This is a genomic window from Vibrio sp. 779(2023), assembly GCF_033344285.1.
Classification (GTDB): Bacteria; Pseudomonadota; Gammaproteobacteria; order Enterobacterales; family Vibrionaceae; genus Vibrio; species Vibrio alginolyticus.
The window spans coordinates 130,289-183,170 of sequence record NZ_JAWPOM010000010.1 but is presented as its reverse complement, the minus strand read 5'-3'; the positions used below and the strand labels follow the sequence as shown (position 1 = coordinate 183,170).

49 protein-coding genes, 1 tRNA gene and 1 riboswitch (1 of these 51 only partly in view) are annotated in these 52,882 nt (G+C 44.3%); of the genes, 23 read left to right on the top strand and 27 right to left on the bottom strand.

Annotation, left to right across the window (positions count from 1 at the left end):
• Positions 1 to 133: 133 nt before the first annotated feature.
• Positions 134 to 973 (bottom strand): fatty acid metabolism transcriptional regulator FadR, encoded by an 840-nt coding sequence (fadR, locus tag R8O70_RS14665; protein ID WP_203345872.1) that lies wholly within the window; start codon positions 971 to 973, stop codon positions 134 to 136.
• A gap of 639 nt (positions 974 to 1,612) precedes the next feature.
• Here fadR and nhaB point away from each other — a divergent pair.
• Complete coding sequence (nhaB, locus tag R8O70_RS14660) at positions 1,613 to 3,199, top strand: Na(+)/H(+) antiporter NhaB (protein ID WP_005380822.1); 1,587 nt, start codon at positions 1,613 to 1,615, stop codon at positions 3,197 to 3,199.
• Between the two features lie 83 nt (positions 3,200 to 3,282).
• A complete protein-coding gene (gene dsbB, locus R8O70_RS14655; protein ID WP_017821379.1) occupies positions 3,283 to 3,819 on the top strand; it encodes a disulfide bond formation protein DsbB in 537 nt (178 codons plus the stop codon).
• Between the two features lie 79 nt (positions 3,820 to 3,898).
• Here the strand turns inward: dsbB and R8O70_RS14650 are convergent, their stop codons facing one another.
• Entirely contained in the window at positions 3,899 to 4,516 is a 618-nt protein-coding gene (locus R8O70_RS14650) for a YecA family protein (RefSeq protein WP_005380818.1), read from the bottom strand.
• A gap of 170 nt (positions 4,517 to 4,686) precedes the next feature.
• Here R8O70_RS14650 and dusC point away from each other — a divergent pair, with 170 nt between their 5' ends.
• A complete protein-coding gene (gene dusC / locus R8O70_RS14645) occupies positions 4,687 to 5,646 on the top strand; it encodes a tRNA dihydrouridine(16) synthase DusC (RefSeq protein WP_318184227.1) in 960 nt (319 codons plus the stop codon).
• 51 nt (positions 5,647 to 5,697) lie between these two features.
• On the opposite strand, the gene R8O70_RS14640 is transcribed toward dusC, so the two are convergent.
• The 6 genes from R8O70_RS14640 to yfbV form a co-directional block, all read right to left on the bottom strand.
• Positions 5,698 to 7,158 carry a sensor domain-containing diguanylate cyclase gene (locus R8O70_RS14640; RefSeq protein ID WP_005387278.1) on the bottom strand — a complete coding sequence of 487 codons (1,461 nt, stop codon included), beginning with the start codon at positions 7,156 to 7,158 and terminating at the stop codon, positions 5,698 to 5,700.
• A gap of 174 nt (positions 7,159 to 7,332) precedes the next feature.
• Positions 7,333 to 9,159, bottom strand: a complete 1,827-nt coding sequence (malZ, locus tag R8O70_RS14635) for a maltodextrin glucosidase (RefSeq protein ID WP_258623332.1) — start codon at positions 9,157 to 9,159, stop codon at positions 7,333 to 7,335.
• A gap of 141 nt (positions 9,160 to 9,300) precedes the next feature.
• Positions 9,301 to 10,095, bottom strand: a complete 795-nt coding sequence (locus R8O70_RS14630; protein ID WP_005387275.1) for an ABC transporter ATP-binding protein — start codon at positions 10,093 to 10,095, stop codon at positions 9,301 to 9,303.
• Positions 10,092 to 11,027, bottom strand: a complete 936-nt coding sequence (locus R8O70_RS14625; RefSeq protein WP_258623334.1) for an ABC transporter permease — start codon at positions 11,025 to 11,027, stop codon at positions 10,092 to 10,094. The genes R8O70_RS14630 and R8O70_RS14625 overlap by 4 nt, the downstream gene beginning before the upstream one ends.
• Positions 11,028 to 11,202: 175 nt before the next feature.
• Complete coding sequence (locus R8O70_RS14620) at positions 11,203 to 12,168, bottom strand: ABC transporter substrate-binding protein (RefSeq protein WP_017633858.1); 966 nt, start codon at positions 12,166 to 12,168, stop codon at positions 11,203 to 11,205.
• 330 nt (positions 12,169 to 12,498) lie between these two features.
• Positions 12,499 to 12,951, bottom strand: coding sequence for a terminus macrodomain insulation protein YfbV (yfbV, locus tag R8O70_RS14615; RefSeq protein ID WP_005380809.1), 453 nt, complete (start codon positions 12,949 to 12,951; stop codon positions 12,499 to 12,501).
• Between the two features lie 347 nt (positions 12,952 to 13,298).
• On the opposite strand from yfbV, the gene R8O70_RS14610 reads away from it, so the two are divergent.
• The 3 genes from R8O70_RS14610 (at position 13,299) to R8O70_RS14600 (ending at position 17,540) form a co-directional block, all read left to right on the top strand.
• On the top strand, positions 13,299 to 14,495 hold the full coding sequence (locus R8O70_RS14610) for an acetate kinase (RefSeq protein WP_005380807.1): 1,197 nt from the start codon (positions 13,299 to 13,301) through the stop codon (positions 14,493 to 14,495).
• A 136-nt stretch (positions 14,496 to 14,631) separates the two neighbouring features.
• Positions 14,632 to 16,776: a phosphate acetyltransferase gene (gene pta / locus R8O70_RS14605; RefSeq protein WP_005380805.1), complete on the top strand. Its 2,145-nt coding sequence runs from the start codon at positions 14,632 to 14,634 to the stop codon at positions 16,774 to 16,776.
• 341 nt (positions 16,777 to 17,117) lie between these two features.
• Entirely contained in the window at positions 17,118 to 17,540 is a 423-nt protein-coding gene (locus R8O70_RS14600; RefSeq protein WP_005380804.1) for a hypothetical protein, read from the top strand.
• Between the two features lie 113 nt (positions 17,541 to 17,653).
• Here R8O70_RS14600 and R8O70_RS14595 read toward each other — a convergent pair whose 3' ends face one another.
• The 11 genes from R8O70_RS14595 to moaA all read right to left on the bottom strand — a co-directional run bounded on the left by R8O70_RS14595 (position 17,654) and on the right by moaA (position 27,755).
• Positions 17,654 to 18,601 carry a glutathione S-transferase family protein gene (locus R8O70_RS14595; protein WP_258623336.1) on the bottom strand — a complete coding sequence of 316 codons (948 nt, stop codon included), beginning with the start codon at positions 18,599 to 18,601 and terminating at the stop codon, positions 17,654 to 17,656.
• Between the two features lie 167 nt (positions 18,602 to 18,768).
• The gene (gene oppF / locus R8O70_RS14590; protein WP_005387265.1) at positions 18,769 to 19,782 is read right to left on the bottom strand and encodes a murein tripeptide/oligopeptide ABC transporter ATP binding protein OppF; all 1,014 of its coding nucleotides are present in this window, start codon (positions 19,780 to 19,782) and stop codon (positions 18,769 to 18,771) included.
• Positions 19,761 to 20,732, bottom strand: a complete 972-nt coding sequence (locus R8O70_RS14585; RefSeq protein WP_005380792.1) for an ABC transporter ATP-binding protein — start codon at positions 20,730 to 20,732, stop codon at positions 19,761 to 19,763. The genes oppF and R8O70_RS14585 overlap by 22 nt, the downstream gene beginning before the upstream one ends.
• Before the next feature lie 27 nt (positions 20,733 to 20,759).
• Entirely contained in the window at positions 20,760 to 21,662 is a 903-nt protein-coding gene (oppC, locus tag R8O70_RS14580) for an oligopeptide ABC transporter permease OppC (protein ID WP_017633861.1), read from the bottom strand.
• Between the two features lie 15 nt (positions 21,663 to 21,677).
• Positions 21,678 to 22,598, bottom strand: coding sequence for an oligopeptide ABC transporter permease OppB (gene oppB / locus R8O70_RS14575; RefSeq protein ID WP_005380786.1), 921 nt, complete (start codon positions 22,596 to 22,598; stop codon positions 21,678 to 21,680).
• Positions 22,599 to 22,726: 128 nt separating this feature from the next.
• The gene (locus tag R8O70_RS14570; RefSeq protein WP_017633862.1) at positions 22,727 to 24,403 is read right to left on the bottom strand and encodes an ABC transporter substrate-binding protein; all 1,677 of its coding nucleotides are present in this window, start codon (positions 24,401 to 24,403) and stop codon (positions 22,727 to 22,729) included.
• 531 nt (positions 24,404 to 24,934) lie between these two features.
• Entirely contained in the window at positions 24,935 to 25,390 is a 456-nt protein-coding gene (moaE, locus tag R8O70_RS14565; RefSeq protein ID WP_005380781.1) for a molybdopterin synthase catalytic subunit MoaE, read from the bottom strand.
• A gap of 1 nt (position 25,391) precedes the next feature.
• Positions 25,392 to 25,649, bottom strand: coding sequence for a molybdopterin synthase sulfur carrier subunit (gene moaD / locus R8O70_RS14560; RefSeq protein ID WP_005388938.1), 258 nt, complete (start codon positions 25,647 to 25,649; stop codon positions 25,392 to 25,394).
• The gene (gene moaC / locus R8O70_RS14555) at positions 25,646 to 26,125 is read right to left on the bottom strand and encodes a cyclic pyranopterin monophosphate synthase MoaC (RefSeq protein WP_005380779.1); all 480 of its coding nucleotides are present in this window, start codon (positions 26,123 to 26,125) and stop codon (positions 25,646 to 25,648) included. Before moaC ends, moaD begins: the two co-directional genes overlap by 4 nt.
• 26 nt (positions 26,126 to 26,151) lie before the next feature.
• Entirely contained in the window at positions 26,152 to 26,664 is a 513-nt protein-coding gene (gene moaB, locus R8O70_RS14550) for a molybdenum cofactor biosynthesis protein B (RefSeq protein ID WP_005388935.1), read from the bottom strand.
• 101 nt (positions 26,665 to 26,765) lie between these two features.
• Positions 26,766 to 27,755, bottom strand: a complete 990-nt coding sequence (gene moaA, locus R8O70_RS14545) for a GTP 3',8-cyclase MoaA (RefSeq protein ID WP_171344338.1) — start codon at positions 27,753 to 27,755, stop codon at positions 26,766 to 26,768.
• A riboswitch (molybdenum cofactor riboswitch) is annotated at positions 27,744 to 27,878 on the bottom strand. Its footprint overlaps the gene before it by 12 nt.
• A 175-nt stretch (positions 27,879 to 28,053) precedes the next feature.
• Here moaA and R8O70_RS14540 point away from each other — a divergent pair.
• Positions 28,054 to 28,950, top strand: a complete 897-nt coding sequence (locus R8O70_RS14540; protein WP_318184225.1) for a YvcK family protein — start codon at positions 28,054 to 28,056, stop codon at positions 28,948 to 28,950.
• A 138-nt stretch (positions 28,951 to 29,088) separates the two neighbouring features.
• Here the strand turns inward: R8O70_RS14540 and luxU are convergent, their stop codons facing one another.
• From luxU to uvrB, 3 genes are all read right to left on the bottom strand, one after another.
• Entirely contained in the window at positions 29,089 to 29,433 is a 345-nt protein-coding gene (luxU, locus tag R8O70_RS14535; RefSeq protein WP_054576229.1) for a quorum-sensing phosphorelay protein LuxU, read from the bottom strand.
• Entirely contained in the window at positions 29,430 to 30,836 is a 1,407-nt protein-coding gene (gene luxO / locus R8O70_RS14530) for a quorum-sensing sigma-54 dependent transcriptional regulator LuxO (RefSeq protein ID WP_005380768.1), read from the bottom strand. Before luxO ends, luxU begins: the two co-directional genes overlap by 4 nt.
• A gap of 291 nt (positions 30,837 to 31,127) precedes the next feature.
• On the bottom strand, positions 31,128 to 33,158 hold the full coding sequence (uvrB, locus tag R8O70_RS14525; RefSeq protein ID WP_017636056.1) for an excinuclease ABC subunit UvrB: 2,031 nt from the start codon (positions 33,156 to 33,158) through the stop codon (positions 31,128 to 31,130).
• 559 nt (positions 33,159 to 33,717) lie between these two features.
• Here uvrB and R8O70_RS14520 point away from each other — a divergent pair.
• The 11 genes from R8O70_RS14520 (at position 33,718) to R8O70_RS14470 (ending at position 44,802) form a co-directional block, all read left to right on the top strand.
• A tRNA-Asn gene (locus R8O70_RS14520) sits at positions 33,718 to 33,793 on the top strand.
• Between the two features lie 350 nt (positions 33,794 to 34,143).
• The gene (gene pflB / locus R8O70_RS14515; protein WP_258623341.1) at positions 34,144 to 36,441 is read left to right on the top strand and encodes a formate C-acetyltransferase; all 2,298 of its coding nucleotides are present in this window, start codon (positions 34,144 to 34,146) and stop codon (positions 36,439 to 36,441) included.
• 305 nt (positions 36,442 to 36,746) lie between these two features.
• On the top strand, positions 36,747 to 37,325 hold the full coding sequence (rsxA, locus tag R8O70_RS14510) for an electron transport complex subunit RsxA (RefSeq protein ID WP_318184224.1): 579 nt from the start codon (positions 36,747 to 36,749) through the stop codon (positions 37,323 to 37,325).
• Between the two features lie 3 nt (positions 37,326 to 37,328).
• A complete protein-coding gene (rsxB, locus tag R8O70_RS14505; protein WP_005380760.1) occupies positions 37,329 to 37,925 on the top strand; it encodes an electron transport complex subunit RsxB in 597 nt (198 codons plus the stop codon).
• An 8-nt stretch (positions 37,926 to 37,933) separates the two neighbouring features.
• Positions 37,934 to 40,684: an electron transport complex subunit RsxC gene (rsxC, locus tag R8O70_RS14500; protein ID WP_258623353.1), complete on the top strand. Its 2,751-nt coding sequence runs from the start codon at positions 37,934 to 37,936 to the stop codon at positions 40,682 to 40,684.
• On the top strand, positions 40,684 to 41,730 hold the full coding sequence (gene rsxD / locus R8O70_RS14495; RefSeq protein ID WP_318184223.1) for an electron transport complex subunit RsxD: 1,047 nt from the start codon (positions 40,684 to 40,686) through the stop codon (positions 41,728 to 41,730). Before rsxC ends, rsxD begins: the two co-directional genes overlap by 1 nt.
• A 7-nt stretch (positions 41,731 to 41,737) precedes the next feature.
• Positions 41,738 to 42,370, top strand: coding sequence for an electron transport complex subunit RsxG (gene rsxG, locus R8O70_RS14490; protein WP_047103464.1), 633 nt, complete (start codon positions 41,738 to 41,740; stop codon positions 42,368 to 42,370).
• Positions 42,370 to 43,062, top strand: a complete 693-nt coding sequence (locus R8O70_RS14485; protein ID WP_005380745.1) for an electron transport complex subunit E — start codon at positions 42,370 to 42,372, stop codon at positions 43,060 to 43,062. Before rsxG ends, R8O70_RS14485 begins: the two co-directional genes overlap by 1 nt.
• 64 nt (positions 43,063 to 43,126) lie before the next feature.
• Entirely contained in the window at positions 43,127 to 43,768 is a 642-nt protein-coding gene (nth, locus tag R8O70_RS14480; RefSeq protein ID WP_005380743.1) for an endonuclease III, read from the top strand.
• Positions 43,769 to 43,800: 32 nt separating this feature from the next.
• A complete protein-coding gene (gene gloA, locus R8O70_RS14475) occupies positions 43,801 to 44,217 on the top strand; it encodes a lactoylglutathione lyase (protein WP_017635317.1) in 417 nt (138 codons plus the stop codon).
• A gap of 150 nt (positions 44,218 to 44,367) precedes the next feature.
• Positions 44,368 to 44,802 (top strand): DUF2753 domain-containing protein, encoded by a 435-nt coding sequence (locus tag R8O70_RS14470; protein ID WP_005384886.1) that lies wholly within the window; start codon positions 44,368 to 44,370, stop codon positions 44,800 to 44,802.
• 120 nt (positions 44,803 to 44,922) lie between these two features.
• Here R8O70_RS14470 and motY read toward each other — a convergent pair whose 3' ends face one another.
• The gene (motY, locus tag R8O70_RS14465) at positions 44,923 to 45,804 is read right to left on the bottom strand and encodes a flagellar protein MotY (RefSeq protein ID WP_005384887.1); all 882 of its coding nucleotides are present in this window, start codon (positions 45,802 to 45,804) and stop codon (positions 44,923 to 44,925) included.
• 341 nt (positions 45,805 to 46,145) lie between these two features.
• On the opposite strand from motY, the gene rnt reads away from it, so the two are divergent.
• Both rnt and R8O70_RS14455 read left to right on the top strand, forming a co-directional pair.
• On the top strand, positions 46,146 to 46,790 hold the full coding sequence (rnt, locus tag R8O70_RS14460) for a ribonuclease T (RefSeq protein WP_005384888.1): 645 nt from the start codon (positions 46,146 to 46,148) through the stop codon (positions 46,788 to 46,790).
• Positions 46,791 to 46,818: 28 nt separating this feature from the next.
• Positions 46,819 to 48,144, top strand: a complete 1,326-nt coding sequence (locus tag R8O70_RS14455) for a Na+/H+ antiporter family protein (RefSeq protein WP_017821192.1) — start codon at positions 46,819 to 46,821, stop codon at positions 48,142 to 48,144.
• Between the two features lie 78 nt (positions 48,145 to 48,222).
• Here R8O70_RS14455 and R8O70_RS14450 read toward each other — a convergent pair whose 3' ends face one another.
• The 4 genes from R8O70_RS14450 to R8O70_RS14435 all read right to left on the bottom strand — a co-directional run bounded on the left by R8O70_RS14450 (position 48,223) and on the right by R8O70_RS14435 (position 51,086).
• On the bottom strand, positions 48,223 to 48,852 hold the full coding sequence (locus R8O70_RS14450) for a DsbA family protein (protein WP_053304219.1): 630 nt from the start codon (positions 48,850 to 48,852) through the stop codon (positions 48,223 to 48,225).
• A gap of 136 nt (positions 48,853 to 48,988) precedes the next feature.
• On the bottom strand, positions 48,989 to 49,564 hold the full coding sequence (locus R8O70_RS14445) for a hypothetical protein (RefSeq protein ID WP_206954788.1): 576 nt from the start codon (positions 49,562 to 49,564) through the stop codon (positions 48,989 to 48,991).
• A gap of 193 nt (positions 49,565 to 49,757) precedes the next feature.
• On the bottom strand, positions 49,758 to 50,333 hold the full coding sequence (locus R8O70_RS14440; RefSeq protein WP_206954789.1) for a hypothetical protein: 576 nt from the start codon (positions 50,331 to 50,333) through the stop codon (positions 49,758 to 49,760).
• A 417-nt stretch (positions 50,334 to 50,750) separates the two neighbouring features.
• Positions 50,751 to 51,086, bottom strand: coding sequence for a Grx4 family monothiol glutaredoxin (locus tag R8O70_RS14435; protein WP_017635833.1), 336 nt, complete (start codon positions 51,084 to 51,086; stop codon positions 50,751 to 50,753).
• Between the two features lie 285 nt (positions 51,087 to 51,371).
• On the opposite strand from R8O70_RS14435, the gene sodB reads away from it, so the two are divergent.
• The 3 genes from sodB to R8O70_RS14420 form a co-directional block, all read left to right on the top strand.
• Positions 51,372 to 51,956, top strand: a complete 585-nt coding sequence (gene sodB / locus R8O70_RS14430) for a superoxide dismutase [Fe] (RefSeq protein WP_005396533.1) — start codon at positions 51,372 to 51,374, stop codon at positions 51,954 to 51,956.
• 154 nt (positions 51,957 to 52,110) lie between these two features.
• The gene (locus R8O70_RS14425) at positions 52,111 to 52,614 is read left to right on the top strand and encodes a VC2046/SO_2500 family protein (protein WP_033907342.1); all 504 of its coding nucleotides are present in this window, start codon (positions 52,111 to 52,113) and stop codon (positions 52,612 to 52,614) included.
• A gap of 134 nt (positions 52,615 to 52,748) precedes the next feature.
• A protein-coding gene (locus tag R8O70_RS14420; protein ID WP_005380732.1) for an SDR family oxidoreductase crosses the window boundary here: on the top strand, positions 52,749 to 52,882 show its start. Its footprint extends 610 nt past the window's final position; 134 of the gene's 744 nt are visible here — the first part of the coding sequence; its start codon is at positions 52,749 to 52,751; its stop codon lies off the right edge, out of view.

Here is a 52,882-nt window from a genome sequence, read left to right as displayed (position 1 = left end):
TGAGTAGTTTTACAGGCAAAGCCGAAACGGATGATAACCACCTACTGAAGTAGGTGGTTTAGGGCTGAAAATAAAAACAAAAAAACCGCAGGCCTAAGGCACTGCGGTTTTCGTTTATCCAACTTGTCAGCGCTTAGCTGTCGTCTTCCGTGAAGTTCGTTGGTAATTGCTTTTTCATTTCGTTCCAGATCAACGCACTTTCCATACCATAATGACGAATCACTACTGGTAGTTGCTCACGCTGGCCACTTTCACAAGTTTCGAGCAATTGATGGTAAAACTTCAGAGCTAGCTCACGAGAAGCTGGATTTGAGAAGTAGTAGCTACCGACACGATCGTAGAGCTTCTTCAAACCATTAAAGATCAAACCGTAAATTTGATTTCCTGAATGGAATGCTAGGCGCTGGAAAAGCATATAATCGTAAAAGTTGAACGTTTTAGCAATCAAGATTTCTTGACGCTTCGCTTCATCTTTCTCGTTATCTTCTTTCACATTCTGCAGAACTTTTTCAGCATACGGCGAAGAAGCGATGAATTCGTCCCAGGAAGCCGCATTCATTAAAGATTCACAAGATTCGATTACGTTCTTAATTGTACGCTCAGAGCTCTCTTTGTTCGCTTTAAATGCATAGCGCATAAAGATAGGACTGATGTTAGTACGTGCCGCAAGCAGATCTTCTACAATGTTTGTCGCATTATCAACGTCTAGCGTCATTAAAGTATCCAAAATATGCAGACCAGAGGTCTCCATAAATTGGTTAACTTTCGTAGGTTTGCCGTGCTGGATAGTCAGCCATCCATCACGGGCTAGTCGTTGAAGAACCTCTCTTAAAGTCGTTCGAGTAACACCAATCAGTTCGGACAGCTCGCGCTCAGCAGGTAAAATTGAGCCTGGAGGAAAACGGCCGTTCCAAATGCTCTCGATAATATATTTTTCTGCGAATCCCGCAGGGCTTTTCGCCTTTATGACCATTCTACTTTTTATCCAATATTGATTTCTGAGGGTCGATACTACTCATCATACCACTACTTAGCGGTTTGAGAAAATTTACGATCAATAGTGGAAACGACTCCATAACATAGAGTTAATACTCTATATGTTGTGTCAATTTAAGAGGCTCTAACATGCGAGCGAAAGCAGTAAAATATGAATTTTCATTTAATTAAACAGCTCACAAATCTCGGAGAAATAAAGACAACCGTGTCACATTTTTATATTCAAAATATGAAAAATTACTTTGTATATCACAGTTAATATTCTTTCTTAATTTGCCTTTTCTCGTCACTGACCGTCATTTAAAATCCAAGAGGATTTTTTTAAGACTTTCATGGTATAGTAACGCCGTTTTGATCGCGTTATTACATTTAAAAAGTCATTTTAGTCGGTAGCATCACGTTTTGTTATTGACTAATAAATGCCTGAGTGTAGAGTTTGCGGTCGAAAGTGAGCGGTGCTTGAGTTCAGGGGAAGTAACTTGGCAAGACTACAATAAACAAAGGATTGTTGTTTTACTAAGTTATTGTTTTTAAAGACTAGTTAATAAGTCTAACAAACAGATACTTAAGCACTATTGTAGTGTCTATTCATAATTTTGTTATAAAGAGAATTATCATGCCGATATCGCTCGGAAACGCTTTTATCAAGAACTTCCTTGGTAAAGCGCCTGATTGGTACAAAGTTGCCATTATAGCCTTCTTAATAATTAACCCGATTGTATTCTTCCTAATAAACCCATTTGTAGCTGGATGGTTGTTGGTCGCTGAATTTATTTTCACGCTAGCAATGGCATTAAAATGCTACCCATTACAACCTGGCGGTTTACTTGCTATTGAAGCCATTGCTATCGGCATGACTAGCCCTGCGCAAGTTAAGCACGAATTAGTAGCAAATATCGAAGTACTGCTACTTCTAGTATTTATGGTTGCGGGCATCTACTTCATGAAGCAGCTATTGCTGTTCATTTTTACCAAAATTTTACTTGGCATTCGCTCTAAAACCCTACTATCACTCGCGTTCTGCTTTGCTGCGGCATTTTTGTCTGCATTTTTGGATGCCTTGACGGTTATCGCCGTTGTTATCAGCGTGGCGATCGGCTTTTACTCTATCTATCACAAAGTAGCGTCTGGTAACCCTATCGGTGACCATGACCATACACAAGATGACACGATCACTGAACTAACGCGTGATGACTTAGAAAACTATCGTGCCTTTTTGCGCTCTTTGTTGATGCATGCTGGTGTAGGTACTGCCTTAGGTGGCGTAACCACGATGGTTGGTGAACCTCAAAACTTAATTATTGCAGACCAAGCGGGTTGGTTATTTGGTGAATTCCTAATCCGTATGTCTCCAGTGACACTACCTGTATTTTTCTGTGGTCTCATCACTTGTGCTTTAGTTGAAAAGCTTAAAGTGTTTGGCTACGGCGCGAAGCTTCCTAATAACGTTCGTCAGATCCTCGTCGATTTTGACCGTGAAGAGCGTAAAACGCGAACAAATCAAGATGTCGCAAAACTCTGGGTTCAAGGTCTTATTGCGGTTTGGTTGATCGTTGCACTCGCTTTGCACTTAGCGGCTGTCGGCTTAATTGGCCTTTCTGTGATCATTTTAGCGACCGCATTTACTGGTGTCATTGAAGAGCACTCCATGGGGAAAGCGTTTGAAGAGGCCCTGCCCTTCACTGCACTGCTTGCTGTATTTTTCTCGATCGTTGCTGTAATCATTGATCAAGAGCTGTTTAAACCAGTCATCGATGCGGTGCTTGCCGTTGAAGATAAAGGTACTCAGCTAGCTCTGTTCTATGTGGCGAATGGCTTGTTATCTATGGTGTCGGATAACGTGTTCGTTGGTACGGTTTACATCAATGAAGTAAAAACTGCACTCATTGAGGGCCTCATTACTCGTGATCAGTTCGACTTACTGGCGGTGGCAATCAATACTGGTACTAACCTGCCTTCTGTTGCAACGCCAAACGGTCAAGCGGCATTCCTATTCTTACTCACATCGGCTCTCGCTCCATTAATTCGTCTGTCTTACGGTCGAATGGTTATCATGGCGCTGCCTTACACCGTCGTTCTTGCGATTGTCGGTCTAATGGGAATCATGTTCTTCCTAGAGCCTGCAACAGCTTCTTTCTACGAAGCTGGTTGGATTTTACCTCATAGTGGTGATCTGACTCCCGTAGTATCCGGTGGTCACTAAAATTTGAGTTGATTAGGAAACTTATCCACGATAAAAAGCTCTGAGTATTCAGAGCTTTTTCTATTTCAGACAGGAACAAAAACGTGACTATTTTAAATTCACTTAACCAGTTTTCAAAGGGACGTTTATCGTGGCTACTGCTTCTGCTATTCGTCGTTTTCTTTGAAGCATGTGCCCTCTATTTTCAGCACGTCATGATGCTTGCACCATGTGTCATGTGTATTTATGAAAGAGTCGCGATGATGGGAGTGGGCGTCGCTGCAATGGTTGGTATATTGGCACCCAAGAACCCAATTTTCCGCTGGCTAGGTTTGATAGGCTGGGGATTAAGTGCTTACAAGGGTTTGTTACTTGCGATGCAGCACGTTGACTACCAGTTTAATCCATCACCATTCGCGACTTGCGATTTATTCGTCACATTCCCTAGCTGGGCTCCGCTCAATCAGTGGGTTCCTTGGATGTTTGAAGCATATGGTGATTGCTCTAAGGTTGTATGGCAGTTCCTTGATTTATCAATGCCACAATGGTTAGTCGTAATTTTTGCAGGCAATTTAATCGCTTTGGCATTAATTGTAATTGCACAATTCTTCCCTGCAAAACGCGTTAATCCAATTCGTTAATCCTACTGACGCGTAAAAATTAACAAAAAGCCGACCATCTGGTCGGCTTTTTGTTAAGTGGATAGCGCGGCGATTCGATTTAGCCGCGTGATTGACCACAGCACTGCTTGAATTTTTTTCCGCTCTCACAAGGACAGGGATCATTGCGCCCGATACCTTTGAATGGGTTTAGGCTTTGAGCTTTATTGCCTACCATCAACTCATCCGCGCCCAGCGCGACTTCACCGACCATTAAATCAAGCTGATCGACTAAATCTGTCAGGGCCGGTGGCGTTTCAATACCTGCGTCGCGCATCTGTTGCTGCGTTGCTGGCTCATCGATAGCCAGCATCAAAGTGGTCAGTAATGCTTGCAGCATACGCTGTAACCCATCATTGAGCTCAACGTCTTGCCATTGTTCTTCAATCATTGGCCAAACAGACATAAAGCCTTCGGCAAAATCAGCAAGTTGTTCAGGTTCTTTGCCTGTTAGCTCTAGCACGGAATATTCGTTTCGTTGAATTCGGTTATGCTGCTTGTGAATTTGCTCTTCCACAGCTGGTTGAATCGCTTTGAATCCCTCACCTAATAGCGGCTCTAACCACTTTTCAGGAGCGAGTGGTTTTGTCGTCAGATTCGCAGCTAACACTGCGCCTTCGATAAATAGGCAAGATTCATCGACGTGAACTTCACCTTTTTCAATCAATGTGTATTGCATGACATCTGGTTTCCCATAAATTTGGCGGCATTATACCTCAGAGCTCAAAAGCACGTAACCTAACGTTGTGTGTTTGACTGCACTGGGCGCTTCGACTCTTTTAATGACAAACTTAACTTACATCGCTACAATCGCCCTCCTTTTTACCACCAAACTGTATTAGGCAAGCTATGCGAGTTGTACTAGGCCCAATGGAAGGCGTTTTAGATCATTTGATGCGCCAAATCCTGACCGAGATAAACGACTATGACCTGTGTGTTACGGAGTTTGTTCGCGTAATCGACCAGCTATTACCCGATCATGTATTTCACCGTTTATGCCCGGAGCTGTTGCAAGGTTCTCAGACTGCATCTGGTGTGCCAGTACATGTGCAATTGTTGGGACAAGAACCAAACTGGATGGCTGAGAACGCAATTAAAGCGGCAAATCTTGGCGCCAGAGGTATTGATATAAACTTTGGTTGCCCAGCCAAAATGGTCAACAAAAGTAAAGGTGGAGCAGCGCTACTCCAACATCCAGAGCTCATTCACCGTGTTGTTAAAGCTTGTCGAGAAGCCGTTCCAGAAGCCATTCCCGTAACTGCAAAAATTCGTCTTGGCTGGGAGAACCCTGAAGATTGCTTTGAAATTGTCGATGCCATTCAGTCTGCTGGCGCAAATGAATTGACCGTACACGCACGTACTAAACAAGGTGGTTATAAAGCTTCTGAGATAAAATGGGATTACATCAACCAAATTCGCGAACGTTTCGATATCCCACTGATAGCGAATGGTGAAATTTGGAATTATGAAGACGGTCAACGTTGCATTGAAACGACTGCCGTTAACTCTTTGATGGTGTGCCGAGGCGCTTTCAATATCCCTAACTTAGGCAATATGGTAAAACATAACCACCAGCCAATGTCATGGCCCGAGGTGGTTGAGTTGCTCATCTATTATTCCAAGTTTGAGATGAAAGGCGATAAAGGCTTGTATTACCCAAACCGCGTAAAACAATGGTTCTCTTACTTACGTCAGGCTTATCCTGAAGCAAAAGACCTATTTAGAGAAATCAGAACGTTCAACAAAGCCGCACCAATTGTTGAGCATATTCAACGCTACCGCGATGACTTAAACTCTCAGGTTGCATAATTCCCTAACACAAAAAAGGACGAATATCTCGTCCTTTTTTGTACCTAAATCCTAGTAACAGATCTTATTTTTGCCGGTACTTTTGGCTTGATATAACTTTTCATCCGCCGCTTTAAACAATTCATCAAAGTTTTCTACTCGGCTCTCTTTACTAAACACCACACCGCCAGAGATCGTAAAGCCTTCTTTCGTTACGCGTATCGAGCGCTCATCTATGGCTTTTTTTACTCTGTCTAAAATGAGTTTAATGCCTTCTGAATCTTCGTCATAAATCGCTAAAACGAACTCTTCGCCACCAAACCTTGAGGCAACATCGGTATGGCGAATATTTTCACGTATACATTTTGCAACAAGCTGAATTGCAGAATCACCGACATCATGACCATAGGTGTCGTTGATCTTCTTGAAGTTATCAATATCGAACACTGCTAAAGCAACCTGTTTTTTTGTCATCTTATTACGCCACACGGTTTGCATACCTCGACGATTCAATAAACTGGTCATTGGGTCTCTTGCTGCCAGTTCTTTAAAGTAACGTCGCTCGCTATGCATATTCACATAGAACAAGACGACGGTACTCAGCACGTAAATAAACAGTGCGACAATAAGGCTGTATTTTTCAAAAACCGCTAGGTTCTTAGCTTCATCCCAAAGGTTGTACTCGTAGTACATGCTGTGATTCGCACTCAATCGCTCTAATTCGACTGGTTTGATTCGTGTACTGTTTGAAGGAATGGATTGTAAATTGGAAACCAAATGAAACTGACCAACAAGACCTAGCGACGAAGCCATGAGCGTATTGATGTCAAAATCAATAGACAAAACACCTTGATGTTCTCCTTTCTCATAGACGGGTACCGTCATACTAATGACTTGACCTTCCATCGAGTCCAACACAGGCCCTGGTCCAGCCAAGGTAATGTTCACTTTATCTTGCGCGGTTTTTTGCCAAAAAGGTCGGGCTTTTAGCGTTGACAAAAGTTCTCTCGTGAAATTTTTTGCGTAGGTATCGGGTGAGGAGATAACGTAACCGCGTTTGTCAATGTAATGGATTCCAACAATGTGCGATTCAATATCGTGCAGAAATGACAATGACGGCGCAAAACCCGCCTTTTGTTCAGCTAACTGGTTAATCGTTGAACCTTGCTGGCATAAGCTTTCATCCCCTACGATCATATAATCAAGGTCAACCGCAGGTAACCCTTCACTATAAACACTTTCGAGTAATAACACATCTATAGGCCAAAGATAACAAAGCCCTTCTTTGACTAAAGAATTATGTTCTTCAAACAGTGGGTTAGCGTAATTGGTATAGTTGGTGAAGCTGTAATCTAAAGCCGTGAGTACTTTAATACCGCGAGACATTGCACGCTCGATACGCGAATACTCAGAATCGATATAGCGGTTAACCGCATCATAGTAATTTTTCGTTGTCACGAGTAAAACCACTACAAATAACGCCAGAGGAAAAAAGATGACAAATGAGAGGCTAAATCGCCTTTGGTTTACCATTGAGTACCATGCATATGAAAGGTCAATAGTCTCTTATGACTGCTATTAAATTGATACTCGTTATCTGGTGACGCATGCAATGCAGCACCAGATAACAAGAGACCAAACAAATGTGTGCGCGCTGTTTGAGACCGTTTATATATTAAAGGAGTTTAATCAATATAGAGTGTGGTGTCACTTTAGTCGCCATAATTTGCAGCTCTGTGCCGACATATTGACAGAGATATGACCTTTATAATCAACCTGTTCTGTGTCATCTAACAACGATATAACTTGGCTAACCTCCAAGCCCAGTTGCCACATAGGTAAATCGATTGAACATTCATTACCACTGAGATTAATCATAACAACGACTGCTTCACGACCCAGTACACGTGCGTACGCCAACTGATTGTTAGTGCAATGCAGCCATTGAATACAGCCCGACTGTAAAGGCTTACATTGTTTACGTATCTTGATCCATTGTTGGTAAAGCGATAGCCATTGTGAACTTTCAATTTCATTCCAAGGAAAACAACGACGATTATCCGGGTCTAGCCCTCCTTCTAGACCGACTTCACTCCCATAGTAAATACAAGGCGTGCCAACGTAAGTCATAAGCATTGCTAGCGCGATGTTCATTTTACGCTTATCACCATCAACCAATGTGATAAACCGAGCAGTATCGTGACTATCGAGTTGATTTAGCTGCGATAGCTGATTAGAAAATGGGATTTTTGCTCTGGCTTCGTCCAACCATGCTTTAAACTCCAAACCATCAATGTTGATTGGATCGTACATAATATCTTGTCGTGCGATAAAAGCTCGGACTGGATGAGCAAAACCGTAGTAGTTCATCGCCCCATCTTCTTGATCACCTTGCAACCACTGCGTTGCTTCAAAAAAGTGCTCACCTAACACATAAGCATTCGGGTTTACTGACTTAGTTGCATGACGAAACGCTTCAACATAACGAGCATTGTTTTTTGCTCCCTCTCCTTCGCCAAGCATATGAATGACATCAAACCGCCAGCCATCAACCAAGTACGGTGGCTTCAGCCAATACTTGATGACAGAATCTTCACTTTGGTAGATGTAGTCGCGCACCTGTTCATTTTCGAAGTTCAGAACCGGTAAGTTACCAATGCCTTTCCAACCAATGTAGTGATTGGTTTCGCCTTCGAAAAAGTAGTAATCACGGAGCTTTGACTGCGGATTGCCATATGCTCCTTCTCCTTTTTGTTGGATATCAAACCAAGGATGATGCACTGACGTGTGGTTAAACACCGCGTCTAAGACAATCTTCATATTCTTACCACGGATTTTCTCACACAGTTCAGCAAACTGATCGTTGGTGCCGAACATAGGGTCAACAGTGAAGTAATCAGTGGTGTCGTATTTATGATTACTTGGTGAAGAAAAGATCGGATTAAAATAAAGCGCAGTAACGCCGAGCTGTTCAAGATAGTCCAACTTTTGCTCCACACCTTTGAGGTCGCCGCCAAAGAATTCACGTGCCCCGGTATTTTGGTGAGAGCCTACCGCGTCTCCCCACGCCTTGACGACCGATGCAGAATCATACTGAACATAAGCGTGGCGAATATCAGACTCACTTTTACTAGCAGAAAAACGGTCAGGAAAGATTTGATAGAAAACTTGCTCTTGGACCCAGCTTGGTGGTTGATGCTCTACATTCAACTTAAAGTGGAACTCTTTGGGTGGAATACGCTTTTGTACGCCTCGTGCATCGAGCCAGTATTGCTGTCCGTCTTTGAGGAGCTTAAACACATAATGTGTGACATCTCGATCTTGATTTGGTCGAAACGATGCCTCCCATAGTAATAATTCACCAGCTGTTCCTACTTGAGCCATATCGACCAGATATTCTTCATTGTCCGGCTCAATACGCACATAGACGGAATCAAAATCCAATGTCTCGGTTTTCAGTCTGACTGTAACTTGCTCGTCATTAAAAGCTAAACCATCAATAGTTTGACTATGAAAAATAAATGGCAGGTTCATTATGGGCACTCCTCGTCATCGGATATGCCACTATGTTATTGAAGAATTAGAGACAAGAAATCCTCCCTGCGAGTTGACATATCAGCCAATTTTCGCAAGGAGGATCACACTTAGTAGGCGTAGTGACTTGTCGGATACCGCTTAGTTCAACAAAAGACTGTCATCTGCCAGCTCTTCACCACGCACTTTGGAGAACATATCCAACAAGTCTGGTACTTGCATGTTAGCGCGCTGCTCTCCAGCCACATCAAGCACAATTTCACCTTGGTGAAGCATTACGGTCCTATCGCCACATGCTAATGCGTCTTTCATCGAATGCGTCACCATCATCACGGTTAAATCGAACTCATCGACAATACGTTTAGTTAAGTCGATAACAAACGCCGCCATACGAGGATCAAGCGCAGCCGTGTGTTCATCAAGCAACAACAACTTACTCTCCGATAACGTCGCCATCACAAGGCTAACGGCTTGTCGTTGTCCACCAGACAGCAACCCAATGCTATCGCCCAAGCGGTCTTCTAAACCAAGACCGAGGATGCTAATTCGCTCTTGGAACAGCTTGCGACGTTTGGTAGAGAGCGCCAACCCCCAGCTGCGTTTTTTACCACGCATGTGCGCGAGAGCCATGTTCTCTTCTATCGTCAGTTCACCACAAGTCCCGGCCAATGGATCTTGAAACACTCGGGCGCATTGCGTTGCACGTTGGGCAACCGTCTGCTTGGTGACGTCTTTGCCATCAATGATCACCTGACCACCTATCATCGGCGTCTCACCTGTCACCGCACCAAGCAACGTCGATTTTCCTGCGCCATTAGAACCAATCACGGTAAGAAATTGATGCTCTGGAACCTCTAAAGAGACGCCTTTCAATGCACGATTTTCCAAAATCGTCCCAGGGTTGAACGTGACCTGAATATTATTTAGTTCGATCATAATGCCTCCCCAGAACCATTTTTTGATGCCGCTTGTTTAGCATCAGTAACGCGTTGTTTCGCTCTCATGCTCTGTTTTAGCTTTGGAGCAATAAGCGCCACAGCCACCAATACTGCGGTAACCAGGTTGAGGTCTGAAGCTTGTAAACCAAACATGCCAGAGCTCAAAGCGAAAGCCACTGCAAGGCGATAAAGTACCGAACCGATGATGACAGCAAATACCGCAACCCAAATTTTTCGCCCCGGAATGAGGGTCTGGCCCAAAATCACAGCAGCCAAACCAACCACAATGGTGCCCACGCCAGAGGTCACATCTGCAAAGCTGTTCGTTTGTGCAAACAACGCGCCTGCGAATCCGACAAAACCGTTAGATAAAGCCAAGCCAAAGTAGGTATAAAAGCCAGTGCTCGCCCCTTGCGCAGAAACCATACGCGCATTCACACCCGTGGCTCGTAAACCAAGACCAAAGTCGCTGTTCAGCAGGCGAATGACAAAGAAAGCGGAAAGAAGAACTAAGACCCCAACAACCAGAGGGCGAATAAACATCGCATCGCCCAATGCTTCAAACGGAGTGAGAATCATATCCTCTCCAAGCAACGCCATATTAGGTTTGCCCATAATACGAATATTAATTGAAAATGCAGCGATCATGGTAAGAATGGAAGCTAACAGGTGTAAAATACCACACCGAACAGCCAGAAAAGCGGTTACCCACCCCGTCATACTACCAGCTATCATCGCCATTATTGTCGCAAGCCAAGGATTAATACCTGCGACAATCGCCGTTGCAGCCACCGCAGCTCCCATTGGAAAGCTGCCATCCACACTCAAATCGGGGAAGTCGAGAACACGGAACGTAAGATACACACCCAGAGCGACTAGGCCATAAATCAAGCCAATTTCGAGTGCACCAAAAAAAGCAAATGCAGACATAACTGCTCCTTTCTGCATGCTCAGGCTGGCTAATACCAACCTGAACGTAAGACTTCTAACGTATACTCCCCTTCTTCTCTAGCAGAATGCTCTACACGAGAAGTCTGGCGAGTATCAATTTTGGGGCAAGCCTCTACCAACCAGCGTGACGGTCTTTACCCCAAAAGAACGTTACTTATTGCATGCTTGTCGCACGTTCAACCACAGAACTTGGCAGCTTGATACCGAGCTTAGATGCTGCGCTTTCATTAATTACAAGGTCAGAACCCGTCGCGACTTTTACATCCAGCTTGCCTGGTTCTTGACCATCAAGAATCGCCGCCACATAATCCGCGGTTTGTACACCAACCTGGTAGTAGTCAAAACCTAAGCCTGCAATTGCACCCTTTTCGACATACGACGTCGCGCCACCAAATACAGGTTTCTTCGCTTGATTCGCTGCCACAATCATCCCTTCAATCGCACTTGCAACTGTATTGTCTGTTGGGGCGTAAAGAATGTCTGATTTCGCTGCAATCGCTTGAGTCGCAGACTGAACATCAGCACTTTTTAGTGCGGTCGCTTCAACCACTTGTATGCCTTTTGCTTTTGCGCTTTCTTTTAGTAATTCAACTAAAGTCACGGCATTAGCTTCACCGGGATTAAATACAACCCCGATGCTTTTCACCTGAGGAAGAATTTCTTGGATGAGATCGACATGCTGAGCAACGGGTGAAAGATCAGACAGGCCAGTTACGTTTTTACCTGGTTGTTCCATCGACTTAACCAATTTCGCACCAACCGGATCTGTTACCGCAGTAAAGACAACAGGAATAGAGCGAGTAGCCGACACCAAAGCTTGTGCCGAAGGTGTCGCGATGCCAACTAACACATCAGGATTTTCGCCGACGTACTGACGGGCAATTTGCACCGCAATCGCTGGATTACCCTGTGCGGTCTTATAATCAAATTCTAGATTTTTGCCTTCTTCGTAGCCTTTCGCTTTCAAACCATCAAGTAACCCTTGGCGCGTCGCGTCTAACGCCGGGTGTTCGACAATCTGTGAAACTGCGACAGTTGCAGTGGCGGCCAGTACATTGGTAGAAGAGAAAATAGCAGTAGCTGATAGAACGGCAGTGGCTAATAAACGTTTCGTTTTCATCATAACTCCTTGATGTGACTTCGTCCTTGTTTCACGAGCTTTCAATATGTGTATCGACTTGTGAATTCAAATGTTTGAAGGCGGTATTGTTGTGTTCATATAACTGTGCACTTCTTGCGCATCTTGTTTTTATTATTACTACTAAGTCTTAGTAAAGAAAAGAAAGATTTAACACTAAAGCAACATTTGTGATCGGGGGGACTTCTTCATCCGGAAAGAATCTTTGGTAAACAAAGCTTCGCTCGCTTCATCAACGACCGTCAAAGTAGGTAATAGAGGCAGGATCAAAAATGGAGCGGCCAGTGCACACTCCATTTCAAACAATTTAAATTAGAACCAACGCTCTAATGACGATTTATCGAGCTGGCGAAACGCTCGGTTCAATATTATCGCAAGCTCTTTGTAACGAGGGCGAGCTTTGACAGGCTCTAATGCAAAACCTGTTTCCACAATTTTTTGATGCAACTCCCGATACCAAGAGGCCAAAGAAGGCGGCAATTTCGTGTTGGATCGAGCACCAAGCCACCAAATGCCTTGAAGTGGCAAGCTAATCGCAAACAAGGCGACAACAATGGATTGAGGTAACGCGTGGTAATTGTTGAATGCCATTTGAGTGAGTACGCTGATCGCAGCAACGGCCGGCATGACTTTAATGCCAAAGCGAGTCGCCTTAATGATACGCTGTTCCGGAAATATGGCGCTTAGCTCTTTACGAACCGGCCAGATCTCCATGTAATTCTGGCCATCTTTCAGGCTATGGATCAATCCGACTTTATTACTCATACCGTTCTCTCACTAAAAAATAGTTGAACATTTCAACTGAAGGTACAAAAAATTGATGAAAGTTAATATTCTTTCAAATTTTTTTTGTTATCATTGCTTATTATCGCTATCCTTTGCAGACCCTCAATCTCATTGTTGCTGTTATTTACAATTTAAGCAACTCCGAGATATCTATCTGCACGGATCGCATCATAGTGATGGAAGGGTTCATCACTATTTCTTTATATGGAATTAGAACAATTTTTGACCAGGATTAGTACGCAGCCTTCTGGGTATCGGCTATTCTTGTGATTAATTTTTCATTCTTTAACTGATTTTTTTATCAGACGAATAACAGGTAGTCATACATGTCTAAGCTAGTTTTAGTTTTAAACTGCGGTAGTTCTTCTCTTAAATTTGCCGTTGTTGATGCCGAGAACGGCGACGAGCACTTGTCAGGTCTTGCTGAGTGTCTTCACCTTCCTGAAGCTCGCATCAAGTGGAAACTTGATGGCAAGCACGAAGCTCAACTAGGCAATGGTGCAGCTCACGAAGAAGCACTAGCGTTTATGGTAGAAACTATTCTTGCTTCTAAGCCAGAGCTTAAAGCTAACCTAGGCGCAATCGGTCACCGTATCGTTCACGGCGGCGAGCAGTTCACTCAATCTGCACTAATTACTGATGAAGTTCTAAAAGGTATTCAAGACGCTGCAACATTTGCACCTCTTCATAACCCTGCTCACATCATCGGTATCGAAGCGGCTAAGAAAAACTTCCCAGAGCTGAAAAACGTTGCTGTATTTGACACTGCGTTCCACCAAACTATGCCTGAAGAGTCTTACCTATACGCTCTTCCATACAACCTATACAAAGAACACGGTATCCGTCGTTACGGCATGCACGGTACTTCTCACTTGTTCATCACTCGTGAAGTTGCAGGCCTACTAAACAAACCAGTTGAAGAAGTAAACATCATCAACTGTCACCTAGGTAACGGCGCATCTGTATGTGCGATCAAGAACGGTCAATCTGTAGACACTTCTATGGGTCTTACTCCACTTGAAGGTCTGGTAATGGGTACTCGCTGTGGCGACATCGACCCTGCTATCGTCTTCCACCTACACGACGCTCTAGGTTACTCTGTTGATCAAATCAACACGATGCTAACTAAAGAGTCTGGTCTTCAAGGTCTAACCGAAGTGACTTCTGACTGTCGTTTCGTTGAAGACAACTACGGTCAAAAAGAAGAAGCAACACGCGCAATGGACGTGTTCTGCCACCGTCTAGCTAAATACGTTGCTGGCTACACTGCTTCAATGGAAGGCCGTCTAGACGCAATCACTTTCACTGGCGGTATCGGCGAGAACTCTGGCCCTATCCGTGAAATGGTTCTAAACCGTCTTGGCATCTTCGGTATCGAAGTAGATAGCGAAGCTAACCTTAAAGCTCGCTTCGGCGGCGAAGGCGTTATCACGACTGAAAACAGCCGTATCCCTGCAATGGTTATCTCTACTAACGAAGAGCTAGTCATCGCTGAAGACACTGCTCGCCTGACAGGTCTTTAATTGAATTCCTGGCTAGCCACTCGGCTAGCCAGATTTTCATTCAAACGAATTTCTTAGGGGCTCAACTCCTATTCTTCGAGCTTCATGGAATAAGAGTTGAGCTTTTATCCCCCAAATAGCTAAAGGTACTCTACGAATGTCTCGTACTATTATGCTTATCCCTACTAGCGCAGGCGTTGGCCTAACAAGCGTTAGCATGGGTGTTCTTCGCGCTATGGAGCGTAAAGGCGTTAAAGTTTCTTTCTACAAGCCAATCTGTCAGCCACGTTCAGGTGGTGATCAGCCAGATCTGACTTCAACTATCGTTGGTCGTAACAGCGATATGAAGATCGGTGAACCAATGGCGATGTCTGTTGCTGAAAGCCTAATCGGTAACGACAACATGGACGAGCTGCTAGAAACCGTTGTTGAACGTTACAACCAAATCAACAAAGACGCAGACGTTACGCTAATCGAAGGTCTTGTACCTACTCGTAAGCACCCATTTGCAAACCAAGTAAACGCGGAAATCGCGGCAACACTTGGTGCAGAAATCGTGCTAGTTGCGACTCCAGGTACTGATAACCCTGCGCAACTGAAAGAGCGTATCGAAGTAGCATGTTCTAACTTCGGCGGCACTAAAAACAAAAACATCTCTGGTGTTATCATCAACAAGCTAAACGCTCCTGTTGACGAAGCTGGCCGTACTCGCCCTGACCTATCTGAAATCTTTGACGATGCAGACAGCGCAAAACAAAACGAATTGAAAGTGATGGAAATTTTCAACACTTCTCCAATTCGTGTACTAGGTTGTGTGCCATGGAGCATTGATCTGATTGCGACTCGCGCAATCGACATGGCTAAGCACCTGAAAGCAGATATCATCAACGAAGGTGACATCAACACTCGTCGCATCAAGAGCATCACTTTCTGTGCACGTTCTCTGCCAAACATGATTGAGCACTTCAAACCGGGTTCTCTACTTGTTACTTCTGCAGACCGTCCTGATGTTATCGTTGCTGCTTCTCTTGCTGCAATGAACGGTGTGGATATTGGTGCAGTACTGCTAACTGGCGGTTACGATATCCCTAGCGAAATCGAAGGCCTATGTAAACCAGCATTCGACACTGGTCTACCTATCTTCAAAGCACAAGGTAACACTTGGCAAACGTCTCTAAACCTGCAGAGCTTCAGCATCGAAGTGCCTGCAGACGATAAAGAGCGTATCGAGTTCATCAACGAACACGTTGCTGGCCACATCGACGGTAACTGGATCGAGTCTATGACTGAAGGCACTCAGAAGTCTCGTCGTCTAAGCCCACCAGCGTTCCGTTACCAGCTAACTGAACTTGCTCGTAAAGCAGGTAAGCGTATCGTTCTTCCAGAAGGTGACGAACCACGCACAGTTAAAGCAGCAGCGATCTGTGCTGAACGCGGCATTGCAGACTGTGTACTTCTAGGTAACCCAGATGAAATCCGTCGCGTAGCGGCTCAACAAGGCGTTGAGCTAGGTACTGGTGTAACCATCATTGATGCAGATGCTGTTCGTGAAAACTACGTTGCTCGCCTAGTTGAGTTGCGCGGTGCGAAAGGCATGACTGAAGTTGTTGCTCGTGAGAAGCTACAAGATTCAGTATTCCTAGGCACAATGATGCTTGAGAACGACGAAGTTGACGGCCTAGTTTCTGGTGCTGTTCACACTACGGCGAACACTATCGTTCCTCCGTTCCAAATCATCAAGACGGCACCAAATGCGTCTATCGTATCTTCAGTATTCTTCATGCTTCTGCCTGATCAAGTACTGGTTTACGGTGACTGTGCAATCAACCCAGATCCAACTGCTGAACAGCTTGCTGAAATCGCTATCCAATCTGCTGACTCTGCAGCAGCATTCGGTATCGAACCACGCGTTGCAATGATCTCTTACTCTACTGGTGAATCTGGTAAGGGTGCAGACGTTGATAAAGTACGTGAAGCAACAAAACTGGCTCAAGAGAAACGTCCTGATCTTATCATTGACGGTCCTCTACAGTACGACGCTGCTATTATGGAAAACGTTGCTGCTTCTAAAGCACCAAACTCTCCAGTTGCAGGTAAAGCGACAGTATTTGTATTCCCAGACCTAAACACGGGTAACACGACTTACAAAGCGGTACAACGTTCAGCTGACCTAGTATCTATCGGTCCAATGCTGCAAGGTATGCGTAAGCCTGTAAACGACTTGTCTCGTGGCGCGCTAGTAGACGACATCGTGTACACCATCGCTCTAACAGCTATCCAAGCAGACCAAGAAGCTAAATAATCGCTTCTGACATCTAGTTGGATATAGATACAAAGCCCTCGATTCGTCGAGGGCTTTTTCTATTGCTGGCCAGAACACTTATTTGTTTTTTATACCAATCACTGCACAACCTATAATTACTGGTGCACAAAGCTTTTCTCCCTATCGCCCCCATACCTAATCGACATTGCTCGTGCTTGTTCTTACACCGATTGACCCACTCCCCAAAATGCATTGGCTCCAAAGCAGCACGGTCCCTGTTCAATTTATCGGCATTATTTACGTTTTAGCTAAACTTTTTTGCTAGGAAATACGTAAAAGCTACTGCAATGCACAAACTCATTGACTGCTAAGGAATATATATGAAGGATTTCATCAATACATCACTGATAAAGTTTGGTTTAGCTGCGTTTCTGATTAGTTTTTCTTCATTCAGCTTTTCCGCCCCGAGTATTAAAGGCGTCGATCAAGATATGTCCGGAGGAACGGTGACCGCTGAAATGGCTCATGCTGATGACAATGGGTGGATGGTTGTCCACCGAACAGACGAATCAATGAAGCCTGGTCCTGTTATCGGCTACGCTCCGTTAAAAATGGGAAAGAATGAAAACGTAAATGCAATTTTGATGGAACCAGTAGAATCAGGCGATATGCTGATGTTAATGGTCCACGGAGAGAAAGGTGGCATGAAGACTGGTGTGTTTGAGTATACGCTCGGCGCTAAAGAGGACGGTCCTGTAAAAGTGGACGGAAAGCTAGTGATGGACATCGTACGCGCTAAGTAAGGTGACGATGAATGAAAAAGTAAACTCCTACTCCCGGTATTTAGATGACACAAAAGTACTTAACGGCATTGCTAACCGTTAAGTACTTTTTCATTTGCGATGGAAGCAGCAAACTAGCCAATCCTTTCTCTTCCATGAGGAGTATTTAGGTCTAAATCAGGCCCTTTTGGTACAACTTGCGTCGGATTAATCCCAGTGTGGCTGAAGTAGTAGTGGCGTTTAATGTGATAGAAATCCGTCGTGTCTTCGACGCCTTCAACTTGATACAACTCTTTTAAGTAGCCTTGTATATTTTCGTAGTCTGCGATGCGCTGCTTGTTACACTTGAAATGCCCCACATACACCGCATCAAAACGAATAAGAGTCGTAAACAAACGCCAATCCGCCTCAGTAATTGTGTTCCCTGCTAAGTAACGATGCGTCGCTAGGTGAGCATCGATTTTATCTAACGCATTAAACAAAGAATCAAACGCTTCTTCATACGCCTCTTGTGTAGTCGCGAAGCCACAACGATACACTCCGTTGTTGACATTCGGATAAACAAAATCGTTCCACTCATCAATAACGTGTTTTAGATGTTCTGGATAGTAGTCGTCGTGATTCCCTGTTAACGCATTGAATTCCGAATTGAACATGCGAATGATCTCTGACGACTCGTTTGACACAATAGTATTGGTCTTTTTATCCCAAAGTACAGGCACGGTTACGCGGCCCGTGTAATCGGGTTTGGCCTGCGTGTAAATTTGATACATACGCGTGTGACCAAACAATGGCTCAGGAAGCCCCATTTGCCAACCTTGGCTGAGCATATCAGGGCAAACGACCGTGACATCAATATGTGGTTCTAAACCTTTCAGCTTGCGGAAAATGAGGGTTCGATGTGCCCAAGGACAAGCAAGAGAGACATACAAATGGTATCGACCGGACTCTGGTGTAAACTCCGCATCAGGATCGTGTTTAACCCAGTTACGGAATCCGGCATCTTCGCGCACAAATTTGCCACCATTTGATTTTGTGTCATACCAGACATCTTGCCAAACACCTTCAACCAACTTACCCATGATTGCTCTCCTCTCGTTCTGTTTGTGTCTATATTAGCGTTTCCTATCAAACAGAGAATCATCGAACTTAGGACATCATGTTCAAGAAATTCGAATGTATAAATCAGACACATAAAAAAAGCGCGACCCGATGAAGGTGTCGCGCTTAAGCCCGTCACAGGCTGAATTTATACACTAACGTGTAAACAAGATACCGCGTGAACGTCATTACCTAAAATGGTTGGCTTTGTCTTCGCACACTCTTCGGTTGCTTGTGGGCAACGAGTGCGGAATACACAACCCGACGGTGGGTTGATAGGTGAAGGAAGATCACCCTCTAGCATTTGGATTTTCTTATTGCGCTCAATATCCGGGTCCGGGATCGGAACCGCAGACATTAGCGCACGCGTATATGGGTGCTTAGGATCAGCAAACAGAGCCTCGGCCTCGCCAAGTTCCACGGCATTACCTAAATACATAACTAAAACGCGATCTGAAATGTGTTTAACGACAGACAAGTCATGCGCAATGAATACCAGAGAAAGCCCTAACTCTTTTTGAATCTCTTTAAGTAGGTTAACCACCTGAGCTTGAATAGATACATCAAGCGCCGATACTGGCTCGTCACAAATGATCATCTTAGGCTTAAGGATAAGCGCACGCGCTATCCCGATACGCTGACACTGACCACCCGAGAACTCGTGTGGGTAACGGTTAATCACGTTAGGTAATAGGCCAACTTTCGCCATCATCTCTTTAACGCGATCTTTCACTTCCTGCTTAGACAGTTCTGGATAGAATGTCTCAAGAGGTTCAGCAATGATATCACCAACAGTCATACGCGGATTCAGCGATGCCAATGGGTCTTGGAAAATCATCTGAATTTCTTTACGCGTCTCACGGCGCTGAACGCTTTTCATTTTAGTAAGGTCTTGACCCAACCAAACTACTTGGCCGTCAGTAGCTTCAACCAGACCAATGATGGCACGAGCAAACGTCGATTTGCCACAACCTGATTCACCTACTACACCAAGCGTTTCCCCTTCGTATAGTCGAACGTTCACGCCATCTACCGCTTTCAGGCTCGAAGGCTTTGACCACGGCCATGCCGACTTTGAGGCAATGCTGAAGTGAACTTTCAGCTCAGAAATGTCCAGAATTAGTTTTTTGTCTACTGCGTTCATTTGTTCCAAGCCTCCCATTCAGAAAAACATGCACGCTGACGACCATCACCAAATGGTGTCAGAATTGGCGCCTCGCGCTTACAACGATCCATCACACGGTGACAGCGCTCTTGATAAGGGCAGCCCGGCGGTAGACGAAGCAAGTTTGGTGGATTACCAGGAATGGTCGGCAGAATTTCACCCTCAGTATCGAGGCGAGGAATCGCCTTCAGCAGCCCCTCCGCATAAGGATGGCTTGGATTGTAGAAAATTTCGTTTACGTTGCCGTACTCCATGGTACGGCCTGCATACATCACCAGCACCTTGTCACACGAACCTGCAACCACACCAAGGTCGTGAGTGATCATGATGATCGCTGTGTTGAACTCAGATTTCAGCTCATTCAACAAGTCCATGATCTGTGCTTGTACCGTCACATCAAGTGCTGTTGTTGGCTCATCGGCTATAAGCAGTTTAGGACGACATAACAACGCCATCGCGATCATTACACGCTGACGCATACCGCCTGAAAACTCATGCGGGTACATCGTGATACGCTTACGCGCTTCAGGGATTTTTACCGCTTCCAGCATGCGTACTGATTCTTCAAATGCTTCCGCTTTGCCCATGCCTTTGTGCAGCATAAGCACTTCCATCAACTGATCACTGACTTTCATGTAAGGGTTCAGTGATGTCATTGGGTCTTGGAAGATCATTGCGATCTGTTCCGCACGCACTTTGTTCAGTTCTTTTTCTGGTAAGTTTAGGATTTCTTTGCCTTCAAACTTTGCGCTACCAGAAATAATACCATTCTTAGCCAAAAGGCCCATGATTGCGAATACGGTTTGAGATTTACCTGATCCCGACTCTCCAACGATACCTAAGGTTTCGCCTTGGTTGAGAGAGAAGTTCAAATCGTTTACTGCGGTTACGATACCATCTTGCGTGGTGAATTCGACGCGCAGATCTTTGACATCTAATAAGCTCATCATTGCTTCCTTAATCTTATCTTTTAATTATCTGTCTTTTGGATCCAGCGCATCGCGCAGGCCGTCACCAACGTAGTTGAAGCAGAATAGCGTCACAACCATGAACACTGCTGGGAATGCCAGCTGCCAGATTGCTACTTCCATTGTCTGTGCACCTTCTTGTAGAAGAGCGCCCCAACTTGTCATTGGTTCCTGAACACCAAGACCAAGGAATGATAGGAATGATTCCGTTAGAATCATACTTGGGATAAGCAGCGTAGAGTATACCGCTACAATACCCAGTACGTTCGGTACGATATGACGAGTAATGATTTTCCAGTTGCTTACACCACACACATGTGCCGCTTCGATAAACTCCTTGCTACGTAGACTAAGAGTCTGGCCACGTACGATACGCGCCATATCTAGCCATGCGATAGCACCAATCGCAACGAAGATCAGCATGATGTTACGACCGAAGAATGTTACCAGTACAATCACCAGGAACATAAACGGTACCGCGTATAAAATTTCTAGAATACGCATCATTACGCGGTCAACTTTACCGCCGATGAAACCAGATGCTGCGCCGTAGAGCGTACCAATCAGTACCGCTACAAATGCACCCATAACACCTACCATCAACGAAATACGACCTCCAATTAGCGTACGCACGTATAAATCACGGCCTAAGCTGTCAGTACCAAACCAATGGTCAGCATTCGGTGCAACGTGCATCGCGTACCAGTCAGTATCATCAAATGTGTACGGTGCGATCATTGGCAGGATAATAACCGCCAACGTCATTAGAACAAGAAGGAATAAGCTCACCATCGCCGCTTTGTTGCGCATGAAACGGATACGAGCATCTTGCCAAAGACTGCGACCTTCAATCTCCAAGTTTTCGGAGAATTTCTCAATCGCTTCTAGGTTTTCTTTTTTCGTTAACATAACCAAACGTCCCTGTTAGTAGCGAATTTTCGGGTCAATCATTGCAAGTAAAATATCTACAATCGCGTTGAATAGAATGAATAGGAAACCAATCAGAATGGTTACCCCCATTACTAGCGAGTAGTCACGGTTAAACGCAGCGTTAACGAATAGTTTACCAATACCAGGCAGACCAAAAATGGTTTCGATAACAACGGAACCGGTGATGATACCTACGAAAGCTGGGCCCATGTAAGAAACAACAGGGAGAAGTGCCGGCTTAAGAGCGTGTTTGATAATGATATAACGGTAACTTAGACCTTTAGCACGTGCCGTACGAATAAAGTTACTGTTTAGGGTTTCGATCATCGAACCACGCGTGATACGAGCAAAGGTAGCAACATACAGTAGCGACATACCAATAACAGGAAGCACTAAATACTGCCAGCTACCATCTTGCCAACCGCCCGCAGGGAAGATATTCCAATGAAGCGAGAATATGTAGATAAGCGCAGGCGCTAATACAAAGGATGGCATTACGACACCAAGCATCGCAGTCGACATAATGGTGTAATCAATCCAAGTATTTTGCTTGAGCGCAGCAATGGTACCGACGGTAACCCCCATTATCAAAGTAAAGATAAAGGCGATGAAGCCCACTTTAGCCGAAACAGGTAAGGCAACCGCGATCAGCTCGTTTACTGAGTAATCAAGGTATTTAAATGACGGTCCGAAATCACCTTGGATAACATTGGTCAAATACGTGGTGTATTGTTCAAATACAGGTTTATCCAAGCCATATTTAGCTTCGATATTTGCCATTACTTCGGGTGGCAATGGACGCTCTGTCGAGAAAGGGTTTCCCGGTGCAAAGCGCATAAGAAAGAAAGATACGGTGATCAAAACCAACATTGTTGGGATCGCCTCAAATATCCTTTTTGCGATGAATTTAAGCATAAACTCACTCTTTCAGTCTGTGACAGTTAAATTAAAGAAGTCGTCCAATTCTTTTGGACTAAAGATAGGCGCTACATGCAATTTCTCACATGTAGGGCCTCATTTTTATAGTTCTATCGAGTTACGAATTACTCTGTGATGTAGAGATCTTTAGAGTAAATCTTGTCTTCCGCGTTATTTACTGGGAAGCCACCAACTTTCGGTGATAGTAGACGTGATTTCACGTACTGGTAGATAGGTGCGATTGGCATATCTTTGGCCATCAACTTCTCTGCTTCTAGGTAAAGTGCTTGGCGCTCTTCGTCAGAAGTTGAAGCAAATGCTTTGTTCATGATCGCATCGTACTCTTTGCTGTCGTAGTGAATACCACCAGTAGTGTTATTACTCATCATCAGCGTTAGGAAAGATGAAGCTTCGTTGTAGTCGCCACACCAACCTGCACGAGCAACCTCAAAGTTGCCAGAATCTTTGGTAGATAGGTAAGTTTTCCACTCTTGGTTTTCTAGCGTAACGTCTAGACCAAGCGTCTTCTTCCACATTGAACCCAGTGCAACCGCAAGTTTCTTGTGGTTCTCTGATGTATTGTATAGAAGGTTAAATTCAAGAGGGTTGTCTGCGCCGTAACCCGCTTCTTCCAATAGACGCGCAGCTTCTGCGTTACGCTCTTCTTGCGTCATTTTGCCGTATGCAGGAATTTCTGGGTTGAAACCTGCCGTAATTTCAGGTGTTAGGAAGTAAGCTGGCTTTTGACCTTGACCTAAAATCGCATCAGTCACAATGTTACGGTCAATCGCATAAGAAATCGCTTTACGCACACGAACATCATCAAACGGCTTTTTCTTCGTATTGAAGATGTAGTAGTAAGTACATAAGTTACCGGTTACAGACACTTCTTGTGGGTGCTCTTTCTTCAGACGCTTGAAGTGCTCTGTAGGCAGCTCGTTCGTGAAGTCGATTTCACCCGCTAGGAAGCGGTTCATTTCCGCTACTTGGTTCTCGATTGGTAGGAAAGTAACTTGGTCAAGCGTCGTGTTTTCGTTGTCCCAGTACTGTTCGTTACGTTTTAGAACCAAACGCTCGTTTACAACCCAGTTGTCAACAACATAAGCACCGTTACCTACAAAGTTCTCTGGCTTCGTCCATTGATCGCCGAACTTTTCAACAGTTGCTTGATGAACAGGTTTCACTGTCGTGTGGCCCATCATCATTACAAAATATGGTACTGCAGTATCTAACTCAACCACTAACGTGTGATCGTCAACCGCTTTAACACCTAACTCGCTCTTATCTTTTTTACCCGCAACAATGTCTTTTGCGTTCTTCATCTTGGTGTATTCCATGTACCAAGCATATGGAGAGGCGGTTGCTGGATCGACTGCGCGTTGGAAGCTGTAAACGAAATCACCTGCAGTGACAGGATCACCGTTTGACCATTTTGCGTCTTCACGTAAGTGGAAAGTGTATGTTTTGTTGTCTTCAGTTTCCCAAGATTCTGCAACACCAGGGATAGTGTTACCGTCCGCATCTTGGTTTACAAGGCCTTCAAGAAGATCGCGAATCACGTGGGATTCTGGAACACCTTGAGATTTATGAGGGTCTATTGTCGCAACTTCTGTACCGTTACCACGCACCAATTCTTGAACAGCAGCAAGTTTTGGCTCTTTAGAATCAGATTTAGCTTCAGGGGCTGGAGCCGGAGCAGGCTCAGCAGCTTGTTTCTCCGCAGGCTTTTCACCACAACCAGCTAGAGCGAGAGAAAGACCAGCACCAATAAATAAAGCGCGCGTGATTTTATTCTTATACATGCGTAAAACTCCAAATTTTTTCGTTAGCATCCATGACTTCTTTGTAAGGGCCTGGAACGGTCAGAGTTTTAGATTTTTTTAGTGCACTTTCTGAGCACAAAAGTCTAAAACCTTACAAAGACTGCGGCACACATTAGCAATCATTGAAGTAATTTGCCATAAAAATGTAGCAAAAAAACCAATAATGCTGACTAAACCACACATATCTAGCAGTAAACTCTAACCCCAAAGCATTCACCAGCCAAATAAAGACCAGAAGCGACATTTAACAGGCGAAACTTTCGATTAATCTGAGTTTAAACCATTTACTAGCATCTTATGCTAGATATTTACACATCATTTAACATTTATGACAAATCAAGTCTAACAAATAATTGTTTATATATTGGGCAGAAAACTTTTATTGTGAAGAATATCACCAGACAAAAGATAGGAAATATTGAAACAAAGTGAGCAATACAATGAAGATAAATACAAAAAAAGCTAAGTACCATTAGCACTTAGCTTTTTTCACTAGAATGCGGGTTAGTTCTATTTTTCCCAACGCTGTGCAGCTTGATGATCGGTGTCGCGCGACTCAATCCAACGATCTTCATTCGTCGTACGCTCTTTTTTCCAAAATGGTGCTTGGGTTTTCAGATAATCCATGATGAACTCGCACGCATCAAATGCCGCGCCGCGGTGCGCACTGGAAACGCCCACAAATACAATTTGATCACCGCTATCCATGTCTCCGACACGATGAATCACGCGTACACCTAATAGTGGCCAGCGAGACTCTGCTTGATCGCAAATGTCGCTCAAGCTCTTCTCTGTCATCCCCGGATAGTGCTCTAGATGTAAACCAATGACATTATCCCCAAGGTTCATATCTCGAACTTTACCAACGAATGTAACGACAGCGCCGGCAGCCGTCCCTTCAGATAGACGTTGATATTCTTGCTCAACCGAAAAGTCTTCAATTTGTACAGATACACGAGAATCCATCTTAACCCCCAGTTACCGGCGGGAAAAACGCAACTTCGTCACCTGCTTTTACTTGTGTATCCAGAGGGACGATGGATTGGTTCACTGCAGCAAGTAGCTTTCCTGGCTCGAGCGCTAAATCCCACTTGCCATCTTTCTTAGTGCCTTCTTCCACTAGATGTGCACGAATGGATTCCACCGTTTCAAACGGCCCGTCTAACTCGACACTGTCGATGCCAATCAGCTCTCGAGTTTGAGCAAAGAAAAGTACTTTAATCATGATTCCACCTTAAAGTGACCAGATTTACCACCCGTTTTCTCTAGTAGACGAACTTGACCAATGACCATGTCTTTTTGTACTGCTTTACACATATCGTAAATCGTTAGAGCAGCAACGGAAGCTGCCGTGAGCGCTTCCATTTCCACACCAGTTTTACCCGCAAGTTTACATACTGATTCGATGCGAACTTTGTTTTCTGCTTCGATAGCTTCCAGTTGAACTTCAACTTTAGAGAGTAGTAGCGGATGACAAAGTGGAATCAAATCCCAGGTTTTCTTCGCAGCTTGAATACCAGCAATACGAGCCGTCGCAAATACATCACCTTTGTGGTGCTGGCCAGAGACAATCAGTTGAAGTGTTTCTGGGGCCATGTGAACAAATGCTTCAGCACGAGCTTCACGAACCGTCTCCGTTTTTGCTGACACGTCAACCATGTTTGCTTCGCCAGAAGCATTGATATGTGTAAATTGGGTCATTGTTTTTCCTTCGCTTTTAGGAAAGGTTATACAGATAGGTGTGGCATGAAGTTACAAGGGCGATGACTTGCATCCAACTGCTGTTTAATAATTTTTGTCCAGCCTGTGCGGCACGCACCAGTTGAACCTGGCATTGCGAAGATCACGGTGTGGTTAGCAAAACCAGCAATCGCACGAGACTGAATCGTAGACGTACCGATCTCTTCGTACGACACCATACGGAACAACTCACCAAAACCTTCAACTTCTTTATCAAATAGAGGCTTAAGTGCTTCTGGCGTGCTATCACGTGAGGTGAAACCTGTACCGCCAGTAATCATGATCGCTTGTACGCTTTCATCAGCAATCCATTGAGAAACAATCGCGCGGATCTTGTACATGTCATCAATAACAATTTGCTTGTCTACTACGTTGTGACCCGCTTCTTGAGCATGCTCAGCTAGGTAACGACCAGAGGTATCGTTTTCTTCAGTACGAGTGTCAGATACCGTTAGAACGGCAATATTTGCAGGTTGGAATTTGCTTTCAGCGTGACCCATTTGTTCACCTATTCTCTTAATTAGCTTTGATACGCTTGGTATCGATTCGGAAAAAGTTAGAGCCAGCTTATCAGTGAACTCGCTCTAAAAATTGAATGAAGTTAGCCGCCGATAGACGCGAGGTGTGGCGTCATACCAGTATTGCCATCATGCAAGAAATGGCTTACCGACTTGGTTTGTAACTGCGCCTGGATACGTTCAATAAGCTCACTCTCTTGCTCATCACGTTCCAAAAGATCACGCAATTCTACACCGTGGTCTCCAAACAGACATAGGTGCAGCTTACCCATCGCAGAAACGCGCAGTCGGTTGCAGCTTTCACAAAAGTCTTTTTCATAAGGCATGATAAGACCTATTTCACCCTTGTAATCAGGATGAACAAATACTTGCGCAGGACCATCATTATGCGAGCGCACTTTCAGCAACCAACCATTTGCAATTAGCTGGTTACGAATTGCCACTCCGGATACATGGTGCTTATTAAATAGCTCATCCATCTCACCCGTTTGCATCAACTCAATGAAACGCAGTTGGATTGGACGATCTTTTATCCAGTTAAGAAACGCTGGCAGCTCGTGATGGTTCAGATCTTTCATCAACACCACATTAACTTTTACTTGCTCATAACCGACCTCGAACGCACGTTCGATACCATTCATGACTTCAGTAAACTTATTTTCACCTGTGATTTGATGAAACATACGCGGGTCAAGGCTATCCACACTGACATTAATGTGGGTTAAACCCGCTTCACGCCATTCTGCGACTTGTTTTGCCATGCGGTAGCCATTGGTTGTCGTTGCAACTTTTTGAATGCCAGGCGTCGCCGCTACTGAATGGATAATGTCGGTAAAATCTTTGCGTAAGCTAGGCTCACCACCAGTGATGCGCACTTTTGACGTGCCACAATCAGCGAATGCTTTTACGACCCGTTTGATTTCAGGGAGAGATAAAAAAGACGAGTTTTTATTGCCCGAAGGCTTATAGCCATCAGGAAGGCAATAGGTACATTTGAAATTACATACGTCGGTCACAGACAGACGCAAGTAATAAAACTTACGATGAAATTTGTCTTCGAATTGTTGCGCCACGGAACACCTTTCCAAACACGGGAGGCATGGCCATTTCCAATCATGCCCTTGTGACAGTATGCCACTGGCTCAAAACGCTTATCCAAGGACTTAGCAATAGTGAGCTCGGAGTTATGGCAACCAGAGATATGAAATCTCTGATAGCTTTGCGGTGTAAAATACTTAATATTTGTAATGGAATCCAGACTTGAGTGATAAAAAACTCTCTAGAGACACAATTTACCGCTAAGTGAGTACCTTTAAGACACTCCTTAAGATAAATTGTAGCCGTTTTTTATTAGATTATTAGAAGAACATAATGAATATCTACACAGATAAAAAAGTGGTCGCTGTTGGCGGTGGTCATGGCTTAGGTCGAATGCTGGCCGCATTACGAGATTTTGGCAGCAATGCAACTGGGATTGTTGCCACGACTGACAATGGTGGTTCAACAGGAAGAATTCGTCACTGCCAAGGAGGAATCGCTTGGGGAGACACACGTAACTGTATTAATCAGCTCATTACAGAGCCTTCGATCAGTTCTATGATGTTTGAATATCGCTTCAAAGGCACTGGCGAACTTGATGGTCATAATCTTGGTAATTTGATGCTTACTGCACTCGATAACTTATCGGTCAGACCTTTAGATGCCATTAATCTGATTCGCAATATGTTAAAAGTCGATGTTAACATCCTTCCTATGTCCGAACACCCTTCGGATCTTTCCGCGTTATCCGTAGATGGGAAGTGGGTTACGGGAGAAACAAATGTCGACGAAATGAAAGCAGACTTGCGACGTTTGGATCTTTCACCAGAAGTGCCTGCTACCAAAGAAGCCATCACAGCTTTGGCGGAAGCGGACGCGATTATTCTTGGCCCTGGCAGTTTTTTAACTAGTATCATGCCTCCTTTATTGCTGCCTGAACTCGGCAAAGCGATTGCAGCAAACACAAAAGCAAAAGTCATTTTTGTTGCTAACCTGAGTCCAGAATGCGGCCCAGCGGGACGAATGACGATGGCTCAAAAATTAGAATGGTGTGAACGTGCCTGTCAAGGAAGAAAAATAGACGTGGTTCTAGCAGAGAAAACCGAGCAAGACGTCTTAAGTCAATGGAATGTAGTGACGGAGTCACTCGCCTCCTCTAACCGAGACTGGCGTCACGATAGAAACAAGCTCAAACTAGCGATTGAAAATCAGCTACAACTTTCTATTTAAGAGCACGTTACCTGGCTAGCGCCCTCTTTTAAGGTGTTTATTGATAATGAAAACCCTTCTGTCATCGAAGGGTTTTAGTTCAGGCATCCAGTAAGAACAGATGTTTACTAAGAAAAAATGGTTAATAGGAATAAATAGTTACTGTCGCCAAGAGCGATAAGCATCTCGAGTTTCGTGCAAAAGATCGAACATAACCTCTAACTCCTCAGACTCCGCAGTCAACTCACCGGCTTTCGCTTTTTTGTCTATAGACATCGCCAGTTCACAAAGGCGATCTGCCCCAAAGCTCGCAGCACTACTTTTCAACGCGTGGCTGATTTCTTTTGAGTAAGCTAATCGCTCTGCCCCCTGCAGTTGGGATAAGTTCTCGATATAGGTATCCATTTCTCCTAGGAAGATATCGAACAGTACAGGTACGTTGTCACTGCCAATTTCCATCGACAGTTCATCTATTTTTTGCTGATTTAATACATTTACACTCATACTTTTTGCCGCTCTTCCTTGCCGTTCCATGCCTGTAACTTGCGGTAAATCGTCGACGGACTGACATCAAGGTATCCCGCCGCTCGAGGAATATTGCCATCACATGCTTCAATCGCTTGCTCGATTGCCATTTTTTCCGTCATCCATAATGGCATAATCTCAGATGCGGTCATCGCTTTCGGCTCAATTAATTTAGCCACAGACGACGGACGGTCAAGCGGTTGATTCAACGGTGGCGGTAACATGTCCAACGTAATCTCTTTACCGTTGTTTAGAACAACGATATTGCGTAGCACGTTTTGTAACTGACGAACGTTACCCGGCCACTCATAGCTGTTGAATCGCTCGATGACATCAGGCGCAAAACGTATGAAGCTTTTTCCTTCTTCGTGTGACATGTAACCTAACAGTGAGTATGCAATTTCAATAACATCTTCGCCTCGTTCGCGTAAAGGCGGTAAATGCAAAGGAATGACATACAAACGATAGTACAAATCTTCACGGAATCGACCTTCTTGTACCTCTTTCCAGGGATCACGGTTAGTGGCACACACAAAGCGCACATCCACGCTCTTCATTTTTGAGGAACCCACTTTTTGGAATGTGCCCGTTTGAATAAATCGTAGCAACTTGGTTTGTAAATCCAAGTCCATCTCACAAAGCTCATCTAGAAAAAGTGTGCCGCCATCCGCTAACTCAGCAGCCCCTTGACGATCATTCGCAGCGCCAGTAAAGGCCCCTTTTACGTGACCAAACAGTTCACTCTCAATCAAATCTTTTGGAATTGCAGCACAGTTAATTGCAATAAAAGGTTTGTCACCACGTTTACTTGCTGCGTGAATAGCCTCGGCACATACCTCTTTACCAGTACCACTTTCACCTGTGATAAAAATACTCGCTTTACTGCTCGCCGCTGAATCTATCGTACGGTAAACCTGCTGCATGGTTTGGCTACTGCCGATAAACCCCTGATAGCTCTGATTACCTGGATTATCGGCTTCATTTTTTAGCTTGGTCGCTTTACGAATTGCATTGTTAACCGTGACACGTAAACGGTCTGCTTCACACGGTTTAATTAGAAAGTCTTGTGAGCCATGACGCATGGCCTCGACAGCGGTATCGATAGAACCGTGAGCGGTCATAAAAATTATAGGTACGTCGGGATGACTCTTTTTAACGGCATGTAAAACGTCCATCCCCGTCATATCTGGCAGACGGAGATCGAGTAAAATAAGATCTGGAATTCGATGATTTAGGCTCTCAATGGCATCCCTACCTGTGCCGACAATATTGATATCTATGCCAAGCGGTGTCAGGTATGAGCGGTACAGAGCCGCAACAGATGCGGTGTCCTCGACCATTAAAAGGTAACGAGACTTTGGGCCTTCGGGTTTTTGTTGCATAACCTAGCTATTATTTTGTTGTGTTTTAAACAATAATCGCATTACGCTTTGCATTTTGCAAATAACATTAGCTAAATTATGGGCAAAGGAAAAAATTCAAAAATAATATCAATTATTTAAAAAGTGGCACAAACCATGCTGTAACGATAGTGACCCCTCGGGTCACCTAGCCAACTGACGTTGTTAGTGAACGATATGTTCACAAAACAAGCCAATAGACCCGACTGCCTATTGGCTTCTTTTTTTTACAAGCGACCTAAAATGCTTGGATAGCTAAATCGGTAAGTTTGTTCAACTATTTGCGATGAACTGCGCTCGTAGTTTTTCAATCTCGTCACGCTTTTGTGCCGCTAACTCAAATTCTAAATCTTGCGCATGCTGATACATAGCTGCCTCCAGTCGACTGATTTCTTTTTCTAGCTGCTGAGGGGACAGTGCCTCGTAAGTTTGCGAAGGCTCCGCCACTTTCGATAATGGTACCTGTTTAGTGTTACGCTGGCGTTTAGACTTAGTGATATCGCCAAGTTCCATGATGTCTTTGATATTTCGTTTGAGCGCTTGTGGCGAAATACCCATTTCTTCGTTGTACGCTTCCTGCTTCTCGCGACGACGGTTAGTTTCATCCATCGCCTTTTTCATTGAGTTGGTGATTCGGTCAGCGTATAAAATCGCCTTACCTTCGATGTTTCGTGCAGCACGACCAATGGTCTGAATGAGTGAGCGTTCAGACCGCAAGAAGCCCTCTTTATCCGCATCCAAAATTGCAACTAACGAGACCTCTGGCATATCCAGGCCCTCTCTCAATAAGTTGATTCCCACCAGCACGTCAAATTCTCCAAGGCGAAGGTCACGGATAATTTCCACACGCTCAACAGTATCAATGTCTGAGTGTAAATAACGTACCTTAACATCATGTTCGTGAAGGTATTCGGTGAGATCTTCAGCCATTCGTTTGGTCAGTGTTGTAACCAGAACTCGCTCATCTTTAGCAGCGCGAATACGGATCTCAGACAATAGGTCGTCGACTTGGGTCGCTACTGGGCGAACCTCCAACTCAGGGTCAAGCAAGCCTGTAGGGCGAACGACTTGATCCGCCACATCACCCGCCGATTTTTCTAGTTCGTAATTTCCAGGAGTAGCAGAGACGAAAATCGTCTGTGGCGCTAGTGCTTCAAACTCCTCAAACTTCAGTGGACGATTATCCAAAGCTGAAGGTAAACGGAAACCAAACTCCACCAGCGTTTCTTTACGCGAACGGTCACCTTTATACATGGCACCTATCTGCGGTACTGTCACGTGAGATTCATCGATGATCAACAAGCCATCATGAGGTAAGTAGTCAAACAGGGTTGGTGGCGGCTCACCTTCCGAGCGTCCACTGAGATAACGAGAATAGTTTTCGATACCGGAGCAAAAGCCCAACTCATTCATCATTTCGATATCGAATTGAGTGCGCTGGCTAATTCGCTGCTCTTCCAGTAGCTTGTTGTTATCTAGAAGCTGCTTTTTGCGCACTTCTAGTTCGACTTTAATATTTTCAATCGCTTCAAGAATGCGATCTCTTGGCGTCACATAGTGCGTCTTGGGATAGATGGTATAGCGCGGCAAGTCTCGTTGTTTCACCACGCCTGTCAATGGATCGAACACACTGATGCAATCCACCTCATCGTCAAACATCTCAACGCGCACAGCGTCTTGGTCTGATTCAGCAGGGAATATATCAATCACCTCGCCACGGACACGGAACTGCCCTCGCTCAAAAGCAACATCATTGCGTGAGTATTGGAGCTCCGCTAGGCGACGAAGCATATCACGCTGATCAATCACATCTCCACGTCGCAAATGAAGCATCATTTGTAAGTAGGATTCCGGATCACCCAAACCATAGATCGCTGAAACCGAAGCAACGATAATAGCGTCTTTCCGTTCCAATAAAGCTTTAGTGGCAGACAGTCGCATTTGCTCAATGTGGGCGTTAACCGAAGCGTCCTTTTCAATGAAAGTATCTGTTGTGGGAACGTATGCTTCAGGTTGGTAGTAATCATAGTAAGAAACAAAATACTCAACCGCATTATTAGGAAAGAATGACTTCATCTCACCATATAACTGAGCAGCAAGCGTTTTGTTTGGCGCAAGTAATATTGCAGGTCGTTGGGCTTGAGCAATCACATTCGCTAGTGTGAAGGTTTTACCTGAGCCTGTGACCCCCAACAATGTTTGATGTGCTAGCCCAGCATCGAGCCCCTCAAGCAACTGATTGATCGCTCCTGGTTGATCGCCCGACGGCTGATAATCGGAGACCAATTCATAGACTTTACTCATACCCTTCCTCAATTTTACTGCGCTTTGGCTGTATATATATACACCTTAGTTAATGAAATCTACGTCTATCGAGAATTTAACCATCATTGTTAATAAATTTTCTTGTTTGTCTAGAATGCTATAGCCATATAAAAGTGACTCTGATATAGTACTTCGCCCTAGTTGAAGAGCTACACACATTCTTCACATTATAGTTTCCACAACTTTTCCCCAAAAATTAGCTTAAAACTTTCTTATCCCCAAAAGATTGATTTTTATCCACTTTGAATACCTTTTGATTAAGATCGATAAATCTCTGTTTTATTTGCTTATTTTACGCATAACTCCGACTAAAAATTCACCAAATAAAAACTTAGTTGCATATAAATTTTCTTTACCCAGATCTCATCAACACACTTATCCACAAATTTAGTGGATAACTAACCTCGAGCCTTTACTGGCAAGCCATACAGAAAAGTAAAGCCCTTAACTCAATATTTTTTGCTAAAAATGTATTTTTTTACTGTTGACAGTAGTTTGAGTGCTCGGTAAGATCCGTCCCGCTTTCAAGCAAAGCAATTCCTCCTTAGCTCAGTTGGTAGAGCGACGGACTGTTAATCCGCAGGTCGCTGGTTCGAGCCCAGCAGGAGGAGCCAGATTATAGAAAAGCCGTGTCGCAAGACACGGCTTTTTTGTATCTTAATCGCCATGAAATCTAAGCCAATCTAGGCGCCATAAAATCACACCGAAATAAGTTCAAATTACAGAACTCATAACATTGTCGTAGATAGTGTTCTCACAGCACCACATATTTAATTCTGTCTCTTTCCTAGCAAAAAACAATCATAACTATTTGAATCTATTATTAATGCAATTTAATCATTGAAAAAATGAAAAGCATTCATTTTACTCATAATAAATAAATCCATACGATTAAAAGGGTTAAGAATGGTTCCGTCCTACTCGTCGCCTCCATTCTAATTATCAATAACTTAGGGATTTACTTATGACTATTCCGACAACTGACATGCTAGATGCATGGGCTGGATTTACTGCTGGTGAATGGCAAAACTCTGTCAACACTCGTGACTTCATCCAAAAAAACTATACACCCTATGAGGGAGACGAGACTTTCTTAGCTGAAGTTAGCGAATCCACTTCAGCATTATGGAACCAAGTGCTTGAAGGCATAAAACAAGAAAGCCGCACACACGCCCCTATTGATTTTGACACAGACTTGCCCTCAACAATCACTTCCCACGATGCAGGCTACATCAACAAAGATCTGGAAAAGATCGTTGGCTTACAAACTGATCAACCGCTAAAACGTGCAATCATCGCCAATGGCGGGATTCGCATGGTAAAAAACTCGTGCGAAGTTTATGGCCGCGAGCTAGATCCAACGGTTGAAAAAATCTTCACTGAATACCGTAAAACTCACAACAAAGCGTGTTTCGACCTTTACACCCAAGAAATTCTGGCGTGTCGTAAATCAGGCATCATCACGGGCCTTCCTGATGCCTATGGCCGTGGTCGTATCATTGGTGACTATCGTCGTCTCGCCCTATACGGTATCGACTTCTTAAAAGCAGACAAAAAAGAGCAATACAACTCAACACAAACGTTCTTAGAACAAGGCAACGATCTTGAGAAAACACTTCGTCTGCGCGAAGAAATAGCCGATCAAGTTCAAGCGCTTGAAGACATTCGTCAAATGGGTCTGAAATACGGCATTGATATGTCGCTACCTGCAAAAACAGCACAAGAAGCGATCCAATTTACCTACTTTGGCTACCTAGCGGCGGTTAAATCGCAAAACGGCGCAGCAATGTCACTGGGCCGTACTTCGACTTTCCTAGACGTCTATCTAGAACGCGATATCGCAAACGGTTTGATTGATGAATCACAAGCGCAAGAAATGATTGACCACTTCATCATGAAGCTACGCATGGTTCGCTTCCTACGCACACCAGAATACGATTCATTGTTCTCTGGCGACCCAATCTGGGCAACCGAAGCCATGGCTGGTATGGGCGTTGATGGCCGTACGCTAGTATCTAAAACGACATTCCGGTACTTACATACACTACATACTATGGGCCCTGCTCCTGAGCCAAACATGACGATTCTTTGGTCAGAGCAATTACCTGAAGCGTTCAAGCAATACGCTGCAAAAGTGTCGATTGATACCTCTTCGGTTCAATACGAAAACGACGATCTAATGCGTCCTGATTTCAACAATGACGACTACGCGATTGCATGTTGTGTGAGCCCGCAAATTGTTGGTCAGCACATGCAATTCTTTGGTGCACGTGCCAACCTTGCAAAAGCGCTGCTTTACACCATCAATGGTGGTATCGATGAAAAATCGAAAGCGCAAGTGGGTCCGGTAGTGGACAAAGTTCAAGATGAAATTCTCGACTTTGACGCTTTGATGCCTCGTTTCGACAATATGTTGGAGTGGCTAGCAACGCAATACGTCACAGCGTTGAACATCATCCATTACTCACATGACCGTTACAGCTACGAAGCATCACTGATGGCATTGATGGATCGCGACGTGCACCGCACCATGGCGTGTGGTATTGCAGGTCTGTCTGTTGTCGCTGACTCTTTGGCGGCAATTAAATACGCGACCGTGAAACCTGTTCGTGATGAAGATGGCATCGCCGTTGATTTTGAAATCGAAGGTGATTATCCAAAATTTGGTAACAATGATGCCCGTGTTGATGACATCGCTTGTGATCTGGTTGAGCGCTTCATGAAGAAAATTCAGAAGATGCACACCTACCGCGAAGCAGTGCCAACTCAATCGATCCTAACGATCACATCTAACGTGGTTTACGGCAAAAAAACGGGTAATACACCAGATGGCCGTCGCGCAGGTATGCCTTTTGGCCCGGGTGCAAACCCAATGCACGGTCGTGATGAAAAAGGGGCGGTTGCGTCTTTGGCATCGGTATCTAAACTGCCGTTTGCTTACGCGAAAGATGGTATTTCTTACACCTTCTCAATTGTGCCTAACGCACTGGGTAAAGATGAATTAAGTCAGAAGAAAAACCTAGCCGCGCTAATGGATGGTTACTTCCATCACGAAGCAAGCAACGAGGGCATTGCGATTGAAGGTGGTCAACACCTTAACGTCAACGTTCTGGACCGAGAGATGTTATTGGATGCGGTTGAACATCCAGAGAAATACCCTCAGTTGACGATTCGAGTGTCTGGTTATGCGGTACGTTTTAACTCTCTAACGACAGAGCAACAGCAAGACGTCATCACTCGTACCTTCACGAATAAGATATAAACACAGTCCATCAAGCACTCAGAAAGTTTAAATAATTAGCTTGTAAATATGCATTGCCCGCCTCTCTTTTCTACCTGGGAGAGGCGGGCTTTTTTTAAAATCACACATTAGATGAAAATTAATAGGTAGTATCCTCTCGCTAACAATACATTCAGCAAACGATTCAATTTCTTATTGATTCATCAAAATAGATCAAATAGACGACTATTTTTCCATCGTGTATGTAAAACCACATCGTTCACTGGTTGTTATTGGTGTCACAAAACACGATAATATCAAGATCGGATTTTAAGAACGTAATAACTATGACCGAATATGTTTTGTTGTTGGTCGGCACTGTGCTGGTGAACAACTTTGTACTGGTGAAGTTTTTGGGCCTATGTCCTTTCATGGGCGTGTCCAAAAAACTGGAAACAGCAATAGGTATGGGCTTAGCGACAACTTTTGTGCTAACGCTCGCGTCAGTGTGTGCGTATTTAGTGGAAAGCTACATCCTTCGTCCACTGGGTATTGAGTACCTTCGAACCATGAGTTTTATTTTGGTGATAGCCGTTGTGGTGCAGTTCACCGAAATGGTTGTGCACAAAACCAGCCCGACGCTTTATCGCTTGCTTGGCATTTTCTTACCGCTGATCACAACAAACTGCGCAGTATTGGGCGTGGCACTTCTTAACATTAATGAAAAACATAACTTTATTGAATCGATCATCTACGGCTTCGGCGCCGCTGTTGGTTTCTCATTGGTGTTGATACTTTTTGCATCCATGCGAGAGCGCATAGCCGCCGCCGACGTTCCTGTACCTTTTAAAGGTGCATCAATAGCAATGATTACAGCAGGTTTAATGTCACTCGCCTTTATGGGCTTTACAGGTTTGGTGAAGTAAGCGATGAGTACGATTTTAATTGCGATTATCGCGTTAGCGGTTCTGGCTGCGATTTTCGGCGCGATACTTGGTTTTGCTTCTATTCGCTTTAAAGTTGAAGCGGACCCTATTGTGGATCAAATCGACGCCATTTTACCGCAAACTCAATGCGGTCAATGTGGCTACCCTGGTTGCCGCCCTTATGCTGAAGCAATTGCAAATGGCGACCACATAAACAAATGTCCCCCTGGTGGTCAGGCAACAATCGAAAAGCTCGCCGACTTAATGGGTGTTGAGCCAGAAGAATCTGCGCACGATCTCGACAGCAAAATTCCAACCGTTGCGTTTATTCATGAAGACATGTGTATTGGCTGCACTAAGTGTATTCAGGCGTGTCCGGTGGATGCAATTGTAGGCGGAACAAAGGCGGTCCATACCGTAATCAAAGACGAATGTACGGGCTGTGACTTGTGTGTTGCCCCATGTCCGACTGATTGTATTGAAATGATTCCTGTGGCAACGACCACAGAAAGCTGGAAGTGGCAACTTCACTCCATTCCGGTACTTAACATTACGGATGCTGCCGACAATGCAGCGAACGTGAAAGATTCAATTAAGTAAGGTTTCACATGTTGTCTTTGATTGAACAAATTCGTACAGGCGCGCTTTGGGATTTCCCAGGTGGTGTGCATCCGGCAGAAAATAAAAAGCAGTCCAACAAAACTGAACTCGCTCATGCGGCTATCCCGTCAGAAATTGTATTGCCGCTAAAACAGCACATTGGTAAAGCGGGTAACCTACTGGTTGCCGAAGGTGACTACTTATTAAAAGGTCAGCCATTAACGCAATCGGAGACCGGCTTTACGGTTCCAGTGCATGCTCCAACATCAGGTACGCTCACCGCGATTGAGCCACGAACTGTCGCGCACCCTTCTGGGTTAAGTGAGTTGTGCGCAGTCATCACGCCTGATGGGAAAGATGCATGGTGTGAAAGAAACCCCGTCGCAGATTACCAACAAGAAACCCCTGACGCACTGATTGATATTATTCGTCTCGCTGGTATTTCTGGTATGGGTGGCGCAGGCTTCCCTACTGCAAAAAAAATCCAATCAGGTTTTGCTCGTACCGAGATTCTTATCGTTAATGCAGCAGAGTGCGAGCCATACATCACGTCTGATGACAAGCTCATGCAAGAACATGCCGAAGAGCTTATTCAAGGTATCGAAATTGTCGAACATATCCTGACACCAAAGCTCACGATTATTGGCATTGAAGACAACAAACCAGAAGCAATCAAAGCGCTAGAAGCTGCGGCTATAAACAAAGATATCGTTATTCGCGTTATCCCAACTAAATACCCTTCTGGCGGTGAAAAACAGCTGATCAAAATTTTAACCAATAAAGAAGTGCCAAGTGGCGCGATTCCAGCCGATATTGGTATTTTGGTCCAGAATGTTGGTTCTCTTTACGCTATAAAACGCGCAGTCATCGACGGTGAGCCGATGATAAAACGCATCGTGACTCTCACTGGTAAAACCTTCAAACAACCACGCAACGTTTGGGCATTGTTAGGGACACCAGTACAAGCACTGTTGGATGAGTTTGGCTATAAAGCAGATAAGAAGTTACAGCGTTTAATTATGGGTGGGCCAATGATGGGCTTTACCCTTCCTCACTCCCAAGTGCCGATTACCAAGACAGCAAACTGTATCCTTGCTCCGACTCGTCGTGAGATCTCTCCGCACCAGTATGAGATGGAATGTATTCGCTGTAGCCAATGTGCAGAAGCGTGCCCTGCTTCGCTGCTGCCTCAACAACTGCAATGGCATGCAAAAGCTGAAGAGTATGACAAACTCGAAGAATTAAACTTAAAGGATTGTATCGAGTGCGGCGCTTGTGCGTTTGTATGTCCAAGTGAAATTCCGCTCGTACAGTACTACCGCCAAGCGAAAGCAGAAATTAGAACTAGAACACAAGAAGCGGAAGCTGCAGAGCGAGCAAAACTGCGTTTTGAAGAGAAAAAAGCGCGTATGGAACGCGAAAAAGCAGAACGTGAAAATCGCTTCAAGAAAGCTGCCGATCAGCGCCGTAAAGAGATGAAGTCTTCTGGCGGCGATGATGCGATAGCAGCAGCAATCGCACGAGTGAAAGCTCAAAAGACAGAAACCACAGAAAAAACAGAGCCAGCAGTAAAACCAGCCGTAGCGGCAGCCATTGCCAAAGCGAAGGCGAAACAAGCGGCAGCAGCTAAAGCAGGCTCTAGTGAACCTGATAACTCAGAAATGGCAAAACTGCGCGAAGAGCGCAAACGTCTTGCTCGCGAACGGAAAGCGCAAAAAGAACAAGGCGAAACGCCAGACAATAACGCTGATGATAAAAAGTCGGCAGTTGCGGCCGCCATCGCCCGAGCTAAAGCGAAAAAAGCACAACAAGAAGATTCAACTGAATCTGTAGAATCGGAAACGTCTGCACAGCAAGACAGCGATCCGAAGAAAGCCGCGGTTGCTGCTGCCATTGCACGTGCCAAAGCACGTAAAGCGAAGCAAGCAGACTCAACTGAAGCGGAAGAAGCTGACGCACCTGCTGAGCAAACCGACGATCCGAAAAAAGCCGCAGTTGCCGCTGCAATTGCTCGAGCCAAAGCGCGCAAAGCTAAGCAAGCAGACTCAACCGAAGCGGAAGAAGCTGACGCACCTGCCGAGCAAACCGAAGATCTGAAAAAAGCCGCCGTGGCTGCTGCGATTGCACGTGCCAAAGCACGTAAAGCGAAGCAAGCAGACTCAACTGAAGCGGAAGAAGCTGAAGCACCTACTGAGCAAACCGACGATCCGAAAAAAGCCGCCGTGGCTGCTGCGATTGCACGTGCCAAAGCGCGAAAAGCGAAGCAAGCAGACTCAACTGAAGCGGAAGAAGCTGACGCACCTGCCGAGCAAACCGACGATCCGAAAAAAGCCGCAGTTGCCGCTGCCATTGCACGTGCCAAAGCGCGCAAAGCGAAGCAAGCAGACTCAGCTGAAGCGGAAGAAGCTGAAGCACCTGCCGAGCAAACCGAAGATCCGAAAAAAGCCGCGGTTGCCGCAGCAATTGCGCGCGCGAAGGCTCGTAAAGCGAAACAAGCAGACTCAACTGAAGCGGAAGAAGCTGAAGCACCTGCCGAGCAAACCGAAGATCCGAAAAAAGCCGCCGTGGCAGCTGCCATCGCTCGAGCCAAAGCGCGCAAAGCGAAGCAAGAAACGCAAACAGAGCCTGTTGAAGAAGCAACCTCCGAAGAACCAGAAGTGGATCCGAAGAAAGCCGCGGTTGCCGCAGCAATTGCGCGCGCGAAGGTACGCAAAGCGCAACAAGAAGCTAATAAAAATAATACTGAGGAGAACGAGTAGTGTCGTTTTTTATTGCCAGTTCACCGCATACCCACAGTCGTCGTAATACGCCAGACTTAATGAAATGGGTGGCACTTTGCGCACTTCCAGGTTTAGTAGCTCAAACCTACTTCTTTGGCTGGGGTACGCTGATTCAGCTGATTTTTGCCATTGCAGTCGCTGTATCCCTTGAAGCCTTAGTCATGATCTGTCGTAAACGCTCACCAATGAGAGCGCTACGTGATAACAGTGCAATAGTTACCGCTTGGTTGTTAGCCGTTGCTATACCACCATGGTCTCCGTGGTGGATTATGGTGATCGGGCTTATTTTTGCGATAGTAATCGCTAAACACCTCTATGGTGGCCTTGGACAAAACTTATTCAACCCTGCAATGGTCGCTTATGTGGTCTTGTTGATCTCTTTCCCAGTACAAATGACGAGTTGGAGTGCACCGACATCACTCATACCTGATCATGTAAATTTTGCAGATACACTCTCTTTAATTTTTACGGGCTATGATTACGACGGCTTATCACTTCAGCAAGTTCGCTCAGGTGTTAACGGTGTGACAATGGCGACACCACTTGATGCATTTAAGACTGGCATTCTTACAGGTGCCACTCCAAGCGAAGTAATGTCGCAGCCGATATTTGATGGCTTAGGTGGTATTGGTTGGCAATGGGTAAACCTTGCTTACCTTCTTGGCGGCATAGTCATGATCAAAAAGCGTATCATCCAATGGTATATTCCAGCAGGTTTCCTTGCGAGTCTGACTCTGTTTAGCCTAGTGTTCACGTTGCTGACGCCAGGGGAAACTGCGTCGCCAATTTTACACTTGTTATCTGGTGCAACCATGCTTGGCGCATTCTTTATTGCAACCGATCCCGTTTCGGCGTCTACCACCGTCAAAGGACGTTTAATCTTCGGTGCGCTTATTGGTGCTTTGGTTTTTATCATTCGCAGTTGGGGCGGTTTCCCAGATGGTGTTGCATTTGCAGTGTTGCTTGCAAATATGTGTGTGCCACTGATCGATTACTACACCAAACCTAGAACTTACGGTCACTGAGGTAAACATGTTAACCGCTATTAGAAAAAATGGTCTGACACTCGCGATATTTGCATGTGCAACAACCGGATTAGTCGCCCTTACTCAGTACCTAACAAAAGACCAAATCAAGGTACAAGAGCAAAAACAATTACTTTCTGTTTTGAATCAAGTCATTCCAGAAAACATGCATGACAACGCACTCACGCAAGCTTGTACAATGGTCACGTCTCCAGATCTGGGGACATTACGTGCGATGCCAGCCTACCTCGCCACGAAGAATGGTGAACCAACAGCAATCGCAATAGAATCTATCGCGCCAGATGGCTACAATGGTGAGATAAAAGTGATTACTGGGATTGATAATCAGGGCAATATTTTGGGGACACGCGTCCTAAACCACCAAGAAACCCCTGGTCTGGGCGATAAAATCGATCTTCGTGTCACCGACTGGATCCTGAGCTTTACAGGAAAACAAGTCACGGAAAACAATTGGAATTCGTGGAAAGTTCGTAAAGATGGCGGCGATTTCGATCAATTTACTGGTGCAACGATCACGCCAAGAGCCGTCGTAAAAGTGGTGCGAAATACCGTTAACTACGTAAACCAATCTCGTGAAGACATTCTTAACCAGCCGTTAGGCTGTGAAGGAGAGCAGTAATGAATGAGAATAAATTACTGATGAAAAACGGTATGTGGAGTAACAACCCCGCTCTCGTACAACTGCTGGGCTTATGTCCACTGCTAGCGGTTTCTTCCACGATAACCAATGCATTAGGTCTTGGTATTGCAACCTTACTCGTGCTAGTTGGATCCAACGTAACAGTTTCTCTTATTCGTAACTATGTGCCAAAAGAGATCCGTATACCTGTATTCGTTATGATCATTGCCTCACTCGTTACCTGCGTTCAGTTGTTAATGAATGCCTATGCGTACGGTTTGTACCTGTCTCTAGGTATCTTTATTCCTCTGATTGTAACGAACTGCATTATTATTGGCCGAGCAGAAGCTTACGCGTCAAAAAATGATGTTGCACCCGCTGCGCTAGATGGTTTGTGGATGGGCCTTGGTATGACGAGCGTCTTGGTTGTTTTAGGTGCCATGCGCGAATTGATTGGTAATGGCACACTATTCGACGGAGCAGACCTTCTCCTAGGAGACTGGGCTTCAGCTCTACGGATTCAAGTTTTCCAATTTGACAATAGCTTCCTGTTAGCGCTTCTCCCACCTGGTGCATTTATCGGTGTTGGGCTGTTGATAGCGCTCAAAAATGTCATAGATAATTCAATTCAGGCACGTCAACCAAAAGAAGAAAAACCAACCATAGAACGTGCTCGCGTCACTAACGCATAACAAGATAAGGCTCTGTCATAGGAGCCTTTTTCATAAACCGCAGAGACGGTATTGGAAGTCAGCAATGAACAAAATAAAAAGAATCGAAATTCTTGAGCGATTACGAGAAAACAATCCGAATCCTCAAACTGAGCTTAACTGGAGCTCCCCTTTTGAGCTGCTAATCGCTGTATTACTATCAGCTCAAGCAACCGATGTAAGCGTCAATAAAGCCACCGACAAGCTTTTCCCTGTAGCGAATACACCTCAAAGCATTCTTGATTTGGGAGTCGATGGCTTAAAAGAATACATAAAGACCATCGGTTTGTTTAACTCAAAGGCAGAAAACACAATCAAGACTTGTAAGATCTTGTTGGAAAAACACAATGGTGAAGTTCCTGAAGATCGTGCCGCGTTAGAAGCGCTACCAGGCGTAGGTCGCAAGACCGCAAACGTCGTGCTCAACACCGCTTTTGGTTGGCCAACTATTGCCGTCGATACGCACATTTATCGCGTGTCGAATCGCACTAAATTTGCGATGGGAAAAACGGTTGATGATGTCGAGCAGAAGCTATTAAAAGTTGTGCCAAAAGAGTTCAAACTCGATGTGCACCACTGGCTCATTCTTCATGGTCGTTATACGTGCGTAGCAAGAAAACCTCGCTGCGGTAGCTGTATTATCGAAGATTTGTGCGAATATAAAGAGAAAGTATACCCAGATAGCTAATGCTATTTGTAAATCAAAGCTAGGAGCAAAAAATGTCAAACGGTCGAATTCTCCACACTATGCTTCGCGTAGGTGATCTAGACAAATCCATCAAGTTTTACACTGAAGTTATGGGCATGCAGCTGCTTCGTACTAACGAAAATAAAGAGTACGAATACACGCTAGCGTTTCTTGGTTATGGTGACGAATCCCAAGGTGCAGTGATCGAACTGACTTACAACTGGGGTAAAACTGAGTATGACCTAGGTACTGCTTTTGGTCATATCGCCATTGGTGTTGATGATATCTACACAACTTGCGACGCTATCAAAGCGGCGGGCGGTAATGTGACGCGTGAGCCAGGTCCAGTAAAAGGCGGAAGCACGCACATTGCATTCGTAAAAGACCCAGATGGTTATATGATTGAGCTTATTCAAAACAAGCAAGCTTCATCAGGTCTTGAAGGCTAAGCGGCACTTCTAATAATCACTTGTACTGCAAGTTGAACTCCGATTACAGGCAGGTCTGCGATCTGCCTGTCCTTTTATAAACAAAACCCTTTACTTGATAATAGTTATCGTTTAGATTTATCCGCAACTTCGATATGCGGGATTACGATAATGATCAGTGAATGGGAAAAACACACACTTCTAGCCGATACGGCACTTCAACTAGATGACCCTGTTCGCAGCATTCTTCATTACCAGCAAGCCCTAAGCCTGAGTGAAGATATCAGCGAATGTGTGGAAATTGAGGCGGACGAGCGATTATTAATTTCTGTGATTTCTTGTCATAACTTAGCTCAGTTCTGGCGTTGGGCTGGAGATACTGACTATGAACTCAAATACCTTCAACTGGCCTCTGAGAAGGTCTTAACACTTATCCCACAATGCCCAAATAAAGAGTGTGCAAGCTTTATCGACTCGATAGGATGCTGTACTAAGGCGTTGATAGACTTTATGAAGCGTCACCCTAATCCGGCTATTGCCAAACAGGTTGAAAAAATCGATACCGCCACCAATTGCGAAGTCATTGCCAAATTCCGCTTAAACTAACATTCAAATTATACAGCAGGAATCACCGAAACGTGCTTGGCAAAATACCACTAAAATATTATTAACAACGTCAGTAAATCAAAAATGCCGAAGCTTTCAGCTTCGGCGTTTTTATATGCATCACACTTGGGTTCGCCCTAGAGATATCACGACTCGGCGGTTTTTGTCTTTTCCTATTGGCGAACCGTTATCTGCAATAGGACGACGCTTGCCGTACCCTTGCACTTGAATTCGATCTTCCGGTAGCCCTAGAGACTGAAAATAGTCACGAAGTGACTCTGCACGTCGCTCTGATAAACTTTGACTCGCACTTTTACCATCGGTTGAATCTGTGTACGTCGCCACCAGCACGAGATCGATATCTTGATTATGTCGGATATAATCTGCAATTTGTGATAAACGCTTTTTAGAAGCCTTGGTTAACTGATCACCTTGTCTTTCGTAGTGCAAAATCGTAAAAGCAATGTCCTCAAAACTATATTTCAATAAGTTGGAAATACAGTCGCTAAACGCGTTGTACTTGTTTTGAAATAGTACTGATGACAATGCGACTTCAATTCTCTGATCTCGGCTCTGCCAATCTTGGTAACTAAAAGTCGGATAACGGCCTTTTTCCAGCTCAGACAAAATGCCCCATGCTGTTTGCCCTCCGACATAACCATCAAACTGTTTAAAAAACTTTAAGTTTGTAATTCGATCGGCGTGTTCACCTGGTCGCCAAGGTGGCGGCATAGAAATGAGACTGACGTTACGTGTTTCTCCCATCGGGCGACGCATTTTTAACTCAAAGTCTAAATTGATTTTTTTATTTGCACGAGATGAAAATACCGCATCTCCAAAGCTTGGAATGGGGTGTACAAGCTGACATTCTAATGGTGTATTGACCACCATTTCCCATTGAGATTGCTGTGGAGTTGCAGCATAACGTTTGCCCATCAAAGCGAAGCTGCTTGTGCTAAACAACGAAAATACAACACCACTGGTAATCAGCCATTTCTTCATCTAATACTGTCTCTTAAACGGCAGTCTGTTGCCGTCAATTTGCATCAATAAAACCACTTCAACCGGCATGCAAAAATCTCGCCAATATAGGGTTATCTGTCACACTGCCATTAATGTGAGCCACCGTGTTCCAATCACCTTAACCGCCACTTAGCGTTTTACTTCCTCATGTTTTATCGGTTTACATGATGCAAAGTATGGCGAATAAACGTCTACATAATATGCAATACAAACTTATTGATTGGATGCAAAATAGAATTCCGGTTTTCTCTTAAATTGCGGTTTTTCTCATCGGTATAATCTGCAATAATGCAGCCTTCGTCACACAAAAATAAGCCAACATGACACTAGAAAATGAAGCTCTAACCTTGAAAAAACGCTTTCGTGGTTATTTCCCTGTGGTAGTAGACGTTGAGACCGCTGGTTTCAATGCTCAAACTGATGCACTTTTAGAAATCTGTGCCGTTACGTTGAAAATGGACGAACATGGCGTGTTGCATCCGGCCTCCACCATTCATTTTCATGTGGAGCCATTTGAAGGCGCTAACTTAGAAAAAGAAGCGCTTGAATTCAATGGTATTCGTGACCCTTTCAGCCCTCTTCGTGGTGCTGTTTCTGAGCAAGAGGCGCTAAAGGAAATTTATAAGCTTATTCGCAAAGAACAAAAAGCCGCAGATTGCTCACGTGCAATTATGGTTGCTCATAACGCAGCATTCGACTTGGGTTTTGTAAATGCAGCAAATGAACGCTGTAAACTAAAAAGAGTCCCTTTTCATCCCTTTGCTACTTTTGATACGGCTACATTAAGTGGCCTTGCTTATGGCCAAACAGTTCTCGCTAAAGCATGCAAAACAGCCGGGATGGAATTTGATAACCGTGAAGCACACTCTGCGCTTTACGATACACAAAAAACAGCAGAATTATTCTGCGGTATTGTCAACAAATGGAAGGCCCTCGGCGGTTGGCCGCTTGTCGACGAAGAATAATAAGTAAACACAACATATTAGGAAAAGTATGAATCCTGTCGTTATATCAGTGTGCGTCATGCTCGTGTTAGCATTGATGCGCGTAAACGTGGTGGTTGCCCTCACGTTTAGTGCCATCGTAGGCGGCCTAGTCGCAGGCATGAGCCTTGGGGATACGGTTGCCGCATTTGAAAGTGGTCTAGGTGGCGGTGCAACTATCGCGCTAAGCTACGCCATGTTAGGTACTTTCGCTGTTGCCATCTCGAAATCAGGCATCACGGATCTACTGGCCAAAAGTGTTATCAAGCGCTTAAATGGTAAAGAAAACTCCGCTTCCACTACTGGCTTAAAGTACGCCGTGTTGGTGGCGTTAGTGCTTGTCACGATGTCATCTCAGAACGTAATTCCGGTCCATATCGCCTTTATTCCAATTTTGATTCCACCTCTTTTGGGCGTATTCGCGAAACTTAAGCTCGACCGACGTTTGGTCGCGTGTGTTCTTACCTTCGGTTTGATCACACCTTACATGATCTTACCTGTTGGTTTCGGCGGTATTTTCTTAAACAACATTCTATTAAAGAACCTACATGACAACGGTTTGGAAAACGTGGTTGCAAGCCAAGTCCCAACCGCCATGTTACTGCCAGGTGCAGGCATGCTGTTTGGTCTATTACTGGCTATCTTTGTTAGCTATCGTAAACCGCGTGTCTACAAAGAAACTGAGTTGACTGTCGTTGACGAAACCGATCATGTCATCAATAAAAAGCACATCTTAGTTGCGGCACTTGGTATTGTCGCTGCATTGGGTGTTCAGCTTTACACGGGTTCAATGATTATCGGTGCTCTAGCTGGCTTTATGGTGTTTACTTTCGGCGGCGTTATTGCATGGAAAGAGACGCACGACGTGTTCACTAAAGGTGTACACATGATGGCAATGATTGGCTTCATCATGATTGCAGCGGCAGGTTTTGCAGCAGTAATGAAGCAAACTGGCGGTGTTGAAACACTAGTACAATCGCTATCAACCAGCATCGGTGACAATAAGCCTTTAGCTGCACTACTGATGCTGATCGTTGGTCTGTTGGTAACAATGGGCATTGGTTCATCGTTCTCTACGATTCCAATCCTTGCAACTATCTATGTGCCTCTTGCGCTAGCATTCGGCTTCTCGCCGATGGCAACGATTGCACTGGTAGGTACTGCGGCTGCGTTAGGTGATGCAGGCTCTCCAGCTTCTGACTCTACATTAGGCCCTACATCTGGTCTAAATGCCGACGGTCAACATGAGCACATTTGGGAAACAGTCGTTCCAACCTTTATCCATTACAATATCCCTCTAATCATCTTTGGTTGGATTGCAGCAATGGTGCTTTAATACTATTGTTTGGATGGATATACATTTAGTTACGAAAAAGCCGCTCAATGAGCGGCTTTTTGTTATTCATAACTGTGGTTATTGCGCTGGCATATTGTCAATAATACGCTCACGAATCAGCTTCAAGGTTGGTTCTGTCGACAGGTAATCGATGGCAATCGGAAAATAAGCGTCGTTAATTTTAAGAACCAAGCTAGGGTAAGAGTTCACACCTAGGCTCTTTGCAAGGCTCAATTGATCTTCGAACACACCCTCTAAGAAAGAGCCATCCATGTCATTCTTGAATTGCTGAACATTCAAGCCAATTTCTCTCGCTAGTTGCAAGTGAGTGGCTTCTTCATGAGGAGGCATCGCACGTAAGTAATACGCATGCTGAATCGCTTCTAGCATCTGCTCATAAGAGTCTTGAAAGCCCGCTGCAATAACCGCACGACAAGATTGGTAAGTGCTTCTAACTGGCGTACAAAGCTTCCAGAAATCGTAGTTAAACTTAGTGCCTAACTGGCGCTCAATCTGCTTCCAAATACCTTCGAGTTTTTGTTGCATCTCGGGCGGCATCGGTAAATTAGTATCTGGCGCAAGACCACCAACCACATACTCAAACTGAATCACACCTGGCAGTTGCTGTTTTAGTTTATCCAGCGTTGGTTTGTAACCCCAACACCAACTGCACATTGGGTCATGCACGTAGTAAAGCTTTATATCCACTTTAATAATTAAACCTTTAAAATCATCTCAAAATCTCAGAGTAATTATACAGTCTCATAAGTTGAAAAACTGCTTTATCTTAATAATTCGCTCTAAAGCCAGTCTATACGAGGCGTGTTAAGTTTCATTGTAGATCTTAGGTTAGATAAACAAGTCTGTCAGCTGAGAACTCTAGCCCACCTAGCTCATTTTGTTCGCACAAACTCTTAAAATGTTCAGTACAATACAGAAAGCTCGCTCCTAGCATCTTTGACTTGAAAACAACCTTTTCTGCAACGTCGCTTTCATTAAATACTAACACCTCTACACCTGCTAAGCTGCCATATTCAATTTTTTGGACGCACTTATCTTCATCTTCTTGCCCAAACTCCAACGGTGTATACAGGTACCATTCCTCTTCTTTATAGCGAATCGATAAGAACTCGCCTACTTTGCTCAATGGCTCTTTTAAAGATGCATAAGCTTTAGGGCAAAGCACTAAGAAAACCCGTAACCATAAACTGATATCAGGAAGTAATGAGTCTTTCTTGAGAACATCTTCAAACTCAATATCTACTTCACCCCATATACTTTTGAAAGAAAAGTTTTCTAATGGCTGCACAAAGATTTTTTCTATTAAATCCATGTCACCTAACTGCCTAGCTACAGAACTAGGCGTAGTGCTCACGATTTTATATTCATTGTGACAGTCGAAAATATTATAAACCGTCATTAATCTATCAACTCCTCATGTTTTACTACCAAGTGCTACCTATGGGTAAGTTACTTTTCAAATCATTTTTCATGAAGGAAACAGGCCTAAAAAAGCTGCGTTTTAGAGGAGAAAGCTAATTTTCTCGTCGACCATTACAGTGCTTACAAACCTCAAAATCAGAGAAATAGTATTTTCATATTAATAAAAATCACTAATTAAATGGATCTGTCAAATTAGAAGAAAACATGATGCCATTGAGCTGATTTTGTTCACACAAAGCCTTAAACTTATCTGTACAGTACAAGGTGCCCGCTCCTTCTAACCGAGACTTGAAAACCATTTTGTCTTTAACATCATCGTCAATAAAAACAAGGGTATCTAACCCATCTCGGCTCCCATATGCGATTTTTTCTACACACTTTCTCTTGTTTTCCTGTCCAAAAGTCAGTGATGCATATAAATACCATTGCCCACCTTGGTAGTTAGCAGGTAAAAACTCTCCGTGTTCAGTTAGATCAGCATTCAATATTTCATATGCCCTCGGAGATAAAACAAGGTATGTTCGCGCCCATAAACTAATATCAGGCAATAGAGAATTGTACTTAAATACATCTTGAAACTTTACCTCCACAGGCTTCCAAATATCTTGCAGAGATTGGTTTTTAATAGCCTGTAATAAGATCCTCTCAAAATAGTCGAAGTCACCTAACTGGCTAGCGATTTCATCGGGACCAGAGCAGACCGTTTGAAATTCTCTTAAATTATCTATTATCTTGTAAACTGTCATAATCCTCCCAAAACTTGGTTCTTAGCGTCCAATGCTGATTTATGATGGGGCTTACTCTTCGAGTGCATTTTGTGCCGAAATAAGTTGGCCTAAAAATTCTGGGGAGTTAAATTGCCTTTAGTGTAATTCCTTAACCAAATACCATTTGTAGCAACTCCCTTATCAAAGACGTGTAAGCAATGATGTTTGAAAACGACTTTACGAAATAGATGGCAGCATACATCGTAATTACACGCCAATATACATCAAAATTCATACTGGAATTTTTGTATACACTAGGCGGGATTAACATGGCTTCGCGAGGTTTACGAGATAGGCAGTTAGAACAAAGCTTTATGTTCATTCCACTAACCTAAAAAGAAAAAGGAGCCAGTACGGCTCCTTCGTATTCTATCGCTAAATGTGAGTATTTACGAATTACTCAGCTTGATCTTCAGCGCGCGCTGCTGCTTCTTTGATTAGAGGCTGCAGTTCACCTTTTTGGAACATTTCTAGAATAATGTCACAACCGCCGATAAGCTCACCTTCAACCCATAGTTGAGGGAAAGTTGGCCATTGCGCGTACTTTGGTAACTCAGCACGGATATCTGGGTTTTGCAGAATGTCTACGTAAGCGAACTTCTCACCACATGCCATTAGTGCCTGTGACGCTTGAGAAGAGAAACCACAGCTAGGTAGTTTCGGTGATCCTTTCATGTACAGCAGGATTGAGTTTTCAGAGATCTGCTGTTTGATTTTGTCGATAGTTTCCATCGCTTCCTCATTCATGGGTTTGAACTTTATTTATTTGCCACATTCTACTCAATAACGACAGAATAAAAACCATATAATTAATAAGGCTTAATTTTAGGTTGCTCATTGGCGAGCAATGCAGCACTTCACCACTGCTAACCTCTTAAAATATTTTCATATCGGGGTTTTAATAAAGTAAAAACTTGCTAAAATACTTAGCAAGTCAGCCTTAAAGGCGACATAGCTATAAAAAAACACTGGAAGCAATCGAAAGGTCATCCTTTCAAATCAATGGAGAATCGAGTAATGGCATTTGAACTACCAGCTCTTCCTTACGCGAAAGACGCACTAGAACCACACATCTCAGCAGAGACTCTAGACTACCACCACGGTAAGCACCACAACACTTACGTTGTTAAGCTTAACGGTCTTATCCCTGGTACTGAGTTCGAAGGCAAAACTCTAGAAGAGATCATCAAGACTTCTACTGGTGGCGTATTCAACAACGCAGCGCAAATCTGGAACCACACGTTCTACTGGCACTGTCTTGCTCCAAATGCGGGCGGCGAGCCAACTGGCGCAGTTGCAGACGCAATCAACGCAGCATTCGGTTCTTTTGAAGAATTCAAAGCGAAGTTTACTGATTCAGCAATCAACAACTTCGGTTCTTCATGGACTTGGCTGGTTAAGAAAGCTGACGGCTCTCTAGAGATCGTTAACACTTCTAACGCTGCTACTCCTCTAACAGAAGAAGGTACAACACCACTTCTAACTGTTGACCTATGGGAACACGCGTACTACATCGATTACCGCAACGTACGTCCTGATTACATGAACGGCTTCTGGGCTCTAGTAAACTGGGACTTCGTAGCTGAGAACCTAGCGAAGTAATATACTTCCCCATAAGTTCAATTTAGTCTTATTCAAAAGCCCGCTATTTAGCGGGCTTTTTTGTTTCGCCTTCCCTAGCACCTTTAAATAATTCCCTCTTTTACTAAAGTTCTTCTTATCCACGCCGTTAAAAGAGCATCGAGCGAGGAACATCATGCAAATTCATACGTTAGACAAAGCTGCAATTATCAACGAACTTCAGTTCGGTAATGGTATTAACCATGCCGTACACGAAGGTCGTCGTGCGGATTTCTCGCTGATTCTGTCTATGTTCTCTAATGATGTTCGCGATGTGGTCCCAGTTGAAGAGGTCCAGGAAGTCATCACCAGTGACAGTATTCTTCGCCAACAATTGGGTTTATCGCAACCTCAAGCTCTTCGTTCTGATAGCAGCAGCTATGAACTCGCAGCTGAACAAGCGAAACAGTTTCACGATGCAGGATTGCCTTCCGCAAAGCTGAGCCATTACCTAAAACCAGATGCGCTGACTTACCTGCCTGAAGACACATTCAACCTACCAGAGGAGGTTTATCACAACCTATCTGGTCATGAGCGACGCAGATTGGGCGAACGCAACAAACAACTGATCCCAGATGCTGGGCTATATAATCAGCTAGTGACGGCTCAACGTCAGCATCAAATTCAAGCTAAAGCATAGAGATCCGCTTTTTATCCAATAGCTTGCAATACCTACACGTCAGAAATGTGACGTCTTACAAATTACCGCACAATAGTCCTCACTCGAAAGCGTTAGTTTGAAGCCTTTCACACTGAACTCAACGAATTTCAACCATGCTATTAGCACAAACCACTGGTGTATTGTTTTTCACATATGGATACAGTGAAGGTGCTATGGATATCAAAGAATCAATTATTCTCGTCACGTCTGCAGGTTCGGTTATAGGAAGAACCTGTGCAAATCACTT

What these genes read in the sequence shown, in the direction of transcription:
- fadR (WP_203345872.1), bottom strand. Translation starts at nt 973, where the DNA reads ATGGTCATAAAGGCGAAAAGCCCTGCGGGATTCGCAGAAAAATATATT.
- nhaB (WP_005380822.1), top strand. Translation starts at nt 1,613, where the DNA reads ATGCCGATATCGCTCGGAAACGCTTTTATCAAGAACTTCCTTGGTAAA.
- R8O70_RS14650 (WP_005380818.1), bottom strand. Translation starts at nt 4,516, where the DNA reads ATGCAATACACATTGATTGAAAAAGGTGAAGTTCACGTCGATGAATCT.
- dusC (WP_318184227.1), top strand. Translation starts at nt 4,687, where the DNA reads ATGCGAGTTGTACTAGGCCCAATGGAAGGCGTTTTAGATCATTTGATG.
- R8O70_RS14640 (WP_005387278.1), bottom strand. Translation starts at nt 7,158, where the DNA reads ATGGTAAACCAAAGGCGATTTAGCCTCTCATTTGTCATCTTTTTTCCT.
- malZ (WP_258623332.1), bottom strand. Translation starts at nt 9,159, where the DNA reads ATGAACCTGCCATTTATTTTTCATAGTCAAACTATTGATGGTTTAGCT.
- R8O70_RS14630 (WP_005387275.1), bottom strand. Translation starts at nt 10,095, where the DNA reads ATGATCGAACTAAATAATATTCAGGTCACGTTCAACCCTGGGACGATT.
- R8O70_RS14625 (WP_258623334.1), bottom strand. Translation starts at nt 11,027, where the DNA reads ATGTCTGCATTTGCTTTTTTTGGTGCACTCGAAATTGGCTTGATTTAT.
- R8O70_RS14620 (WP_017633858.1), bottom strand. Translation starts at nt 12,168, where the DNA reads ATGAAAACGAAACGTTTATTAGCCACTGCCGTTCTATCAGCTACTGCT.
- yfbV (WP_005380809.1), bottom strand. Translation starts at nt 12,951, where the DNA reads ATGAGTAATAAAGTCGGATTGATCCATAGCCTGAAAGATGGCCAGAAT.
- R8O70_RS14610 (WP_005380807.1), top strand. Translation starts at nt 13,299, where the DNA reads ATGTCTAAGCTAGTTTTAGTTTTAAACTGCGGTAGTTCTTCTCTTAAA.
- pta (WP_005380805.1), top strand. Translation starts at nt 14,632, where the DNA reads ATGTCTCGTACTATTATGCTTATCCCTACTAGCGCAGGCGTTGGCCTA.
- R8O70_RS14600 (WP_005380804.1), top strand. Translation starts at nt 17,118, where the DNA reads ATGAAGGATTTCATCAATACATCACTGATAAAGTTTGGTTTAGCTGCG.
- R8O70_RS14595 (WP_258623336.1), bottom strand. Translation starts at nt 18,601, where the DNA reads ATGGGTAAGTTGGTTGAAGGTGTTTGGCAAGATGTCTGGTATGACACA.
- oppF (WP_005387265.1), bottom strand. Translation starts at nt 19,782, where the DNA reads ATGGGAGGCTTGGAACAAATGAACGCAGTAGACAAAAAACTAATTCTG.
- R8O70_RS14585 (WP_005380792.1), bottom strand. Translation starts at nt 20,732, where the DNA reads ATGAGCTTATTAGATGTCAAAGATCTGCGCGTCGAATTCACCACGCAA.
- oppC (WP_017633861.1), bottom strand. Translation starts at nt 21,662, where the DNA reads ATGTTAACGAAAAAAGAAAACCTAGAAGCGATTGAGAAATTCTCCGAA.
- oppB (WP_005380786.1), bottom strand. Translation starts at nt 22,598, where the DNA reads ATGCTTAAATTCATCGCAAAAAGGATATTTGAGGCGATCCCAACAATG.
- R8O70_RS14570 (WP_017633862.1), bottom strand. Translation starts at nt 24,403, where the DNA reads ATGTATAAGAATAAAATCACGCGCGCTTTATTTATTGGTGCTGGTCTT.
- moaE (WP_005380781.1), bottom strand. Translation starts at nt 25,390, where the DNA reads ATGGATTCTCGTGTATCTGTACAAATTGAAGACTTTTCGGTTGAGCAA.
- moaD (WP_005388938.1), bottom strand. Translation starts at nt 25,649, where the DNA reads ATGATTAAAGTACTTTTCTTTGCTCAAACTCGAGAGCTGATTGGCATC.
- moaC (WP_005380779.1), bottom strand. Translation starts at nt 26,125, where the DNA reads ATGACCCAATTTACACATATCAATGCTTCTGGCGAAGCAAACATGGTT.
- moaB (WP_005388935.1), bottom strand. Translation starts at nt 26,664, where the DNA reads ATGGGTCACGCTGAAAGCAAATTCCAACCTGCAAATATTGCCGTTCTA.
- R8O70_RS14540 (WP_318184225.1), top strand. Translation starts at nt 28,054, where the DNA reads ATGAATATCTACACAGATAAAAAAGTGGTCGCTGTTGGCGGTGGTCAT.
- luxU (WP_054576229.1), bottom strand. Translation starts at nt 29,433, where the DNA reads ATGAGTGTAAATGTATTAAATCAGCAAAAAATAGATGAACTGTCGATG.
- luxO (WP_005380768.1), bottom strand. Translation starts at nt 30,836, where the DNA reads ATGCAACAAAAACCCGAAGGCCCAAAGTCTCGTTACCTTTTAATGGTC.
- uvrB (WP_017636056.1), bottom strand. Translation starts at nt 33,158, where the DNA reads ATGAGTAAAGTCTATGAATTGGTCTCCGATTATCAGCCGTCGGGCGAT.
- pflB (WP_258623341.1), top strand. Translation starts at nt 34,144, where the DNA reads ATGACTATTCCGACAACTGACATGCTAGATGCATGGGCTGGATTTACT.
- rsxA (WP_318184224.1), top strand. Translation starts at nt 36,747, where the DNA reads ATGACCGAATATGTTTTGTTGTTGGTCGGCACTGTGCTGGTGAACAAC.
- rsxB (WP_005380760.1), top strand. Translation starts at nt 37,329, where the DNA reads ATGAGTACGATTTTAATTGCGATTATCGCGTTAGCGGTTCTGGCTGCG.
- rsxC (WP_258623353.1), top strand. Translation starts at nt 37,934, where the DNA reads ATGTTGTCTTTGATTGAACAAATTCGTACAGGCGCGCTTTGGGATTTC.
- rsxG (WP_047103464.1), top strand. Translation starts at nt 41,738, where the DNA reads ATGTTAACCGCTATTAGAAAAAATGGTCTGACACTCGCGATATTTGCA.
- R8O70_RS14485 (WP_005380745.1), top strand. Translation starts at nt 42,370, where the DNA reads ATGAATGAGAATAAATTACTGATGAAAAACGGTATGTGGAGTAACAAC.
- nth (WP_005380743.1), top strand. Translation starts at nt 43,127, where the DNA reads ATGAACAAAATAAAAAGAATCGAAATTCTTGAGCGATTACGAGAAAAC.
- gloA (WP_017635317.1), top strand. Translation starts at nt 43,801, where the DNA reads ATGTCAAACGGTCGAATTCTCCACACTATGCTTCGCGTAGGTGATCTA.
- R8O70_RS14470 (WP_005384886.1), top strand. Translation starts at nt 44,368, where the DNA reads ATGATCAGTGAATGGGAAAAACACACACTTCTAGCCGATACGGCACTT.
- motY (WP_005384887.1), bottom strand. Translation starts at nt 45,804, where the DNA reads ATGAAGAAATGGCTGATTACCAGTGGTGTTGTATTTTCGTTGTTTAGC.
- rnt (WP_005384888.1), top strand. Translation starts at nt 46,146, where the DNA reads ATGACACTAGAAAATGAAGCTCTAACCTTGAAAAAACGCTTTCGTGGT.
- R8O70_RS14455 (WP_017821192.1), top strand. Translation starts at nt 46,819, where the DNA reads ATGAATCCTGTCGTTATATCAGTGTGCGTCATGCTCGTGTTAGCATTG.
- R8O70_RS14445 (WP_206954788.1), bottom strand. Translation starts at nt 49,564, where the DNA reads ATGACGGTTTATAATATTTTCGACTGTCACAATGAATATAAAATCGTG.
- R8O70_RS14440 (WP_206954789.1), bottom strand. Translation starts at nt 50,333, where the DNA reads ATGACAGTTTACAAGATAATAGATAATTTAAGAGAATTTCAAACGGTC.
- R8O70_RS14435 (WP_017635833.1), bottom strand. Translation starts at nt 51,086, where the DNA reads ATGGAAACTATCGACAAAATCAAACAGCAGATCTCTGAAAACTCAATC.
- sodB (WP_005396533.1), top strand. Translation starts at nt 51,372, where the DNA reads ATGGCATTTGAACTACCAGCTCTTCCTTACGCGAAAGACGCACTAGAA.
- R8O70_RS14425 (WP_033907342.1), top strand. Translation starts at nt 52,111, where the DNA reads ATGCAAATTCATACGTTAGACAAAGCTGCAATTATCAACGAACTTCAG.